Source organism: Salinimicrobium xinjiangense DSM 19287 (assembly GCF_000423585.1).
GTDB lineage: Bacteria > Bacteroidota > Bacteroidia > Flavobacteriales > Flavobacteriaceae > Salinimicrobium > Salinimicrobium xinjiangense.
Genome location: NZ_AUIG01000008.1, coordinates 113,364 through 171,034, shown reverse-complemented (window position 1 = coordinate 171,034; position 57,671 = coordinate 113,364). Strand labels below are relative to the sequence as shown.

The 57,671-nt window shown below is 42.2% G+C and carries 42 protein-coding genes (2 of these 42 cut by a window edge); 37 read left to right on the top strand and 5 right to left on the bottom strand.

Going from position 1 to position 57,671, the window contains the following annotated elements; genetic code table 11:
* Window positions 1-549: the 5' portion of a hypothetical protein gene (locus G564_RS0104315; RefSeq protein WP_029036580.1), read on the bottom strand. 201 nt of this gene lie to the left of the window's left edge; the window shows 549 of its 750 coding nt (coding positions 1-549); it begins with the start codon at window positions 547-549; its stop codon lies off the left edge, out of view.
* 175 nt (window positions 550-724) lie between these two features.
* Complete coding sequence (locus G564_RS0104310) at window positions 725-1,615, bottom strand: SMP-30/gluconolactonase/LRE family protein (RefSeq protein WP_029036579.1); 891 nt, start codon at window positions 1,613-1,615, stop codon at window positions 725-727.
* A gap of 790 nt (window positions 1,616-2,405) precedes the next feature.
* Between G564_RS0104310 and G564_RS0104300 the strand changes: the two genes are divergently transcribed.
* From G564_RS0104300 to G564_RS0104190, 22 genes are all read left to right on the top strand, one after another.
* Window positions 2,406-5,621 carry a SusC/RagA family TonB-linked outer membrane protein gene (locus G564_RS0104300; protein ID WP_029036578.1) on the top strand — a complete coding sequence of 1,072 codons (3,216 nt, stop codon included), beginning with the start codon at window positions 2,406-2,408 and terminating at the stop codon, window positions 5,619-5,621.
* A gap of 12 nt (window positions 5,622-5,633) precedes the next feature.
* Window positions 5,634-7,427, top strand: coding sequence for a RagB/SusD family nutrient uptake outer membrane protein (locus tag G564_RS0104295; RefSeq protein ID WP_029036577.1), 1,794 nt, complete (start codon window positions 5,634-5,636; stop codon window positions 7,425-7,427).
* Between the two features lie 31 nt (window positions 7,428-7,458).
* Window positions 7,459-9,012: a DUF5123 domain-containing protein gene (locus G564_RS0104290; protein WP_029036576.1), complete on the top strand. Its 1,554-nt coding sequence runs from the start codon at window positions 7,459-7,461 to the stop codon at window positions 9,010-9,012.
* Window positions 9,013-9,218: 206 nt separating this feature from the next.
* Window positions 9,219-13,424, top strand: a complete 4,206-nt coding sequence (locus G564_RS0104280; protein WP_029036574.1) for a T9SS type A sorting domain-containing protein — start codon at window positions 9,219-9,221, stop codon at window positions 13,422-13,424.
* Window positions 13,421-15,277: a right-handed parallel beta-helix repeat-containing protein gene (locus tag G564_RS19800; protein WP_051205300.1), complete on the top strand. Its 1,857-nt coding sequence runs from the start codon at window positions 13,421-13,423 to the stop codon at window positions 15,275-15,277. The genes G564_RS0104280 and G564_RS19800 overlap by 4 nt, the downstream gene beginning before the upstream one ends.
* Before the next feature lie 231 nt (window positions 15,278-15,508).
* Entirely contained in the window at window positions 15,509-17,743 is a 2,235-nt protein-coding gene (locus G564_RS0104270; RefSeq protein WP_156879173.1) for a pectinesterase family protein, read from the top strand.
* 12 nt (window positions 17,744-17,755) lie between these two features.
* Window positions 17,756-18,976 carry a glycoside hydrolase family 88/105 protein gene (locus G564_RS0104265; protein ID WP_029036572.1) on the top strand — a complete coding sequence of 407 codons (1,221 nt, stop codon included), beginning with the start codon at window positions 17,756-17,758 and terminating at the stop codon, window positions 18,974-18,976.
* A 17-nt stretch (window positions 18,977-18,993) separates the two neighbouring features.
* Entirely contained in the window at window positions 18,994-19,998 is a 1,005-nt protein-coding gene (locus G564_RS0104260; protein WP_037373460.1) for a DUF4861 family protein, read from the top strand.
* A gap of 67 nt (window positions 19,999-20,065) precedes the next feature.
* Complete coding sequence (locus tag G564_RS0104255) at window positions 20,066-21,715, top strand: glycoside hydrolase family 43 protein (RefSeq protein WP_037373458.1); 1,650 nt, start codon at window positions 20,066-20,068, stop codon at window positions 21,713-21,715.
* A 21-nt stretch (window positions 21,716-21,736) separates the two neighbouring features.
* Window positions 21,737-23,425 (top strand): glycoside hydrolase family 28 protein, encoded by a 1,689-nt coding sequence (locus tag G564_RS0104250; protein ID WP_029036569.1) that lies wholly within the window; start codon window positions 21,737-21,739, stop codon window positions 23,423-23,425.
* Between the two features lies 1 nt (window position 23,426).
* Window positions 23,427-24,242 carry a rhamnogalacturonan acetylesterase gene (locus G564_RS0104245; RefSeq protein WP_029036568.1) on the top strand — a complete coding sequence of 272 codons (816 nt, stop codon included), beginning with the start codon at window positions 23,427-23,429 and terminating at the stop codon, window positions 24,240-24,242.
* A 188-nt stretch (window positions 24,243-24,430) separates the two neighbouring features.
* Window positions 24,431-25,267 carry a 5-dehydro-4-deoxy-D-glucuronate isomerase gene (kduI, locus tag G564_RS0104240; protein WP_029036567.1) on the top strand — a complete coding sequence of 279 codons (837 nt, stop codon included), beginning with the start codon at window positions 24,431-24,433 and terminating at the stop codon, window positions 25,265-25,267.
* 2 nt (window positions 25,268-25,269) lie between these two features.
* Entirely contained in the window at window positions 25,270-26,031 is a 762-nt protein-coding gene (locus G564_RS0104235; RefSeq protein WP_029036566.1) for an SDR family NAD(P)-dependent oxidoreductase, read from the top strand.
* Between the two features lie 27 nt (window positions 26,032-26,058).
* A complete protein-coding gene (uxaC, locus tag G564_RS0104230) occupies window positions 26,059-27,462 on the top strand; it encodes a glucuronate isomerase (protein ID WP_029036565.1) in 1,404 nt (467 codons plus the stop codon).
* A 66-nt stretch (window positions 27,463-27,528) separates the two neighbouring features.
* Complete coding sequence (locus G564_RS0104225) at window positions 27,529-28,569, top strand: sugar kinase (protein ID WP_029036564.1); 1,041 nt, start codon at window positions 27,529-27,531, stop codon at window positions 28,567-28,569.
* Window positions 28,570-28,580: 11 nt separating this feature from the next.
* Window positions 28,581-29,249: a bifunctional 4-hydroxy-2-oxoglutarate aldolase/2-dehydro-3-deoxy-phosphogluconate aldolase gene (locus G564_RS0104220; RefSeq protein WP_029036563.1), complete on the top strand. Its 669-nt coding sequence runs from the start codon at window positions 28,581-28,583 to the stop codon at window positions 29,247-29,249.
* Between the two features lie 54 nt (window positions 29,250-29,303).
* Window positions 29,304-30,329 (top strand): sugar kinase, encoded by a 1,026-nt coding sequence (locus G564_RS0104215; protein ID WP_029036562.1) that lies wholly within the window; start codon window positions 29,304-29,306, stop codon window positions 30,327-30,329.
* Between the two features lie 56 nt (window positions 30,330-30,385).
* Window positions 30,386-31,378, top strand: a complete 993-nt coding sequence (locus G564_RS0104210) for a TRAP transporter substrate-binding protein (protein ID WP_029036561.1) — start codon at window positions 30,386-30,388, stop codon at window positions 31,376-31,378.
* Window positions 31,379-31,383: 5 nt separating this feature from the next.
* Window positions 31,384-31,851, top strand: a complete 468-nt coding sequence (locus G564_RS0104205; RefSeq protein ID WP_316928841.1) for a TRAP transporter small permease — start codon at window positions 31,384-31,386, stop codon at window positions 31,849-31,851.
* Window positions 31,848-33,137 (top strand): TRAP transporter large permease, encoded by a 1,290-nt coding sequence (locus G564_RS0104200; RefSeq protein WP_394330240.1) that lies wholly within the window; start codon window positions 31,848-31,850, stop codon window positions 33,135-33,137. The genes G564_RS0104205 and G564_RS0104200 overlap by 4 nt, the downstream gene beginning before the upstream one ends.
* 24 nt (window positions 33,138-33,161) lie before the next feature.
* A complete protein-coding gene (locus tag G564_RS0104195; protein ID WP_029036558.1) occupies window positions 33,162-34,619 on the top strand; it encodes a tagaturonate reductase in 1,458 nt (485 codons plus the stop codon).
* 5 nt (window positions 34,620-34,624) lie between these two features.
* Window positions 34,625-36,241 (top strand): UxaA family hydrolase, encoded by a 1,617-nt coding sequence (locus tag G564_RS0104190; RefSeq protein ID WP_029036557.1) that lies wholly within the window; start codon window positions 34,625-34,627, stop codon window positions 36,239-36,241.
* 27 nt (window positions 36,242-36,268) lie between these two features.
* On the opposite strand, the gene G564_RS0104185 is transcribed toward G564_RS0104190, so the two are convergent.
* Window positions 36,269-37,315 (bottom strand): LacI family DNA-binding transcriptional regulator, encoded by a 1,047-nt coding sequence (locus tag G564_RS0104185; RefSeq protein WP_029036556.1) that lies wholly within the window; start codon window positions 37,313-37,315, stop codon window positions 36,269-36,271.
* A 255-nt stretch (window positions 37,316-37,570) separates the two neighbouring features.
* On the opposite strand from G564_RS0104185, the gene G564_RS0104175 reads away from it, so the two are divergent.
* The 7 genes from G564_RS0104175 to G564_RS0104135 all read left to right on the top strand — a co-directional run bounded on the left by G564_RS0104175 (window position 37,571) and on the right by G564_RS0104135 (window position 46,671).
* Window positions 37,571-39,034: a glycoside hydrolase family 28 protein gene (locus G564_RS0104175; RefSeq protein ID WP_029036555.1), complete on the top strand. Its 1,464-nt coding sequence runs from the start codon at window positions 37,571-37,573 to the stop codon at window positions 39,032-39,034.
* Between the two features lie 69 nt (window positions 39,035-39,103).
* Window positions 39,104-40,993: a pectinesterase family protein gene (locus G564_RS20650; RefSeq protein ID WP_084625575.1), complete on the top strand. Its 1,890-nt coding sequence runs from the start codon at window positions 39,104-39,106 to the stop codon at window positions 40,991-40,993.
* Window positions 40,994-41,040: 47 nt separating this feature from the next.
* A complete protein-coding gene (gene pelA / locus G564_RS20835) occupies window positions 41,041-42,855 on the top strand; it encodes a pectate lyase (RefSeq protein ID WP_084625574.1) in 1,815 nt (604 codons plus the stop codon).
* Complete coding sequence (locus G564_RS0104150) at window positions 42,852-43,190, top strand: cupin domain-containing protein (protein ID WP_037373454.1); 339 nt, start codon at window positions 42,852-42,854, stop codon at window positions 43,188-43,190. Before pelA ends, G564_RS0104150 begins: the two co-directional genes overlap by 4 nt.
* 5 nt (window positions 43,191-43,195) lie before the next feature.
* Window positions 43,196-44,578 (top strand): glycoside hydrolase family 28 protein, encoded by a 1,383-nt coding sequence (locus G564_RS0104145; RefSeq protein ID WP_029036551.1) that lies wholly within the window; start codon window positions 43,196-43,198, stop codon window positions 44,576-44,578.
* A 36-nt stretch (window positions 44,579-44,614) separates the two neighbouring features.
* The gene (locus G564_RS0104140; protein ID WP_029036550.1) at window positions 44,615-45,421 is read left to right on the top strand and encodes an SDR family oxidoreductase; all 807 of its coding nucleotides are present in this window, start codon (window positions 44,615-44,617) and stop codon (window positions 45,419-45,421) included.
* Between the two features lie 11 nt (window positions 45,422-45,432).
* Window positions 45,433-46,671, top strand: a complete 1,239-nt coding sequence (locus G564_RS0104135; RefSeq protein ID WP_029036549.1) for a tagaturonate epimerase family protein — start codon at window positions 45,433-45,435, stop codon at window positions 46,669-46,671.
* Here G564_RS0104135 and mgrA read toward each other — a convergent pair.
* Window positions 46,660-47,655 carry an L-glyceraldehyde 3-phosphate reductase gene (mgrA, locus tag G564_RS0104130; protein ID WP_029036548.1) on the bottom strand — a complete coding sequence of 332 codons (996 nt, stop codon included), beginning with the start codon at window positions 47,653-47,655 and terminating at the stop codon, window positions 46,660-46,662. The two genes, G564_RS0104135 and mgrA, sit on opposite strands and share 12 nt — an antisense overlap.
* Before the next feature lies 1 nt (window position 47,656).
* Complete coding sequence (locus G564_RS18520) at window positions 47,657-48,736, bottom strand: SGNH/GDSL hydrolase family protein (protein ID WP_084625573.1); 1,080 nt, start codon at window positions 48,734-48,736, stop codon at window positions 47,657-47,659.
* A 277-nt stretch (window positions 48,737-49,013) separates the two neighbouring features.
* Here G564_RS18520 and fsa point away from each other — a divergent pair, with 277 nt between their 5' ends.
* The 8 genes from fsa to G564_RS0104080 form a co-directional block, all read left to right on the top strand.
* On the top strand, window positions 49,014-49,661 hold the full coding sequence (gene fsa / locus G564_RS0104120; RefSeq protein ID WP_029036547.1) for a fructose-6-phosphate aldolase: 648 nt from the start codon (window positions 49,014-49,016) through the stop codon (window positions 49,659-49,661).
* 12 nt (window positions 49,662-49,673) lie between these two features.
* Window positions 49,674-50,516, top strand: coding sequence for a transketolase (locus G564_RS0104115; protein ID WP_037373487.1), 843 nt, complete (start codon window positions 49,674-49,676; stop codon window positions 50,514-50,516).
* A 106-nt stretch (window positions 50,517-50,622) separates the two neighbouring features.
* Window positions 50,623-51,576 carry a transketolase family protein gene (locus G564_RS0104110; RefSeq protein ID WP_029036545.1) on the top strand — a complete coding sequence of 318 codons (954 nt, stop codon included), beginning with the start codon at window positions 50,623-50,625 and terminating at the stop codon, window positions 51,574-51,576.
* Between the two features lie 179 nt (window positions 51,577-51,755).
* Window positions 51,756-53,456 carry a glycoside hydrolase family 43 protein gene (locus G564_RS0104100; protein WP_051205298.1) on the top strand — a complete coding sequence of 567 codons (1,701 nt, stop codon included), beginning with the start codon at window positions 51,756-51,758 and terminating at the stop codon, window positions 53,454-53,456.
* A gap of 39 nt (window positions 53,457-53,495) precedes the next feature.
* Window positions 53,496-54,677, top strand: a complete 1,182-nt coding sequence (locus G564_RS0104095) for an aldose epimerase family protein (RefSeq protein ID WP_037373452.1) — start codon at window positions 53,496-53,498, stop codon at window positions 54,675-54,677.
* Window positions 54,678-54,794: 117 nt separating this feature from the next.
* A complete protein-coding gene (locus G564_RS0104090) occupies window positions 54,795-55,643 on the top strand; it encodes an aldo/keto reductase (protein WP_029036542.1) in 849 nt (282 codons plus the stop codon).
* Between the two features lie 7 nt (window positions 55,644-55,650).
* Window positions 55,651-56,814 carry an endo-1,4-beta-xylanase gene (locus tag G564_RS0104085; protein WP_037373451.1) on the top strand — a complete coding sequence of 388 codons (1,164 nt, stop codon included), beginning with the start codon at window positions 55,651-55,653 and terminating at the stop codon, window positions 56,812-56,814.
* Window positions 56,815-56,872: 58 nt separating this feature from the next.
* Window positions 56,873-57,671, top strand: partial view of a family 43 glycosylhydrolase gene (locus G564_RS0104080; RefSeq protein WP_051205297.1) — the 5' portion only. The gene runs 569 nt beyond the window's last position; 799 of the gene's 1,368 nt are visible here — the first part of the coding sequence; its start codon is at window positions 56,873-56,875; its stop codon lies beyond the right edge, outside the window.

The window sequence follows — 57,671 nt, the reverse complement described above, 5'->3', positions numbered from 1 at the left end:
GATGTTCTTTTCTTTTTGTTCGTAGGAAATATTTCGCTTCAGTTTTTTGGTGCGGCCGTTAATAGCATTTAAAATTGCATCTATTGAAACACCTCCTCCTATTATTCCCAGCAGGTGTTTGGGTTTAAAGTCTCCGGCTTGTCTCAATCTTCTTTCATTGACGGAGAGCTTTTCGATTTTCTTCGGAATGATCCCAAGGGTGACAACATTGATTTCTGAAGTTTCATCAATCAAAACCTCCCGAAGTTCCATAGATGATTCAGTCATCCTGAAAATCAATGGATCGCGCTCCAGGTCCTCTTTTTTAATAAAAGCAATAAGATCATGCATACCTACATGAGTGAAGAGCAGGGTGTCGCCGACACCCATTGTTAGTTGAAATTCACCCGAGGCACCAGTAAGGGAAAATTTTCCTGTAGAAATGTTTCTGACGTGCACATTTTCCAGAAGGGTATCATTCTTCACTATTTTCCCGCGAATCTGTACCCGTTCCTGAGCCAAAAGATTACAGCTAAGAAGCAGAAATAAAAATATAGTGCAATATTTCATATCGGGTTTGCAGAAAAGTGAAAATTACTGCGATTAGGTTTAATTTCATGATCCTTTAAACCTTTTCCTTATTATCTAAGTAGGATTTGTTTTTCTATGACAACAAAGAAAGAACTAAACAGGGTTCAAAAATGACATTTTTAAACCCTGATATATTTTATTAGGCGTACATATTTTAATTCCCTTTAACATTCATTTCAAAGCTAAACAGTGAATCCATTGCTGTGATGAATAATGTTTTTTTACCCTTTCCTCCAAAAGTCACATTTGCAGTCCAATCCTTATCTACAGGAATATGAAGGATCTTTTCTCCTTCCTTATTAAACACCGTAACTCCGTCGCCCGTGAGATACAGGTTTCCCTGCTCATCCATGGTCATTCCATCAGATCCCATTCCAGTAAATAATTTTCTATTCTCCAGTTTTCCGTCCTTCCCAATTTCGTATTGCCAGGTTTTATTGTCCTCGATATCGGCAACGTATAAGATCTTACCATCGGGAGTTCCAATTATTCCGTTTGGTTTTACCAATTCTTTGGCAGCGATAAAAAGTCCTTTTCGGTTCGGAGTAAGGTAATATACCCGCTGCTCTTTAATAGGTTGGGCACTGTGATTCCAGTAAGGCCGCTTATAGAAAGGATCTGTGAAAAAGATGCCGCTATCGGGAGCGATCCATAAGTCATTGGGACCATTGAATCTTTGTCCGCGAAATTTATCCAACAAAACTGTCACCTCCTTTTTAGGATTTATCATCCAGATCTCCCCATGTTTATCGGCAGCGGCATAGAGATTACCTTCTGCATCCAGGAAAAGACCGTTAGCCCGACCTGCTTCTTCCATATAAACTGATACTTCATTACTGTCAACAGACCATTTGTGGATGCGGTTGTTCGGCTGATCGGTGAAATAGATATTGCCTTCAGCGTCGGCCGCAGGACCTTCAGTGAACTCAAATCCGTCCGAAACGAGCTGCAGTTGAGCGTTTTCAGAACTTAAAGCTGTGTTTTGTGCTCTTCCTGAAAAGCTAAAAAGTACTATGGTGATAAAGAGAGGTGAGGGAATATTCATTTTAATAAAATTTGCGTGAAAAGATAAGGATTTTCTGCTTTTTTGCTCTGAAAATCTTCAATAATTATATACGTTAAAGATGCCATTATAATCTGAAAAAACGGCTAAATATTCAATGTTCAAAGGAGTTAGAAGGATATTGGAAATGTCTGCTATTATATCATTTTGCTCTTGCCATAATTCTGAAATTTTTAATAGAAAATATGCCTGAAATAATTATGTCTAAAGGGCAGGTCATGATTCTGGATTAATAAACTGTAACATACTGATTATCATTAAGTATAATCAGTGTGTACTTCAGATTAGAGCTCAGTGGAAATTTTCAAAGAACTTAAAATTTTATAGAAATAATACAAAGTGGGTAATCGATTACAACTTATCATAGGATATCTATGGAGAACTTATATTATGGTATTTCCGGGATGTCATATCATCTCCCGAAGGATATTTTAAGGAAAAATTAGTTCTCGTATTAAAATTATATTAAATTTTTTTATAGTAAAATTTGTTTTATCGATTCTTTTATCTAGGTTTGTGTAATCGATTACATTGTCAAAAAGAGTCTTTTTTACTTGTTAATTTTCTTTTTTCTGAAAATAAGCCAGGACTCATTATTTAATCGATAGATCAGTCGGTTTCTTGCGAAGAATTTTTGAGCAGAACCGCTTCTAATAATGGATTTTACGAAAACGATTTAGTTTTTGTTCTTTCTTTTTAATTTTTTGAAACGCCGGGTTAGCCGGCTTAAATAAGAGTTATTAAAATTTCTAATTTACTTTCAATTATGAGAATGAAATTATTTGACCTTTTCCCCAGGGAGTTTCTTTTGTTCTGTGGTTTTCTCCTTCTGCTTGGGGTCGACGCTCGGGCTCAGGATGAATTTACTGTAAGCGGTACGGTAGTCGACTCACAAACCCGGGAGCCTCTCCCCGGTGTGAACATTCTGGAAAAGGGAACTACGAATGGAACAATGACCAATTTTGATGGGGAGTTTTCTATTGAAGTTTCCAGCCAAAATACTGTATTGGTATTTAGTTATGTTGGATTCGCACCACTTGAAGTGGAAGTAAATGGAAGAAGCACCATTGATGCGGTGCTCGAGCTTGATTCCAATGCACTTGATGAGGTTGTTGTTGTGGGTTATGGTACTGCGAGAAGATCTGATTTAACAGGATCTGTGGTTTCAATATCTGGAAGTGACATACAGGAGCAGGCAAAAGCCAGCGTCGCAGATGCTTTAACTGGGAGACTCGCCGGGGTACAGGTAATGGCTACAGAGGGTTCGCCTGATGCTGAAATTAATATTCGGATTCGTGGAAACGGTTCATTGACTCAGGATAGCTCCCCTTTAATTATTGTCGACGGTTTTCCCGTTAGTAGTATGAGTGATATTAGCCCTACAGATATTTCGAGTATTTCGGTGCTTAAAGACGCTTCCTCTACTGCCATTTACGGTTCAAGAGGAGCAAATGGTGTTATTATCATTACTACTAAAGATGGAGTTGCCGGTAAAATAAGTGTGAATATCAATTCCTTTTATGGGTTTCAGAAAATTGCTAACACCATTGATGTTCTATCGCCTGAGGATTACGTAAAATGGCAATATGAATATGCCCTGCTTAGGGATCCTGAAAATTTGGATTCTTATGAGCAATATTTTGGATTATGGCAGGATTATGATCAATACAGTGGTATAGAGGGTAATGACTGGCAAAGACAGATATATGGTAAGATGGGAGAAGTGCAAAGTCATGACCTGGCAATTAGAGGAGGTTCTGAAAAAGCGAACTTTAACTTTAATTATGCACGCTACGACGTAAACACTATTATGGTGGGTTCTGATTTTAAAAGAGACAATCTTTCTTTAGCACTCAGGAGTGAGGCTGGTGAAAAGGTAGATCTATCTTTTACTGTTCGCTATTCGGACACTGAAATTAATGGTGGTGGTGCCAATGAGCAAAATGAGGTCTCTTCTGCCGATTCCCGTTTGAAATATAGTGTACAGTACTCTCCAATTCCCATTTCGGGGCTTACTACTACGAATACAGACGAGGCTTTAACCGGTTACCTGGTTAATCCTTTTGTGGCTACAGATGATAATCAAAGACTTCAGCTTAGAAAGAATTTCAATATGCTGGGAAGCTTTGGCTGGGATATACTGGATAATCTAAGATTTCAATCTGATTATGGTTTAGATTATCGTACAGACCAGGATTACCGGTATTATGGTCGTTCAACATATTATTCCAGCAACAGGCCTTCAGCAGTTAATCAAGGCTTGCCTTCTCTCGTTTATAGAGATAGAAAGCGCGAAAGCTTTAGGAACGCTAATACTTTAAATCTTGACTTTAAAAAGTACTTAAATGAAGATCATGGTCTGAAGTTGCTGTTGGGGCAGGAGATGATCGTTACTGAAAACAATCAGGAAACTGCCGAGATACAGGGATTTCCAAGAGATTTCGATTTTCCAACTACGATAAAACTTACTACACAGGGAACTCCACAAACCGTAGATAATTTCTATAGTCCGGATGATAAGTTATTATCTTTTTTTGGTCGTGTTAATTACGAATTCCAGAATAAATATTTATTTACAGCGACTTACCGGGCCGATGGTTCAAGTAAATTTTTGGGTGACAACCGTTGGGGATATTTTCCTTCTGCAGCGGTAGCATGGAAATTAAAAGAAGAAAATTTTCTGAATGATGTAGATTGGCTTGATGCTCTTAAGGTAAGATTTAGTTATGGTGAAGCCGGAAATAACAATATTCCTTCCGGACAAACAGTTCAAAGTTTTCAATCAAACACCACCACTTATTTAAATGAAATTCCAACCTATTGGGCTGCTTCAAGGGTGCTAGCTAATCCCGATCTAAAATGGGAGACTACCGTAACTCAGAACGTGGGACTAGATTTTGAAGTATTAAATGGAGCGGTAATTGGAAGTGTAGAAGCATATAAAAATCTTACTACAGATCTTTTACTCGCCTTTCGTACCCCTGGTTCAGGTTATGAATATCAATATAGGAACCTGGGGGAAATACAGAATACTGGTGTAGAGGCTTCCTTAAATTTCAATCCTATTACGAAGGAAGATTATGGCCTGAGTTTCTCTGTTAATACGTCGGCCAACAGAAACAAAATTAACTCCTTGGGAACATTAGAGGATTATCAGGAATATTCAGGATGGGCTTCCTCGGAGATTGGTAGTGATTATGCAGTTTGGACAGGACATCCGGTAGGAACAATGTACGGCTATAAAAATGATGGGCGCTATGAAGTATCTGATTTTGATTTTGATGCCGCAACTAATACCTACATACTTAAACCTGATGTTGTAGATGCCAGTGACATAGTAGGTAGTGTAATGCCAGGTATGCTGAAATTAAAGGATATTAATGGAGATGGTGTTGTTGATGTAAATGATAATACGATTATTGGAGATGCCAATCCTGATTTTACAGGTGGTTTTGTGCTGAATGCCTATGCGTACGGATTTGACTTTTCAGCAGCCTTTAACTATAGTGTTGGGAATGACGTATATAATGCCAATAAAGTTCAATTTACGACAGCTAACCAAAATAGTAGATATAGAAACCTAAGTGCAGATATGGCTGACGGTATAAGATGGACGAACCTTAATCCGGAGACTGGTCAGCTTATTACCGATCCCGAACAACTTGCAGCTGCAAATGCTAATACTACAATGTGGTCTCCTTATATGCGGAGCTACGTATTTAGTGATTGGGCGGTAGAAGACGGTTCGTTTCTCAGACTTAACACCATAACCCTGGGTTATACTCTGCCTCAGGAACTTATGTCAAGAGCGAATATCTCTAAACTAAGATTATACGCAACTGCAAATAATGTTTTTGTTCTTACTAATTATTCCGGTCTTGATCCAGAAGTTTCTACCAGGAGGAAGACACCTCTTACTCCGGGAGTAGATTATTCACCATTTCCCAGAAGTAGACAGGTGGTATTTGGTTTAAACCTTAATTTTTAAAAATTAGAAAAAATGAAAAATTTTATAAAAATCTTTTCGGCGCTTTTAATATCAGGCCTGATAGTCTCCTGTGAGGAAGATTTCCTGGACAGCGATTTTTTAGAAGCTCCGGCAAAGTCAACTTTGGACGAATCTGTTATCTTTTCAACGGTTGATCTGGCTAAAGGAGCTGTAGATGGTATACTGGAACCTATGGGGCAGACGAATTCTTATAGAGGTCGATTTATTCCCTATTATGGATTTAATACAGATGTAGAGTACAATTATAGTGCGAGGCAGGAAGGTTCTGATGCAGACCTTGTGTATTATGATGCCAAGCCTAATAACTCCAGAATGAATACCGATAACAATGCCTGGGCAATGATGTATCAGGGTATTGAACGGGCGAATATAGTTATACGGGGATTAAGAAATTTTGGTAATCCCGAACCTGGGACTGAATTCGGACAACTATTAGGAGCAGCACTTACTTATAGAGCTGTTTATTATGCCGATCTTATGAAGGCCTGGGGAGATGTTCCGGCACGTTTTGAACCTATTACGAGTGAAACTCTGTATTTGCCAAAAACTAGCAGGGATACCATTTACAAAAAACTTATCGCAGATTTAGGAGAAGCATCTACCTTGGTGGCCTGGCCTAACGAAACCGCCGCTACTTCTTCCGTTGAACGAATCAATAAAGCCTTTGTGAAGGGTCTAAGAGCGAGACTTGCTCTGGTTGCCAGTGGCTATCAACAGTATCCTGACGGAGTTAGAAGAAGTAATGATCCAGATCTTTCTGTTGAGAAGATGTATCGTTTAGCACTTGAAGAAAGCCGCTCGGTTATCAACAGTGGTAGAGCTCATCTGGAGCCTTCTTTTGAAGGTTTCTGGAAGAAATATAACAGCGAAGACACCAATGCAGGGGGTGAATCCCTTTGGGAAATTCCATTTGCTGACGGACGAGGTAGAGTGTTATTTTCATTTGCTGTTCGCCACCGTAGTGTAGATCAGTGGACAGGGCAGCCAAGAGGTGGTACTGCTGGTCCAACCCCTACGGTATGGTATGACTTTGATGAAGATGATACCAGAAGAGACGTTACCGCTGTGCCTTATCAATGGGGTACTGCTGTAGATGGTATCGCTCAGCAGGAACTAACAGGTATTGATATGTGGTATTTTGGAAAATACCGCTACGAATGGATGGATCGTTATGTAACTTCTACAAACGATGATGGCGTCAATCTTATTTATATGAGATATGCCGAAATCCTTTTAACTGCTGCTGAAGCAGCTAATGAACTGGAAGGTCCGGGAGCAGCAGCTCCGTATTTGAAGGAAATTCGTCGCAGAGCATTTCCATCAGAACTTCATGCCGAAAAAGTAGATGCGTATGTTGATGCCCTTGGCTCTAAAGCAGCAATGTTCGACGCTATTGTAGAAGAATATAAATATGAGTTTACAGGCGAGATGGATAGGAAAATGGATCTGATCCGTTGGAATCTTCTTAGTGAAAAACTTAACGAAGAAAAACAAGAGCTGGAAAATCTTGAGAACAGAACCGGAGATTATGCAAACGTACCCACAACTCTCTACTACAAGTATGAAGATGATGGTTACACCCTTGATATCTACGGTTTAAATAGAGGGGAAACCGGCAATCCCGGACCCGAATATTCTGCACACCCATGGGATCAGCCACTGGATGACATCCGGAATACGCTGTACAAACCGGGCGTTGATCCGGATACAAAACAGTTTTGGCCTATTTGGCAGGTTTTCATAGATGCCAGTAATGGTCAGTTAGTAAATGATTACGGTTACTAGAACCTAACTAAACAGAACTAATTTATAAGTTATGAAAGTAAGAGATATCTTTAAAAGTTTACTAATAGTCTTTCTCATGGCAGTTACTGTTACAGCCTGCGACTATGATAAAGAGCTGATCGAAGAGCTGCCCGTAAGCCGGGAATTTGCACCAGTGAACCTTAGAGCCTTCGTAAGAAATCAGGTAAATGTTGAGTTAAACTGGACGGTTGACGAAAACGCCAATAGCTATATTGTTGAGTTTGCGGATGGACCGGATTTTGACAATATCGTTAAGACTTTAGAAGTCGCTCCGAATGAGCTGCCGGTATTGGTGCCTTTGGAAAGTGAAACTTTTTACTCTATTAGAGTAAAAGCGATTAGCGTTAGAGGTTTGGACGATTCTTCCTGGGCAACCACTACTGCGGAAACTTTGACCGAACAAATCTTTTTAGAAGGAGTAGATGGAGACATTAAAGCCAAAGAGGTTACCCTGAGATGGGTTCCCGGAAGCGAGGTAACTGAAATATTGTTAAGTCCGGGGGATATCACTTACACCATTTCTCCTGAGGAAAAAGCTAGCGGAATGGCGACGATCACCGGTCTTACGGCGGAAACTGAATATACCGCACTTCTCCTTAACGATAGTCGTACAAGAGGTGTCAAGACATTTACTACCGGGATTGATATTGGTACAGGAATATTGGTAACTTCTGAAGATGACTTGTTTCAAATGATTGCAGATGCCAGCGCAGGTGATATCCTGGTTCTTGAACCCGGTGACTATACTTCTCAAACAGGAACCGTAACCCTTAATAAGTCTTTGACTATTCGCGGACTAAGGAGTTTCGATAAACCCCTGCTACAGTTGAATTTTGAAATCGAAACCGGAGCCGAGGATGTGGCATTAATTGATCTTGAACTTATGGGAATGGGTGAAGGATCATCAGAACTTCAGGATGTTGTAAGATATACGGCCCCCGGAAATTATAACTCTCTCTTGATTAGTGGTAGTAATATCCATGATTATTCACGTTCATTCATTGCAGGTAATGAGACAGATGCCATTCTACAGACCTTGACCGTGGAAAACAGCATTGTCTACAACATCTATACATCAGGAGGGGATTTCATAGATTTTCGAAATTCCGACGTGCTTAACATAAATCTGGTAAATAATACTTTCTATAATGTTGCTCCGGGAAGAGACTTTATAAGAATGGATGCCAGTGGCACCTCCAATGATACCGGATTAACTTCCAACATTCTTATAGATAGTAATACCCTGTATGCCGTTGCCGATAATGACAGCAGAAGACTGCTATATGTTCGGTTTGTGTCAAATGATGTAACAGTGAGGAATACGCTGATAGTTAATACAGCTTCTGAAGGTTATGCAGATAGAGAGGGAATAGATGAATCCCCGACTTTTAGTAATAATAATTATTTCAACGCACCGGGATTCTATGATTCATCCCAATATATTTTTGACAATAGCAATTACACCACCCTGGACCCTGGTTTTGTGGATCCATCAACTGGAGATTTCACAATTACAAATCAAACATTAATTGATAATAATGTGGGTGACCCACGCTGGAGATAATATGGTTGGTTAGTTTAGATGCGAAAAGGGTATGCATTGTAATGATGCACACCCTTTTTTTAACCTCATTTATAAAGTGTTACAAGAGACCAATTTGTTCCGGTTTCTTAAAAAATTAAAAAAAGAACTACGCGCTTTTCATTTAAAAGCAGTTAAGAATCCTGAGATCAGGATAGGATATATTTCTAATTCTAAATCTTTTAAGAATGATTAAACAATTACACTTATTATCCCTTTTTCTTTTCATGGGGATACTTACGGGGTATTCGCAAAACGACACCTCTCATCTGCCCGATGTCTGGGATTTTGGGGCCACCCAGTTGGACGAATCTCAGTTCAATAACAAATTATCTGTAGATATTATCAACTCCTGGTATGATGAATCTATTGCACCTGGAACTTCAGGCATTAATTTGCCCGACTTCACGGCAGGTGATCTTAGCTTTACCGGAGGGGGAAGCGACCGGTTGAGAACCAGTAATACGGCCTTAACCCGCTTTGATGAAAATATCGATGATCATGATGATTTCAAAGGGAGGATCTATATCAATTCTGGAGGAGCTACCGGCAGGTATTTCAGCCTTGAATTAAGTGAAGGAGATGAAGTAACTATCTTTGTCTCCACCCAGAATGGTACCGGAAATATACATTTCGAAAATGTTTCAGTAACAGGTGGTCAAAATGATGTTGTAGCCGTTGGTGAGGAAATAAGCGAACTGAATTTTACGGCTAATGAGTCAGGTACATTCCGTATCTATGACGATACCGACAAGCCCAGCTATTTTAGAATTATAAGAAAAAGTGCCCAGGAAGTTGGAAGCGGAGGGAGTAATGATCTTAGCGACGTTTGGGATTTTGGAGCAACGCAGCTGGATGAGTCTCAGTTCAACAATCAATTATCGGTTGAAATTATTAACTCCTGGTATGATGAATCTATTGCACCTGGAACTTCAGGCATTAATTTGCCCGACTTCACAGCAGGTGATCTTAGCTTTACCGGAGGGGGAAGTGACCGTTTGAGAACCAGTAATACGGCCTTAACCCGCTTTGATGAAAACGTTGATGATCATGAAGAGTTTAAAGGAAGGGTCTATATCAATTCCTCGGGAGCTACGGGAAGATATTTTAGCCTCGCCCTTGACACCTATGATGAGGTGACGCTATTTGTATCAACACAAAACGGCACAGGGAATATCCATTTTGTAAATGCTGCAGATCCGGACCTTCAGGATGATGTAGTTGCCGTAGGGGAAGAAATTACCGAGTTAATTTTTACTGCAAAGACTGCAGGCACCTATCATATCTATGATGATACAGATAAACCGAGCTACTTTAGGATTGTTAGAAAAAGCGCAACTTTTGCTACCGTAAGCGGTAATGTGGACGTTGCTGCAGCCACTGATATTCCTGCCGATTATCGAATTGTATTTACCAACGAGAACGGAGACTCCTGGAGTGCTCCCCCTTCTGAAGGGAATTATTCTATAGACGTACCTGCCGGTTATACCTATGACGTTTCTTTAGAAGGAGCCGATGGTTATTCACTTATTGGAAGTACTAATCTTGAAGTTACTGAAAATACTGCTCTTAATCTTTTGGTTCAGAATGATGGAGCAACAGGAAATGGGTTGGCCGATGTCTGGGACTTTGGTGCTACGCAACTTGATGATACACAATTCAACAATCAGCTAACAGAAGAGGTGATCAACTCCTGGTATGATGCATCAATTGCCCCGGGTACTTCAGGCATCAACTTGCCCAATTTTACAGTTGGAGATCTTAGCTTTACCGGTGGTGGAAGTGACCGCTTGCGAACCAGCAATACGAATTTGACCCGTTACGACGAGAACATTGATGAACATGAAGATTTTAAAGGGAGGGTGTATATCAATTCTTCCGGAGCTACCGGAAGGTATTTCAGCCTTGAACTTAAGGAAGATGATGAGGTAATCCTGTGGACGCTTACACAGAATGGGAACGGAAATATCCATTTTGAATATGTAGCCGATCCAGACCTGCAGAATGATGTTATTGCTGTGGGAGAAGAGCTTACAGAAATAAGCTTTATGGCTAAAGCTGCAGGTACTTATCACATTTATGATGACACAGATAAGCCAAGTTACTTCAGGATTGTCCGTGATGCTGCGACCTATACTACTGTAACAGGTAATGTGGATGTGGCGGCAGCCGAGGATATCCCTTCAGATTTCAGTATAGTATTTACGAATGAATTTGGAAAGACCTGGGAACTTCCTTTTACTACCGAAGGATCCTTTAGTGTTGCCCTGCCTGCTGGATACCAGTATGAAATATCTCTGGATGGAGCTGAGGGTTATTCTATCGAAGGTAATTCCAGCCTTGAAGTAACAGAAAGTACTACTTCATTCGATATCAATATCGGTAAAGATCTGGTCTATGTAGAAGGGCTACCAGATGTTTGGGATTTTGGAGCAACTCTACTGGACGAATCTCAGTACAACAACATGTTGAATGAAGCCAGAATTAACTCCTGGTATGATGAATCAATTACACCGGGAACCTCTGGTCATACCCTGCCAGACTTCACAGCCGGAGATCTTAGCTTTACCGGAGGTGGAAGTGATCGTCTGCGAACCACCAACACCAATTTAACCCGGTACGACGAGAATATTAATGATTATGATGAATTCAAAGGAAGAATTTATATCAATTCCAGAGGTGCGACTAATAGATTCATGAGTTTGGAGGTTGAGGAAGATGATAAAGTGACCCTTTGGGTGCTCGGCCAGGATGGAAATGTTGAACTTCATTTTGAGAATATTGCGAATCCTGAGCTACAGAATGATGTTGTAAATGTGGAGGGCGAACTTCAGGAAGTGAGTTTTGTGGCAAAGGCCGCAGGGACATATCACATTTATGATACTGCCGATAAGCCAAGTTATTTCAGGATCATTAGAACTCCTGCCACTTATGTTGACCTTTCGGGTACTATTGACCTGACTGAAGCGCCGGGAATCCCTGAAGACTATTCGATAGTATTTTCTATTGAAGAAGGAAAAACCTGGAATGTTGATCCAACCGATGGTTCATACCAGCTTGAACTGCCTGTCAATTTTGATTACAACATCTCTCTTGAAGGAGCAGATGGATATGTAATTACTAATGGCACATCTTTAGAACTCATAGCAGGTATATCCACTCATGACATAAGCATTAAGAAAGTTGAGATCTATCCTGTTACAGGGTCAATTGTAGGTCTTGGTGAAAAGATAGGAGATTTAGCCTTGACGTTTACTCCAGCTGCAGGGACTGGTGCACTTTATATTCCAAAACCAGAGATAGACACAGATGCAGGTACCTACAGTGTAAAACTTGAGCCCAATATCATATATAACATTAAAGCTAATGGTGTGGACGGTTATTATATTCCGGAGAACACTCTGGAGATAACCGGTGAAACCACAAGTGATATAGTCTTTGAGGCCGAACCAGATGGGCCTTTTGGCGATATAGACGGGGACGGAATTCTCAATGCCGTTGACAATTGTGTCGCAACTCCTAACCCGGATCAGGCAGACCTAAATGAAAATGGAATTGGTGATGTCTGTGATGACGATGATGGAGACGGAATTATTAACTATGATGATAATTGTCCTGATACTCCTGAAGGTGCCACTGTGGATGTTTTTGGCTGTGAAGTTTTCAATCTGCCAGCAGATAATTATTCTTTGACTGCACATCACGTAAGCTGTAGTGGAACTAATGATGGCTTTATTACTATCAGTGCTAAGGATTCTGGCTATAATTATTCCATTTCCGTATCTGGTCCAGGTACAGGTTCAGCAACCTTGTCATCATCAAATAGTTTTACTGCAAATATCGGGAACCTTGTCGCGGGTACTTACGACGTATGTATCACAGTTGATGGCAGGGATGATTATGAGCAGTGTTTTAGGGTCACCGTAGAAGGGCCAGCTCTGTTGTCAGCCTATTCTGCTGTTAACTACGGCAGTAATACCGTCTCCTTTTCACTCTCTGGAGCCAACCAGTATACCATTGAACATAATGGTAAGAAAACCACTACAACTCAATCAAGAGTAGTTTTAGACCTTGAAAAGGGCAAAAACGTATTTGCCATTTCTACGGAAGTAGATTGCCAGGGTGTATTCAGTGAAGAAGTCTTTTTGTCTGAAGAGGTTGTGTTGTACCCAAACCCGACTAAGGGTAATTTACAGGTATACATCAACGGAACGGATGCTAAAGTGAATGTGTCGCTGATAGACATAAGTGGAACTGAATATATTTCAGAAAAGATGGATGTATCATCAAGAAGAGTTATTTACCTTGATCTAAGCAATTTTAGAGAAGGAGTATATTTTCTTCAGTTGAAATCAGCCACGGTTAACAAGACTTTAAAAGTTATTAAATCATGAAAAATTTTATAAATATTCCTTTGATCAATATACAACGACTCCTGGTTCTTTTCATAGCTGCTTTAACAGTTTCATGCTCAAGTGATGATGATGCATTAGAAGTTAATACTGAAGTTCCGGGAGCAGCCAACCTCGTCCTTCCACAGGACAATACGCAGTGTGAAGTAGGAGAGGTCGTAGCCAATATGGCTGAAGTGTTTTTCGAGTGGAATGAAGCTACTCATGCGGAGAGTTATGATCTGGTGATCACTAATCTGGCTACACAGGAAGTAAAGCAAAGACCAAATCTTACAACCACCGATCTTATGGTACGACTGGAAAGAGGTCATGCCTATTCCTGGAAGATCATTTCCAAAAATGCCGGGGAAGAGACTACAGAATCTGACTCCTACAGGTTCTATGTGGCCGGAGAACCGGGTTCTAATAATGTGCCATTTCCGGCAACCCTTAGTGCACCGGCCTCCGGAGTCCAGATATCACCTGTTGACGGAAAAGTCACCCTGCAATGGGAAGCTGCCGCTACAGACACAGATGGAGATCCTCTAACATTTACGCTCTTTGCAGATACGGTAGATGGTAAACAGGAACCTTCTGAGGAATGGAAAGGTCTCACGGTAAACTCAATGGAAATTGAGGTGGAGCCCAATAGCCTCTATTACTGGCATGTGGAAACCAGCGATGGCCAAAATACTGCTATAAGTAATACTTACACTTTTAGGACTGGTGAAAACCAGTCATCTGTTAATGGAAAGGTGGTGAGTACTTCCCAGGAAATTCTGGATGCTATTGCAGCGGCTATCCCAGGCGAGAATATTTACATCAGGGGAGGGGAATATGTTTTTAATTCAACCATAAAAATAGATAAGAGTGGTAGTGAGGCTAATGTTATCTCCTTGTTAGCACATCCTCAGGATGACACAAGGCCAAAATTTGACTTTTCCTCAATGGCCGAAAATTCTTCCAATAGGGGAATAGAATTGGGAGGCAGCTATTGGCATATTAAAGGAATAGATGTGTTTAAAGCAGGGGATAACGGGATGCTGATAACAGGCCATAATAACCTTGTTGAGTTCAGTACTTTTTCTGAATGTTCCGATACGGGTCTTCAGTTGGCAAGTGGAGCGTCCAATAATACTATTCTAAATTCTGATTCTTATTTCAATGCCGATTCCACTCTGGAAAATGCCGATGGCTTTGCAAGTAAGTTAGACGTGGGTACCGGCAACAAATTCATTGGTTGCAGGGCCTGGCAAAATCTTGATGATGGCTGGGATGGTTACCTTAGAAATGCAGATAATGTAACTACCATTTATGAAGATTGCTGGTCGATTCAAAATGGGTATTTAAAAGATGGCTCTGTTAGTGGTGGAGATGGAAATGGATTCAAGACGGGTGGAAGTGATAATAAGGATTTGAAACACAATGCTATTTACATTCGGTCTGTTGCTGTTGGAAACAGATATGACGGTTTTGATCATAACAGCAATAGAGGAGAGGTGACACTTTACAACTGCTCGGCATATGACAATGGAACCAACTATGGATTTGGCAGTACCAATCCTCTTGAAAAATTGACCATTAAGAATAGTAATGTACTTGGAGAGGTGGGAAGTATTAATGCAACTACGCTTGACGTGACCCACAATAGCTGGATGGAAGGAGTTGAGTCTTCTGTAGATGATTTTGTTAGTATAGATTATTCTCAACTAACAGGTCCAAGAAAACCGGATGGGAGCCTTCCTGATGTTAGCTTTTTCCATCTGGAAGCAGACAGTGATATGATAGATGCAGGAGTAGATGTAGGTTTACCATATAATGGTTCTGCACCAGATCTTGGAGCATTTGAATTTTAAAAAGTTTATTAGAACATAAAAATTTTCGTTCAAAACAGCAGTTTAAAAGTTACTCTAACTAATAGGCATTATCAAGTGAGTTATTAAGATTCGCTTGATTCTGCCTATTAAATTTATTTTATAAGCAGGGGTTATGATAACGAAACCTATTATTTCGATCACGTCATAGCTACAAAAAGGATTTCCGGGAGGGAAAAATGAAAAGAAAGTATGAAGAATTGTCTTGAGAAAATGAATTATTTAATTGCCGCTTTTTTACTCTGTCTATCGGTGCAGGCGCAACAGTTGGCTTTCCCTACAGCCGAAGGTTTCGGCCGTTATGCAACCGGTGGCAGGGGCGGCATTGTCTACACCGTGACCAACCTTAATGATGATGGAGAAGGCAGTCTTAGAAAAGGCATTTTAAAGGATGGTCCCCGTACGATTGTCTTTGCCGTTTCAGGAACTATAGAACTCGAAAGGCCGCTGGATATTAATAAAGGAGATCTAACCATTGCCGGACAAACAGCGCCGGGAGATGGGATCACCATCAAAGGTTATCCTGTAGCAGTAAAAGATGACAATGTGATCATCCGTTACATGCGTTTCAGGATGGGAGATATTAAAGACACTGCCGACGACTCCTTTAAAGGAAGGGGTGTCAAAAATGTCATTTTAGACCACTGTTCCATAAGCTGGGCTACAGATGAAAATGCTTCTTTTTATCAGAATAAGGATTTCACCATGCAGTGGTGTATAATTTCCGAAGCGCTGAACAGTTCAGTGCATTCCAAGGGTGATCATGGCTACGGCGGAATCTGGGGTGGAGAGAATGTTTCTTTCCATCATAATCTTATTGCCAGTAACTATAGTAGAAATCCACGTTTCAGTGGTTCCAAGACTACCAAAAATCTTGAGGGGGAATTTGTGGATTTCAGAAACAATGTGATCTATAACTGGGCAGATAACAGTATTTACGGAGGCGAAAATGGCCGCTACAACATTGTAAATAACTACTTTAAACCCGGACCGGCTACTGAAGATAAGGAACGAATCGTGGAGCCTTATGATCCCTACGGAAAATTCTACGTAAACGGGAACTATGTGGAAGGTTCCAAAAAGGTGACCGAAAACAACTGGAGTGGTGGAGTGCAGGGAGACGATCCTGAAGCCGCCCGTGTCAATGAACCTTTTGATATAAATAATAATGTCGACACTCAGGATGCCCGCAAAGCCATGGATCTGGTGATGAAAAAAGCAGGTGCCAGCTTAAAAAGAGATGCAGTTGATATAAGAATAATCAACGAAACCAGAGGCGGCAAAGCTACTTATGGAAACGGAATAATTGATTCCCAGGAGCAGGTGGGAGGATGGCCAAAATTGAAATCGGGAACTGCACCAACAGATATAGATGGCGATGGAATGCCGGACGCATGGGAAAAAACAAAAGGTTTGAATCCGGCTAAAGCAAATCCCAACGCTCATGATCTGGACAAAGGCTACACAAATCTTGAAGTTTACCTTAATGAACTTGTTGATGAGCAATCTGGAGTTGCAGCTGTTGATCCATCTCTTTACGATTATATTGTTGCTGCCGATGGTTCCGGAGATTTCAAGGCGGTACAGCAGGCGATCAATGCCGTGCCCGACTTCAGGAAGCAGAGGACAAGGATCTTTATTAAATCTGGCACTTATAAGGAGAAACTGGTACTACCGACTTCAAAGACAAATGTCACTTTTATTGGGGAAGAGAGGGATTCCACCATTCTCACCTATGATGATTTCGCTCAAAAGCTGAACTTATTTGGAGAAGAAGTGGGCACTACCGGCTCCACTTCTTTTTTTGTCTTCGGAGAAGGTTTTCATGCTGCCAATCTTACTTTTGAAAACAGTTCGGGACCCGTGGGACAGGCTGTGGCAGTAAGAGTGAACGGTGATAAGGTAATTTTTGACAACTGTAGATTTTTTGGGTTTCAGGATACACTTTATCCGCATGGCAGGAACAGCAGGCAGTACTACCGTAACTGCTACATAGAAGGTACTACAGATTTCATTTTTGGATGGTCTACCGCGGTCTTTGAAAACTGTGAGATTTATTCCAAAGATGGCGGACACTACATTACCGCAGCCTCGACTGAAGAAGGTGCAAAACATGGCTTTGTTTTCCTCGACTGTAAACTCACCGGGAATGCACCCAAAGAGAGCGTTTACCTCGGAAGACCCTGGAGACCTTTCGCCCAAACGGTTTTTATCAATACCGAAATGGGAGAGCATATCAAGAAGGAAGGTTGGCATAACTGGAATAAACCTCATGCCGAAGAAACTGTTTTTTATGCCGAATATAATAATTCCGGTCCGGGGTGGGTGCCTTCAGAAAGAGTAGACTGGGCAATAATGCTAACACCGGAATTAGCTAAAAAATATACTGTAGAATATATTCTTGGAGGATCTGATGACTGGAATCCTTCAGAGATCAAGAACTTTTAAATTATACTTAAGATGATCAATTCCCTAAAACCTAAAATCTATTTATTCTCCCTGGTCCTCGCCTTCAGCGCATGTAAAGGAACCGAAGAAAATAAACTTGCCACTACAACTCCGGTAGAGGAAGAGCAGAGATACTCCACCTGGATGGCCGATTCAGAAATCAAAAGAAACCCGGAAGGCTGGACGCTTGACTTTAATGAAAAGCCCAAATGGGAATACACCCATGGTCTTATCATGACTTCTATGGAGGCTCTCCACGATGCGACAGGTGAAGAAAAGTACCTGGATTATATTAAAAACTTTGCCGAATTCATGGTAAATGAGGAGGGAGAGATAAAAACCTATAAAAAATCTATATACAACATAGATCGTGTACAGGGAGGAAGATTCCTTGTAGGTCTTTATGAAGAAACCGGGGAGGAAAGATATAGGCTCGCCGTGGAGACTCTTAGAGATCAAATGAGAGAACACCCAAGAACATCTGAAGGTGGTTTTTGGCACAAAAAGGTTTATCCGCATCAAATCTGGCTTGACGGACTCTACATGGGGTCACCGTTTCTTGCACGTTATGCCGCCACTTTTGATGAGCCGGAGCTTTTTGATGATGTAGCTAAACAATTTGAACTGGTGAATAAATATCACTACAGCGAAGACAGCGGACTCTTCCATCACGGGTGGGATGAAAGTAAAGAGCAAAAATGGGCAGATCCCGAAACCGGGCTTTCCACAAACTACTGGGGAAGAAGTATTGGCTGGTTTAGCATGGCAATAGTAGACGTACTCGATTATTTTCCCAAAGATCATCCCAAGAGAGAAATGTTAGTAGAGACTGCTCAAAAGTTAGCCGAGGGGATTGTGAAATATCAGGATGAGACGGGAACCTGGTATCAGGTGATGGATCAGGGAGAGCGTGAGGGAAATTATTTGGAAGCATCAGCATCAAGCATGTTCGCCTATTTCCTGCTTAAAGGAGTCGATGAAGGATATCTTGATCCCAAGTTTAAAGATGCAGGAATCAAAGCCTATGAAGGGATTCTTGAGCAGTTCATTGAAGAAAATGAAGATGGGACAATCAGCCTTACCGATGTCAACGGAGTGGCAGGTTTAGGAGGAGATCCTTATCGTGACGGCTCGTATGAATACTACATCAATGAGATCATCAGAGATAACGATCCCAAGGGAGTTGGGCCATTTATTCTTGCTTCTCTGTATTACGAAGATCTTCAGAAATAACCATTAGAAACAATACTATGAAGTCAATATCGAAATATTTAGTTTTTTCTCTACTAATAGCCGCCTTCGGCTGCAAAGAGAATGGGAATAAAGAGGAACGCTTGATTCCTGAAGACACAACTGCCCAACCTCAAACCTATGCCGAAATATCTGTCAAAACAGGTGGCCAGTGGGAAGGCCGGGAATATGTAGGCGGCACTTTTGAAAATGTGCAGGAACTAACGCTACCACCAGAGCATACAGATCATTCCTACTACATTAGGTATGAAGGGCCGGGATGGGAGAACTCTCAGGTGGGATATCGCCTGTATCTCGACTGGAGAAATGCTATAGATGTCTTCGGAAAGAAAACGGACACCCTGGTGCTACCACAGGTGGGTCAGGATGGTTTTGATTCTTATCACGAGGAAGCTGCCTGGGGTATGGATATCCTAAAAGCCGGAAAATCTCTCGGAATCGGTAGCTACGGAAGGTTTATGAATGATTCTGTGGCGCATTTCAGAAATGTAGGCAACACCCGTGCACAGATCTCTAATTCTGAAGCTTCTTCGGAAGTGAGAATTGAATATTCAGACTGGGCAACAGGTACAGATACTGTAGATCTTACTACCATGCTTACTATCTTTCCGGAAGGACGTTTTACAAAGGCGACTTTAGATCTTTCAGAACCTCTTGAAGGACTGACTACGGGGATCGTAAAATTCGAAAATATCGAGCTGTTTCAGAAGCAAACTGAAGGAGGAGAGTGGGGCTATATCGCTACTTACGGGAATCAGACTCTTGTAAATGATCAGGATAAACTGGGAATGGCTTTGTTCTATAAAACCGGTGAAGTAAAAGAAGTGAAGGAAGGTCCGCATGACCACCTTGTGATCTTTAATGAAACCGCAGAACCTGTAACCTATTACTTCCTTGCAGCCTGGGAACAGGAACCTGGCGGAATCACAACAAAAGAGGCATTTATGAATGAAATTGATGAACATTTAAACAAACTTCAGGAGTCCGGAAAATTAGAAGAGTAAAAAAAAGACGAATCCTATTTTCAGAAGCAGATAATATAAACCTCTCAAAAAGGCGAAAAAACACATCATGAAAAGACAGTTTAGAACTTCCATTTTAATCTTCACAAGTTGTGTTCTTCTGCAATCTGTAAATACTCATGCACAGGATCAGGAGCCTTTCGTTTCCGATGTCTGGGTGGCCGATCAGGGGGATGGAACCTATAAAAATCCTATTCTGCATGCAGACTATTCAGACCCAGATGTGGTGAGAGTGGGCAGCGATTTCTACATGACTTCCTCTTCTTTTAATTCGGCGCCGGCCTTACCGATCTTACATTCCAAAGATCTGGTGAACTGGAAACTTATAGGTCATGCTTTGGATCGACAGGTGCCCGATGAACATTTCAGCTCCCCCCAGCATGGAAATGGAGTTTGGGCGCCTGCTTTCCGTTATCATGAGGGCGAGTATTATATCTATTGGGGAGATCCCGACTTCGGAATTTACATGGTAAAAACCAAAGATCCCGAAGGGGAGTGGGAAGAGCCTGTTCTTGTTGAAGCAGGAAAAGGACTTATTGATCCTGCGCCGCTGTGGGATGAAGATGGCAAAGCTTATTTATCACATGCCTTTGCAGGAAGCCGCGCAGGAATCAAAAGTATCCTTATAGTGAAACCTATGAATTGGGAAGGCACAAAAACTACCGGTGCCGGAAAGATCGTTTTTGATGGTCATGAAGATCATCCTACAGTTGAAGGAACAAAGTTCTACAAAAAGGATGGCTATTATTATATTTTCGCCCCTGCAGGCGGAGTTTCCACCGGCTGGCAGTTGATCCTGCGATCAAAGTATCCTTACGGGCCCTATGAAGAGCACATTTCCCTTGAGCAGGGGAGTACTAATATTAACGGCCCTCACCAGGGAGCGTGGATCGAACTTGAGAATGGTGAAGACTGGTTTATTCATTTTCAGGATAAGGAAGCTTACGGTCGCATAGTTCACCTGCAGCCTATGACCTGGAAGGACGGCTGGCCAACAATGGGAGAGGACAAGGATGGTGACGGCACAGGAGAACCGGTGCTTAGACATAAAAAGCCCAATGTTGATAAACAATATCCCGTACAAACGCCTAAAGATTCAGATGAATTTGACGGAAATGATATCGGACTTCAATGGCAGTGGCATGCGAATCCTGAAGCTACCTGGGCTTTTGCAAATCCGGCGAAAGGTCAGTTGCGTCTTTATACCCACTTACTCCCTGAAGATGCTAAAAATCTATGGGATGCACCCAACCTGTTGCTGCAGAAGTTTCCGGCACAGGAGTTTACTACTACAACCAAATTGACCTTCAACCCAAACGAAGATCTGGAGAATGAAAAAGCAGGGTTGATCGTAATGGGAAGATCTTACGCCTATGTGGCCTTGGAAAGCAGAAAGGATGGTATTTACATCGTTTTTGCTGAAGCTGAAAAGGCCGATGAAGGAAATCCGGAACAAAAGAAACAGCTGAAAAAACTATCAGGAACGGATATTTATTTCAGAGTAGAAGTAGATAAAAATGCACAGTGTACCTTCAGATATAGTGAAGACGGAAAGAAATTTACAGAAATTAAGGAAGATTTTACTGCCAGAGAAGGAAAATGGATAGGAGCCAAAGTTGGCTTATTTGCCACTAAAGAAAATCAAACCAATGATTCCGGGTATGCCGATTTTGACTGGTTTAGGTTTTTGAAGAAATAACACAAAAGCGCGATAAACGTGATGAAAAAAATAAATTTTAAGACCTTAGCTGCAGCGCTGTTCCTGGTTATTGGAACAGGTACTTTGAAGGCACAGGTGAGTCTGCAGGAGATGTATGAGGGACTCGAATTTGACATGCCACGTGTCAAAGAGACTTCATTTCCCGATTATTCCAGATCCATAACAGAGTTCGGAGCAAAGGCAGGAGGTACTTTTAAAAATACTGAGGCCTTTAAAAAGGCAATTTCTGAAGTAAATTCCAAAGGAGGTGGAAGAATAGAAATTCCCCGCGGAATCTGGTTAACGGGACCTATTGAATTGAAGAGCAATATCAATCTTCACCTCGAAGATGGTGCATTATTGCTGTTCAGCAGGGATTTCGACGATTATTCTCTAATCGAGACCAGTTTTGAAGGCCTGAACACAGTAAGAAATATTTCTCCCATTCATGCCAACCATGTAGAAAACATCGCCATCACCGGAAAAGGAACTATTGACGGGAACGGCGATGCTTGGAGACCTGTCAAAAAGGGCAAGATGACGGCTAATCAATGGAAGACCTTAGTGAATTCTGGCGGAGTGCTTTCTGAGGATGAGAAAATATGGTTTCCTTCAGAAGAGGCAAAACTTGGATATAAACTTTCCACAGATCAAAATGTTCCCGATCTGGAGGGGATAGAGGCACATCAAAAGGTGAAAGATTATCTTAGACCGGTTATGGTGAGTCTTGTCAACAGCAAGCGAATTCTTCTTGACGGGCCAACATTTCAAAATTCTCCTGCCTGGAATATTCATCCGCTTATGAGTGAAGATATCATTATTAGGAACATTAATGTCCGTAACCCCTGGTACTCACAGAACGGCGACGGACTGGATCTGGAATCCTGTAAAAATGTCCTTGTCTATAACAATACCTTTGATGTGGGTGATGATGCCATTTGTTTCAAGTCCGGCAAAAACAAAGATGGTAGAGACAGGGGAATGCCAACAGAGAATGTGGTAGTAAAGAACAATATAGTTTACCACGGGCACGGCGGAGTTGTGGTAGGTAGCGAGATGAGTGGCGGAGTAAGGAACGTACATATTTCAAACTGTACTTTTATGGGAACTGATGTTGGTCTTAGATTTAAAAGTACCCGCGGAAGGGGCGGAGTAGTGGAGAATATTTTTATTTCTAATATTGATATGCTCAACATTCCTACAGATGCTATTAGATTCAATCTTTTTTACGGCGGAAAAGCGCCTGTTCTTGATGATGATGAAGCTACTGTGGAGGAAACCCGTGATGAAACTCCAATGCCGGTTACTGTAGAAACTCCGTCGTTCAGGAATATAGTTATGAAGAACATCCGGGTAGTGGATTCCCAAAGAGCAGCATTTTTTATGGGTCTGCCCGAGATGAACGTGAAAAATATCAGGATCGAAAATTCTGTTTTGGAAGCAAAACAGGGAATAACCGCTATAGACGTGGATGGACTGGAGTTGATCAATGTAAAGGTGATCGCCGGAAATGATTCTGCCATCACTTTGTACAACACCAAAAATGTGGATGTAAAAGACTTTTCTTTTGCTGAAAACGGTAAAACTCCGGTGCGGGTTCTTGGAACCTTATCCAAAAATGTGAAATTTGAAAAGGAAGATTTTTCTGCTGCTGGTGAGCAGATCGAGCAGGATAAAAAGCTTTCTAAAAACGCAGTAATACTTCAGTAATATGAGCTTCAAATCTTTAATTCTCATTTTTTCGGCGCTTGCAGTTTTTTCGTTTCAGAAGAAAGAAGTGACGAAAGTTTATCTCATAGGAGATTCCACCATGGCCGATTACAGTGGCGATTATGATCCCGATAAGGACTACATGAAAACCCGTTATCCCATAATGGGATGGGGTCAGGTGTTTCAGGAAATAATGAAGAAAAAGAACCTGAAACCTTTGTCACATATAATAAAAACAGATTCTGTAGTAATTGATAACAGAGCTCGCGGAGGCCGTAGCACCCGCACCTTTTTTGAGGAAGGGAGATGGTCTTCGGTTTATGAAGGTCTTCAAAAAGGAGATCTGGTGTTGATGCAATTCGGACACAATGATGCCGCCGAAGACAAAACTGAACGCTATGTAACTGTTGAAGGATACAAAGAATACCTGCGGCTTTATGTGAACCAGACCCGTCAAAAAGGTGGAATTCCGGTAATTCTGACTCCTGTGAACCGCAATTATCCCTGGGAAGAGGGCAAGCTGCAGAATGTACATCGAGATTATTACATGGCTGCTGTAGAGGTTGCAGAGGAGCTGGATGTATATCTAATTGACCTTACACAACGCTCTATGGATCATTTTACTGAAAAAGGTAAAGAGTACGTGACCGAAAATTATTTCATGAATTTCGGCCCCGGCTTGTATGAAGCCTATCCTGAAGGCAGCAGCGATAATACCCATTTTCAACCGGCGGGTGCTAAGGCAGTGGCGCAGTTGGTTTATGAGGGGCTGGCAGATCTAAAAAACCAGAAGCAAAAAAAGGAGTCTCAAAAATGACATTTTAGAAGCCAAATATTTTTACTATGTTCTGTAGGATTTTAACGCTTGAGAAAACCTTTTCGCTGAAAAAATCCTATATTTGTGTAATCGATTGCACAAATGAAAATCCCGCAGGGGGTGCGGCAGGAAGTCATACCGTCAGCACCTTAGATTAAAATAAAGTAGAATAGCAAAAACACATCTAAATGACAAAATCAGAATTACGTTACGCACATCATCCAAATGATGTAAAAAGATATACTACCCAGGAGTTAAGAGAACATTTTTTAATTCCTGACCTCTTCAAAAATGACGAGATCAACCTTACCTATTCCATGTATGACAGATTCATTGTAGGTGGAGCTTTTCCTGTAAATAAGGATCTGAAACTGGAAACCATTGATGATCTAAAGGCCGAAAATTTCCTGGATCGCAGGGAACTGGGAGTGATCAATGTAGGAGGTACCGGTGTTGTAGAAGTCGATGGAAAAGAATTCGAATTAGCGCATAAAGAAGCGCTCTATGTTGGAAAAGGAACCAAAAATGTCATTTTTAAGAAGTCAGGCGGAGAGCAGCCAATATTTTATCTTAATTCCGCTCCGGCTCATAAAGAATGCCCTACTAAGAAAGTAGGAAAAGAAGATGCTGAAGTAGTTCATCTTGGAGATGAAAAATATGCGAATAAGCGTATTTTGAATAAACTTATTGTGAACAGCATAGTGGAAACCTGTCAGTTACAGATGGGAATGACCGAACTTGTAGAGGGAAATATATGGAACACCATGCCTCCTCATACACATGCCCGCAGAATGGAAGCTTATTTCTATTTCGATCTTGAAGAGGGACAAACCATCAGCCACTTCATGGGTCAGCCAGATGAAACAAGGCACATCTTTATGAAGAACCATCAGGCAGTACTATCTCCGGAATGGTCTATCCACGCCGGCGCCGGAACTTCAAATTATACTTTTATCTGGGGAATGGCAGGTGAGAATCTGGACTACGGAGATATGGATAAAGTTGATCCCGATAACCTCAAGTAATTATGAAATTATTCGATCTAACCGGAAAAACGGCATTGGTTACAGGATGTAACCGCGGAATAGGCTTCGCAATGGCCCAGGGTCTTGCGGAAGCAGGCGCAGACATCATCGGAGTTTCTACCAGCTTAAAGGCAGAAGGTTCAGAAATAGGAAAAGCAGTTCAGGCTGCCGGAAGAAAATTCTCTGCCTATCAGTGTGATTTTTCAGACAGAAAAAGTCTTTACGCTTTTATCGAAAAAGTAAAATCTGAAAATCCTACCATAGATATCCTGGTGAACAACGCCGGAACCATCATGAGGAAACCTGTCGCCGAACATCCTGATGAGTATTGGGATAAGGTGATAGAGGTGAATCAGAATTCCCAGTTCATTTTGACCCGGGAGATCGGGAAAGAAATGATCAAAAGAGGAAGTGGGAAAATTATTTTTACAGCGTCCCTTCTCACTTTTCAGGGTGGAATCACGGTGCCTGGCTACGCCGCTTCTAAAGGTGCCGTGGGGCAACTCGTGAAGGCTTTCTCAAATGAATGGGCTTCAAAAGGGGTGCAGATCAATGCAATTGCGCCTGGCTATATTGCTACAGATAATACAGCAGCCTTGCGGGAAGATGAGGACAGAAGCACTTCGATCCTGGCGAGAATTCCTGCAGGAAGATGGGGGAAACCCGAAGATTTTAAAGGACCTGTTGTTTTCCTTGCTTCAAAAGCCAGTGATTACATGAATGGATCTATTGTTTTGGTAGATGGTGGCTGGATGGGCCGCTAATACCTTGAAATTGATAAATATTAAAGAATGAAACCCAATAAATTTATAACAGATGATTTTTTGCTTTACAGTCAGCAGGCAAAAGATCTCTACAACAACTTCGCTAAGGAACAGCCTATCATTGATTACCATAATCACCTTTCTCCCAAAGAGATCGCCGAAGACAGGCAGTTTGACAATATTACCCAGGTATGGATCGCCGGCGATCACTATAAGTGGCGTGCGATGCGCACCATGGGTGTGGATGAAAAATATATTACCGGTGATGCTTCAGACAAGGAGAAGTTTCTGGCCTGGGCGAAAACGGTGCCTCACACGCTTCGAAATCCGCTGTTCCACTGGACACATCTGGAGCTTCAGAGGTACTTCGGAATTGATGAACTTCTAAATGAGGAATCAGCCGAAAGGATCTACGACGCTGTCAATGAAAAACTAAGACAACCGGAATATTCCTGCCGCGGACTTCTCAAGAAAATGGGAGTGGAGACGCTTTGTACTACCGAAGACCCTCTTGATACTCTCGAATATCACAGGCAATTATCAGATAGTGACTTCGGAATTAAAGTGAGTACAGCTTTTCGTCCCGATAAAGCGGTTCTTATTGAATCTCCTTCCTATAATTCATATGTAGATCAACTGGCAGAAGTTGCTGAAACTTCAATAGGTACTTATAAGGACCTTCAGAATGCTTTGCGACAAAGAATTGAATTTTTCCACGAGAATGGCTGCAGATTGTGTGACCACGGATTGAATGCAATTTCATTTGAAGAGTTTACAGAAACCGAAATAGAATCTATCTTTTCAAAAAAGAGAAATGGAGAGGAAATTTCAGAGCTGGAGGCAAGGAAATTCATTACCTCAATTCTGTTATTCCTAAGCGAGACCTATCATGAGTTTGGCTGGGTTCAACAATTCCACCTTGGCGCTTTAAGGAACAACAACAAGCGTATGCTTGAAAAGCTGGGGCCAGACACCGGCTGGGATTCCATTGGAGATTACGCTCAGGCCGAAAAAATATCTCAGTACCTCAATCATCTTGACGGGAAAGACAAACTTACCAAGACAATTTTGTACAACCTGAATCCGGCAGATAATGCTGTTTTTGCAAGTATGATAGGGAATTTTAATGACGGTAGTATCAAAGGTAAGGTCCAGTTCGGATCGGGCTGGTGGTTCCTTGATCAAAAGCAGGGGATCCTAGATCAACTGGACGCACTGTCGAATATGGGACTGGTTAGTGTCTTTATCGGGATGTTGACCGACTCGAGAAGCTTCCTGTCTTTTCCGCGTCACGAGTACTTCCGCAGAGTTTTATGTAACTTGTTTGGCGAGGAAATGGCAAAAGGAGAATTACCCGATGATATGGAGCTGGTAGGGCAGACTATTACTAACATTAGTTATAAAAACGCAAAAGAATATTTTGATTTTTAAAACAGCTTAAGCCTTAAACTCACAAGGCTTTATTGCTGAAATATGGATTTATTTAAACAAGGAATTATGAAAAAAGTAGTGACTTTTGGTGAAATAATGTTACGTCTGGCTCCGCAGGAACATCTGCGGTTTTCGCAGGCAACAAGCTTTGATGTAGTTTACGGGGGTGGAGAATCTAATGTAGCGGTGTCTCTGGCCAATTATGGTGTGCCGGTTGATTTCGTTACCCGTTTACCTAAAAATGACATTGGGGAATGCGCACTTATGGAAATGCGTAAGAGAAACGTAGGTACAGATAAGATCATTTTTGGAGGAGATCGTCTTGGGATATATTTTCTTGAAACCGGGGCAGTGAGCCGCGGAAGTAAAGTAGTTTATGACCGCGCTCATTCGGCCATGTCCGAGATTGAAAAAGGAATGGTGGACTGGGATGAGGTTTTTGATGGAGCAGGTTGGTTCCACTGGACAGGGATAACCCCTGCAATTTCACAGGGAGCAGCCGATGCCTGCCTTGAAGCTGTAAAAGCTGCAAGTGCAAAGGGAATTACAATTTCAACAGACCTTAACTACCGCGCTAAGCTTTGGAAATACGGAGTAGAGCCGGAAGCAATTATGACCGAGCTTACTTCTTATTGTGACATTATCCTCGGAAATGAAGAAGATGCAGAAAAGCACTTCGGAATCAAACCTGAAGGTCTTGATATTACTACTCAGGGACAGCACGTTAAAGCTGAAGCTTTCCTTTCTGTTTGTCAGCAAATGATGGAAAAGTTCCCGAATGCAAAGAAAGTTATTACTACCCTTAGAGGATCACTTTCAGCTTCTCACAACACTTGGGCCGGAGTACTTTACGATGGAGAAACCATGTTCAAATCTCCGGAGTACAATATTACGCACATTGTGGACAGAGTAGGAGGGGGAGATTCCTTCATGGCCGGATTGATCTACGGATTGTTGAAATATCCTGAAGATGATCAAAACGCATTGAACTTTGCAGTAGCCGCATCAGCATTGAAACATACCATCAAAGGTGATGCAAACCTGGTGACTATAGATGAGGTTAAAAAATTAATGGGCGGGGACGCTTCAGGCCGTGTAGCCCGATAAAAATATAAGTTATGGCTCAATATTCAAGAATAGAAGTAGCATCTGTAATGAAAGAGCAAGGGATGGTTCCCTTGTTCTTCCACTCTGATGTTGAACTGGGGAAAAAGCTACTCAAAGCCTGTTATGACGGTGGTGGACGTCTTTTAGAATTCACCAGCCGCGGAGATTTTGCTTTCGAGGTTTTTGGAGAACTTAATAAATATGCGATAAAAGAACTTCCGGGAATGATCATGGGAGTTGGATCTGTAACCGATGCTGCAGCTGCATCTTTATATATGCAGTTGGGAGCAAATTTCATCGTTACTCCGGTTCTAAGGGAGGATATCGCAATTGTTTGTAACCGCCGCAAGGTACTTTGGTCTCCCGGCTGCGGATCTCTTACCGAGATTGCACGTGCCGAGGAACTTGGTTGCGAAATAGTAAAGCTGTTTCCCGGTGGAACATACGGTCCCGGCTTTGTAAAGGGGATCAAAGGACCTCAACCCTGGACCAGTGTGATGCCTACAGGAGGAGTTTCTCCTACAGAAGATAACCTGAAAGGCTGGTTTGATGCCGGTGTAACCTGTGTTGGGATGGGATCAAACCTAATTTCCAAAGAGGTTATTGCAAACAAAGACTATGAAGGTCTTGAGAATAAGGTAAGAGAGACTCTCGACCTGATCAATAGGCTTAGAAGATAGATTTCAAACAGAGAACTACGGGTGCTTTTACCCGTAGTTTTTTATATGGTTCACATGCAGGAAGAAGCTTCAGAAAAGAAAAAAACTGTCACCTTTGGTGAGGTTTTAATGCGTTTATCCCCGTCTGATAACCGGAAGCTTTTGCAGGCAACACAAATGGACTTTTTCTTTGGCGGGACAGAGATGAACGTCGCAGCTTCCCTGGCACACATGGGCATAGAAGTACAGCATGTGACCAATGTCTCCAATGACATTGTAGGTGAGGCCGCCATATCTACCCTTAGGAAATATGGGATTGGAATCTCTGCTGTCAAAAAGGTGAATTATTCCCTGGGATTATATTTTCTGGAAGTTGGTTCTGCCATGCGCTCCAGCCAGATCGCATACAATCGCCTGAATAGTTCTTTTGCCAATATTACTCCCGATCAGGTTGACTGGGAGAAGATCCTGAGTGACGCTGCATTTTTTCACTGGAGTGGAATTTCCCCGGGAGTTTCAGAAGGAGCTTATCAAACCCTTAAGGCAGGTCTGGAAATTGCCCGTGAAAAAGGTGTTATTGTAACGGCCGATCCTGCCTACAGAAGTAATCTCTGGAAGTACGGCAGAAGCAGTCACGATGTTTTGAAAGAATTTATTTCCCTATCTACAATTTTTGTGGGTGGAGTAAATGAGATCAATGAGATCCTGGAAACGGAATTTTCTGCAGATGAAGAAGGTTTTATAGAAGCGAGCCGGGCTTTGATTGCAGAATTTCCTTCAGTAAAAAAAGTATTTGACAAAGTTCGCACCAGCGTAAATGCTTCGTGGCAAAAGATCTATGGTAGGGCCTGGAATGGAGGAAAGTATCTCGAAACCAGTGAACTGGAGATAACCAGTGTAGTGGATCGTATTGGAACCGGAGATGCTTTTGCAGCAGGTTTGCTATATGGTTTACAGCACTTTGATGATCAGGAAGCACTCAATTTCGCCAATGCAGCCTGTGCCCTGAAGCATACTCACGTGGGCGATGTGAACCTGGTGAGCGTAGAGGAAGTCCTCGAGGTGGCGAAAGGAAAAACGGATGGAAGAATTAAAAGATAATATCTAATGGTTACAATACAGTGCCTGAGATATTAGCAGATTATCAATAGTAAATAATGAAGATCCTTAAAATAAATAATAGAATTCGTTTTGGCTTTATTCTTATTCTGTTGCTGGTAGTAACAGGATGTGAGAAGGAAAACGATGTAAAAGAGATTAAACTGGGCCATGGCCTGGATACCTCTCACCCTGTTCACAAAGCCATGGCCTATATGGCCGACCGTTTATATGAAAAATCGGGAGGGACAATGACCATAGATATTTATCCAAATCAGCAATTAGGCTCAGAAAGGGAATGCCTCGAACTCCTGCAAATTGGCAGTCTTGGAATGACCAAGGTTTCTACGGGAGTTCTGGAAAATTTTGTTCCCAGCCTGCAACTTTTCGGATTGCCTTTTCTGTTTCGGGACCGGGAACATCGTTTTGAGGTCCTGGAAGGAGAAATAGGAGAGAATTTCCTGAACAAAAGTATCGACAAAAGGCTTAAAGGACTCACTTTTTACGATGCTGGTAGCAGAAGTTTTTACAGTAAAGTTCCGGTAGAAACTCCTGATGATCTTAAAGGATTGAAACTGCGGGTTATGGAAAGTAATACTGCCATTAATATGGTAAAACATCTGGGCGGGTCCCCTACACCCATTGCCTGGGGAGAACTTTACACAGCCCTGCAGCAGGGAATCGTAGATGGCGCGGAAAATAATCTGCCCAGCTTTTATCTTTCCCGACACTACGAAGTTTGTAAATACTTTGTAGTTGATGAACACACTGCACTTCCCGATGAGTTATTGATAAGTACTCTTATCTGGAATGACCTTTCCCCGCAACAGCAAAAATGGTTAAAAGAAGCTGCTATGGAGTCTTCGGAATATCAAAAAACGATCTGGAGAGAGGCAGAGCTGGAAGCCATGGAAGAGATCCAAAAAGCAGGGGTGCAGGTTATATATCCTGAAAAAGAACTTTTTAGGGAAAAAGTCCAACCTATGTATGAGCAATTTTCTCAAGATCCTGAGATGAAACAATTAATTGAGGCCATCCAGGAAATTAAATAATGATTATGAGAAAGAAAATTGACAGAGTTTTAGGAAACTTCCTTGTAGTACTTCTTACTCTCATGGTCTTGGCTGTGTTGTGGCAGATCTTTTCGAGATATGTAATGAATTCTCCCAGTTCCTTTACCGAGGAGCTTGCGAGATACCTCTTTATCTGGATAGGGATTTTGGGGGCAGCATATGCTTCAGGGCAACAAACACATCTGGCCATAGATATTTTACCTCCAAAGCTCAATCCCACTAATAGAATAAGACTGCGAATTTTTATAAATATTCTTATCATCTTATTCAGCCTTACCGTACTGGTTATTGGAGGAGGAAATCTGGTATATGTAAATGATTTGTTGGGTCAATCCTCAGCAGCTCTGGGAGTGCCCCTATCATGGGTCTACAGCATTGTTCCTGTAAGCGGCTTACTGGTAATTTATTATAAAGTACACGAAATTATTCATTCAAAAACATATTTAGTATGATGTCAGAGGTATTAATATTAGTACTTTCCTTTGTGATACTATTGGCGATTGGAGTTCCTGTTGCCTGGTCCATCGGGATTTCATGTGTACTCACTATCCTGGCATCTATAGATACACTTGCGGCTTTTACCACTGTTTCACAGCGTATGGCCACGGGACTGGATAGCTTTTCCTTACTCGCTATTCCCCTGTTCATTCTGGCAGGACAAATAATGAATCAGGGAGGGATTGCACACAGGCTCATTGCCTTTGCCAAAGCCCTTATGGGGGCCTTACCGGGTGGATTGATCTATGTAAACGTAGTTGCGGCAATGTTGTTTGGTGCTATTGCAGGATCTGCTGTGGCTGCTACCTCTGCTATGGGTGGAATTCTTGGCCCGGCTATGGAAAAGGAAGGATATTCCAAAGAATTTGGTGCGGCTGTTAACATTACATCTTCAACCACAGGTCTGGTGATTCCACCGTCTAATGTGCTCATCGTTTATTCCCTTGCCAGTGGCGGTGTGTCCATTGCCTCATTATTCCTGGCGGGCTATCTTCCTGGTATTCTTATGGGACTCGCCTTAATGCTGGTAGCAGCAGTTTGGATCAAAAAGAAAAAGTATCCTGCCGGCGAGCCTGCCAATATTAAGCATATCGGGATTACTTTCTTACATGCTTTTCCAAGTTTATTGTTGTTGGTTATAGTTATTGGAGGAATTGTGACGGGAATATTCACAGCGACAGAGGCTTCAGGAATTGCTGTTCTGTACTGTCTAATCCTGTCCTTTATCAACAGGGAATTAAAAGTAGGGGATCTTCATGGTGTATTTTTGAGCTCTGTCGGAACAACGGCGATTGTAATGTTACTTATTGCAACTTCTATGAGCATGTCATGGGTAATGTCCTATGAAAATATTCCGCAGGCAGTAAGTGATGCCTTGTTAGGCCTTAGTGACAACATTTTTGTCATTCTGCTCATCATAAACCTTTTACTGTTGTTTGTGGGAACATTTATGGACATGACCCCCGCAGTTTTGATTTTCACACCCATCTTCCTGCCTGTGGTTACTGCATTAGGTGTTGACCCGGTACATTTCGGAATTATGATGGTAATGAATTTATGTGTGGGATTATGTACTCCTCCTGTAGGTTCGGTGCTTTTTATTGGTGTTAGTGTGGCAAGAACAAGTATTCATAAGGTGATAAAACCGCTGATGCCGCTGTACGTGGCAATGTTCATTGTCCTGCTGCTCGTCACCTTCGTGCCGGAAATCTCACTATGGTTACCACAATTGTTTGAATAGAATTTAGGAATAAGAAAAAACAAAATGGAAAGATTAAATAGAAAAACCGCGGGAATAACTTCAGAACTTCCTATAAAAGTCATTCAGTTTGGAGAAGGAAACTTTTTACGGGCATTTGTTGACTACCTTATTGACAAATTGAACAGTGAAGCCGATTTAAATGCCGGGGTTGCTGTAGTGCAACCAATAGACGCCGGACTTGTTGATATGCTTAATGAGCAGGACGGGCTGTATAACCTGTTTATGAGAGGCGTTAAAGGCGGAAAGGAGATCCAGGAGAAAAGAACCATTAGCTGTATTCAAAAGTCCCTTAATCCTTATAAAGATTATTCTGAATATTTGAAACTAGCTACCCAAGAAGAGCTGCAATTTCTTATTTCTAACACTACTGAAGCAGGAATTGCTTTTGATGCAAATGATAAGCTTGATAAAACGCCGCACAACAGTTTTCCGGCAAAGGTTACGGCCCTTCTTTATAATAGATATCAGCACTTCAATGGAGCCGCTAATAAAGGATTAACTATCATCCCTTGCGAGCTTATAAACTACAACGCAGATAATCTTAAAAAGATCATTTTGCAGTATGTGGATCTTTGGAAACTGGAGAATGAATTTAAAGTTTGGATAGAGGAGCATAATAGCTTTCACAACACCCTTGTGGACCGGATCGTTCCCGGCTATCCAAGGGCTGAAATTGATGAATACCAAAGTCAGCTGGAATATGAAGATAAACTTATCGTTACCGCCGAAGTATTTCTGCTGTGGGTGATCGAAGGAGGGGAAGCTTTAAAAGCGAAACTACCTTTCGATAAAATAGATGAGAATGTCCTTATCGTGAAAGACATTCAGCCGTACCGAACGAGGAAAGTGAGAATACTCAATGGTGCCCACACTACGATGGTGCCCTTTGCCCTCCTTAGCGGAAAAGAAACTGTGAAGGAAACAGTAGATGATAAGTTCACAGGAAAGTTCGTCAAAAATGCCATTTTTGAAGAGATAAATCCTACGCTTGATCTTGCGGAAGAAGAGTTAAGTTCTTTTGCTTCAGAAGTGCTGGACCGCTTCAGGAATCCTTTTATTAAACATCAGCTGGCAAGTATCGCTCTTAACTCGATCTCAAAGTTTAAAGTGAGGGTGCTGCCGAGTTTGCTTGAATACCAGGAAAGAAAATCAGCTTTGCCGTCGCGACTCACTTTCGCCTTTGCCTGTTTGATCAGGTTCTACAAGGGAGAGTGGAAAGGAAAAGAATTGCCTGTTCAGGATGATCAACAGATCATTGATTTCTTCAGCGAAGTCTGGAAGAAGGAGAATCTTGAGGATTTGACTGAAGAAGTATTAAGGAAAGAAGACTATTGGGGGCAGGATCTAACAGCTGTTCCGCAGTTAAAAGATCAGATAGTGACCGCACTTGAAGAACTTGAAAAAAAAGGCGTGGAAGAAGGATACAGATCTTTCCATGAAAAGATAAATGTGAAAAGCTAAAGAAGATGGAGACGAAAATAATTAAAGTTCATCCCGAAGATAACGTGGCGGTTGCCCTTGCAGACCTGTGGAAGGATGAAACGCTACATATAAATAATTCAGAAATTAAGGTCATTACCGATGTTGCTGCCAAGCATAAGATAAGTCTGGTAGACCTGAATGAGGGAGCTAAGATCTATATGTATGGTGTTTTGGTAGGAAAAGCTACTGTGCCCGTAAAAAGAGGGGAAGTGCTAACAGTGGACAATGTGAAGCATCAGGCTGCGCAGGCAGATAAGAAAACTGAAACCACAGGCTGGAATGCACCAGATGTCAGCAAATGGAAAGACAGGACATTTAACGGTTATCACCGTCCCGACGGACAGGTGGGAACCAAAAATGTCTGGTTGTTTTTTCCCCTGGTCTTTTGTGAGAACAGGAATATTGAGGTGCTGAAAGAGGTTTTTGAGAAGGAGCTTTCTTTTAAAAAGATGTCGAGAGAACGCCTGTTGCTACGGCGATTGATCCAGGGAGAGGATGCCGCAGAAACCCTCGTACAGGAAGAAGAAAATTCGGAGATCTTTGATAATATAGAAGTGAAATTTATTACCCACCAGGGCGGTTGTGGAGGTATAAGACAGGATTCAGCTTCTCTTGCGAGGTTGCTGGCGGGATATGTCAATAATCCAAACGTGGCGGGAGCAACTGTTCTTAGCCTGGGCTGCCAGAATCTTCAGATCGATATTTTCAAAAAGGCACTTGAAAGAATTAATCCCGACATACAAAAGCCTGTACTGCTTTTTGAACAGCAGCAGTTAGGAACTGTAGAGGAAATGATGAATAAGATCATTAGCGAATCATACAGCGGTATCAAGAAGGCCAACGAGATCCCGAGGAAGCCGGCTCCGATTTCAAAGCTTAAATTAGGTTTGGAATGTGGAGGATCTGACGGTTTCTCCGGAATTTCGGCAAACCCGGCTCTTGGTTATGCTTCAGATCTCTTATCGGCATTGGGAGGTTCTCCCATACTTTCAGAATTTCCTGAATTATGTGGTATTGAGCAGGAATTGATCAATAGATGTGTAACTGATGAGCTCGCTGAAAGATTTCTTGAATTGTCACGAGCCTATGAGAAGTCGGCCATAGAGGCAGGTTCGGGCTTTGATATGAACCCTTCGCCGGGGAATATTAAGGATGGTCTGATTACAGATGCCATGAAATCGGCCGGAGCTGCTAAAAAAGGAGGGACATCTCCAATCCAGGATGTGCTGGATTATGGAGATTACGTTACCAAACCAGGACTTAATCTCTTATGCACCCCCGGAAACGACGTGGAAAGCACAACGGCAATGGTGGGAGCAGGAGCAAACCTTGTGGTTTTCACTACAGGTTTGGGCACCCCAACAGGTAACCCTATAGCACCGGTTGTAAAAGTTTCTTCAAATACTACTCTCGCCCGCAGAATGCCGGATATTATTGATCTCGATGCAGGAGGGGTGATCAAGGCTGAAAAAACCATAGAGGAAATGGGGGAGGAGATCCTTGAGTTTCTTATCGGCGTGGCAAACGGCGATATTACTACCAAAGCAGACGAGCTAAATCAGGATGATTTTATACCGTGGAAAAGAGGGGTGTCTTTATAAGACTCCTTTTTTTCACTTTCGGAGAAATTATTTGACCGCCAGTTTCCGAAGGCTTCTGTCTGAGGAATTTCTCACCATAAGTTCAGGAGAAAGTACCACTTTCTTCTCAATAGTGAGTTTTTGAGTGCTGTCGACCTGTTCTAAAAACACCTGCGCGGCAATCTTACCCATACGTAAGGGAGTTTGATCTACAGAGGTTATGGGCATTTCCATGTACTTGGTAAAGGGTTCATTACTAAAACCTGAAATACAAAAATCTTCTGGGATATTTACACCTAACTTTTTCAGTTCCTGAATAGCTCCCAAAGCTGTGTAATCACTTGCAGAAAACACTGCATCGGGTTTTTCTTTTAACTCCCACATTTTAGCTGCTGCAGCAGAGCCAGATTCAACACTACTGAGTGTTGTGAAGACATGGTCTGGGTTTGGTTTCATTCCATTGTCTTCAAGAGCTTTAATATAGCCTCCATATCGATTTTTGTAGATTTCAAGATTAAGATCTCCGGCAAAATGTGCAATTCTTTTGCAGCCCTGAGATATAAGGTGTTCTGTTGCCATATATCCTGCTTTGAAGTCGTCAATTACAACAGAGCTCACTCCGGGCACATCCAGCTTCCTGTCAAAGAAGATAAGAGATTTCCCTTCCTCCAGTACTTTTTTGAAATGATCAATATTGTTAGTGGACTTCGAGATAGACATGAAAATACCGTCTACCTGCGTGTTGAGGAGCGTGTTTATCTGTTCCACTTCGGTCTCCATTTGCTCATGTGTCTGGCAAATGATCACGTGATATCCATGCGGCCCCAGCTCCTCTTCAATACCTCTAATGATAGAAGAGAAAAAGTTGCGGTTGATGTAAGGCACTATTATTCCGACATTTTTGCTTTTTCCACTTTTCAATGCCTGTGCAAGCCGGTTTTGCTTGTAGTTCATCTCCTTTGCTGCTGCAAAGACAAGTTCGCGCGTTTTGCTGCTAATCTTGGGATTGTTGTTCAGTGCCCTGGATACTGTAGCAGCACTTATATTTAATTTTTTTGAAATGTCGTAAATGGTGACTTTACCGTTTTCTTTCATGAGAAGTGAATACTGACTATGCAACAAATTGCATAACAAAGATATTAAAAATTGTCACTTTCAATGGATAAAACATTTTAAAAATGGCTTATATCCTGCAAAATTTGGAAATTTTGGTAAATGGGATAAGATTTTCCTTTTTCAGATGTAAATTTTCCTGTTCAAATGGCCTGAAAAGCACAATAATTTCTCTATTTTAGTGCAATCGATTACAGCGAAAGGTGGAATGTAATCTGGAAAAGATGATTTAATAACATGAAATATAGAGAACTACTAATGAGGAATTCCTTTAGACTGATCACAGGATTATTTTTAGCGCTACTCATCCTGTCTTGTAAAAACCAAAGCGAATCTGTAGAGAACAATGAAGAGGTAGTTCAGGCTACAGGTTTTGATGATCCATGGAAACGGGCAGATGAAATTGTAAAGAGTATCCAAATTCCTGAATTCCATGACCGGGTAATTAATGTAGTGGATTATGGTGCTACTGCCGACAGAACCTCCACTGGTTTAACTGCTTTTAACAAGGCTATCGAAGCATGTGCCGAAGCGGGTGGTGGTAAAGTCCTGGTGCCAAAAGGAATTTATTTAACCGGTCCAATTCATCTAAAAAGCAATGTTAATCTTCATTTAGAAGAAGGGGCTGAGGTGAAATTTTCCACCAATGAAAAAGATTATCTGCCGGTAGTACATACTTCTTTTGAAGGAATGGAATTCATGAATTATTCTCCTTTGATCTACGCCTATCAGCAGAAGAATATTGCCGTAACAGGGAAAGGAACTTTTAACGGGCAGGCGGGGAAAGAAAACTGGTGGCCATGGAAAGGTCAGGAGGAATACGGTTATAAAGAAGGGGGAGTACAGCAGCATGATGCTCACAACCTGCCTCGCCTAAGTGAGATGGTGGAGAAAGGTACTCCGGTATCAGACCGTGTTTTTGGAGATGGACATCAATTCCGTCCCGCTTTTTTTCAGCCTTTCGAATGTGAAAATGTTCTTATCCAAGGAGTCACATTTGTGAATGCACCATTTTGGGTAATGCATCCCGTAAAATCCAACTATGTAACAGTGAAGGATGTTAACGTAATTAGTCACGGGCCTAACAATGATGGTTGTAACCCCGAATACAGCAAAAATGTTCATATTACCGGATGTATGTTTGACACCGGTGATGACTGTATCGCTATTAAATCGGGTCGTGATAATGATGGAAGACGTGTCGGGATAAGCAGTGAAAATATAGTTATTGAGAACTGCACCATGAAAGAGGGACACGGCGGAGTTGTGATGGGCAGTGAAATTTCCGGCGGCGTAAGAAATGTTTTTGTTCGGAATAATACCATGAGCAGCCCAAACCTCGACCGGGCGATCAGGATCAAGACCAATACCAGAAGAGGTGGAACTATTGAGAACATTTATGTCAAAGATCTTGAGGTAGGTCAGGTGAAAGAAGCCGTTTTAAGAATTAATACCCATTATGCTATTTATGATAACCAGGAAGGGGAATTTATGCCGGTGATACGGAATATTTTTCTCGAAAATGTAAACGTAGAAGATGGCGGAAAATACGGGATCTTAATTAAAGGAAGGGAAGAGTCTCCCGTTAAAAACGTGCAGCTCAAAAACGTGACGATCAAGAGTACAGAGATTCCGCTAAGCGTTGAGCATAGTGATCCAATTATATTTGAGAATACAACCATAAACGGCAAGGAATATTAAACCGGAATCATTGTTTGGTTCATCGTGTAATCCGGTTTGTTCGGTCCAGTCAACTAAAAATTAGTATTAGTGAAATCTCATCACCTTCTTTTTATTCTTGTTTCCTGCTTCTCTTTTCAGTTATTGGCTCAGGTGAGGGAGGTAAAGCCCTATTCCATTGCTACCACTTATGAAAAGCTAAAAAAGGAATATCCTTTCATTTCTCCTGTAACATCACGGATTTCAGAAGGAATAAATGCTTCGGAAGATGTAGTTTATAAAAGAACTGCGAAAAAGGATCTGACTGTAGATGTTTATGTGCCGAAGGCTGAAAAAGGGGAAAAATTCGCCGCAGTTTTGTTGATCCATGGTGGTGGCTGGCTTACCGGAAGCAAAGAAAATTTGCGGCCACTGGCGCAACAGCTAGCTGCAGAAGGTTATGTCACGGTTACCGCCGCTTACCGCCTGGGTACGGAGGCTGTGTATCCGGCAGGGGTTATTGACGTCAAAGATGCCTTGAAATGGATGAAGGAAAATGCAGATCAGTACCAGATAAATCCTGAAAAGATCGCGGTTTTAGGAGCTTCGGCAGGAGCACAGCTCGCAACTTTAATTGGTGTAACCCCTGATTCAGATAATTTTCAATCCAAGAAATCTGAATTTTCAGATGAGGTGCAGGCAATCATCAACATTGATGGAATTGTCTCTTTCATTCATCCCGATGCTGAAGAGGGCTGGATGGCTGCAACCTGGCTGGGTGGCACAAAAGCCGAGAAATTTGAAATCTGGAAGCAAGCTTCACCACTGGAATATGTAGATGGGAATACACCTCCCACTTTATTTATCAACAGTTCCTATCCGCGATTTCATGCGGGTAGGGATGACATGGTAAAGATCCTTAATGAAAACCAGATCTATCACGAGATCCATACTATAGATAAAACGCCTCACGCCTTTTGGCTCGTTCATCCGTGGTTTGATGAAACTGTGAGATTGACGACCAACTTTCTCGACAGGATCTTCAAAAATTCTTCTTCAGCAAGAGACGTTTACAGAGAAATTACGGTTGCAAAAGATGGTACTGCAGATTTCAGTAGCATTCAGGAAGCAATAAACTCTACGCGTGATCTTGGTCCTGGGGAAGTGGTGATCAGGATCAAAGCCGGTACTTATAATGAGAAACTGGAGATTCCTTCCTGGAAAAGGCAGCTAACGCTCATTGGGGAAGACCGAAAGAATACGATTATTACAAACAACGATTTTTCAGGGAAGATCGATCCGGCAACAGGAAAAGAGTTTTCAACTTTCATGTCCTATACAGTTTTAGTGAGAGGAAATGACATAAAGATCGAAAACCTTACTATTCAAAATTCTTCCTGTGGGGAAGGTCAGGCGGTAGCGCTGCACGTGGAGGGCGACCGCTTTGTGATAAAGGATTCAGATATTCTGGGATGCCAGGATACGCTGTACACGGCTACAGAAGGAAGCAGGCAGCTGTATTTGAACTGTTATATCGAAGGAACAACAGATTTTATTTTTGGAGAAGCCACAGCGGTTTTTAAAGACTGCACTATTAAAAGTCTGAAAGATTCTTTTGTAACTGCTGCAGCAACGCCGCAAAATCAGGAATTCGGGTATGTCTTTATCGACTGTAAGCTTATTGCTGCCGAAGGTGTCGACAAAGTCTACCTGGGCAGACCGTGGAGGCCTTATGCAAAAACAGTTTTTATTAATTCTCACCTTGGAGAGCACATTCTTCCTGAAGGCTGGGAACACTGGCCGGGAGACAAGATGTTTCCGAATAAGGAAAGAACAACCTTCTACGCTGAATATAACAGTACCGGCCCGGGAGCTTCAGCTTCCACGAGAGCTGAATGGACGCATCAGCTGACTTCAGAAGAGGCTGCGAAGTTTAATCTTAAGAATATATTCAGTATCGAAAGTGACTGGTACTGGGCGACAAAAGCTATGAATGAATAAAATCATGTTTATGAAAAGGATATCCTACTAATATAATCCTCAAAAAAATGAAAAATCTGCTTCTGTTCTTCATGATCTGTTATTCTGTAGCTCTTGTGGCCCAGGAAAAGCCGACGTTATTTCTCATTGGCGACTCAACAATGTCCGACAAAGAGGATCCCGATAAAAATCCCGAACACGGTTGGGGGCAAATGCTTCCGGAGTTGATGACTTCTGAAATAAATATTCAGAATCATGCTGTGAACGGACGCAGTACCAGAAGTTTTATTGCTGAAGGTCGCTGGGAAAAAGTAAAGGAACAGCTGAAGCGGGGTGATTACGTATTCATTCAGTTTGGACACAACGATCAAAAGGCTAATGATCCCGCCAGGTATACCAACCCTTTTACCCAGTACAGGAGCAATCTTGAGAAGTTTGTGAGGGAGACCCGGGAAAAAGGAGCTACTCCGATTCTTTTCAGCTCCATCGTGCGGCGGAATTTTAATGAGAACGGAGTATTAGTGGATACTCATGGTGAGTATCCGCTGGTTGTGAGAATGGTGGCTAAAGACATGGATGTGCCTTTTATTGATATGCAGTTACTTACTGAACAGTTAGAGATTTCATATGGTCCTCAGGATTCAAAACAATTACATCTTCACCTGGAACCGGGGGAGGATGCTTATGAGCCAAGGGGAGTAACCGATGATACTCATCTTTCAAAAATGGGTGCAGACCTTGTTGCAAGACTGGCACTTCAGGAGATTGCGAGGCAGGATCTGGAGTTGAAGAAATACATAAAGAAGTCGGTCATATTTCAGAAGATCCTGACTGAAGCTTCAGTCGGCGAGGTGGAATATTCAGAGAAAGTTCCGTGGAGAAGAGCTTTAAGGCAGGATGAGCAGTGGTATGGAAGTAAGGAGGCTCAAAGAATTGCAGATAATGTATTGCTCTATCAACATCACAATGGAGGTTGGTATAAAAATAATGACATGTCTACTGAACTGAGTCCGCAGGAAAAGGAAGAACTAAGAAGGTTAAGTGGCGTAGACGCCGGTACTACCATAGACAATGGTGCAACGCATACGCAGCTGCGGTATTTGGCAAAGGTCTACAAAGCTACCGGAAAAGAGGAGTATAAAAAGGCCTTTTTGAAGGGCATTGATTTTCTGCTTGAGGCGCAGTATCCCAATGGCGGCTGGCCACAATTCTACCCGCTTAAAAAAGGATATTACGAGCACATTACTTACAACGACGGAGCTATGGTAGGCGTGATGAGGCTGCTACGTGATATTGCGAAAAATAAAGAACCTTATACTTTTGTCGATGCCGACAGGAAGAAAAAGGCTCGTAAAGCTGTGGATAAGGGCTTGGAAATTATTCTGGCGACTCAGGTAAAAGTAGACGGGAAAAGAACGGTCTGGGGTGCCCAGCATGATAAAAAAACCCTTCAGCCGGCGAAAGCAAGAGCTTATGAATTAGCCTCTTTAAGCGGAAAGGAAAGTGCCGAAATCGTGAGGTATTTGATGGAGATCGAGAATCCTTCCGAGGAAGTCAAAAGATCAATCCGAAGCGCGATGCAATGGTTTGAAGAAGCAAAGGTAATGGGCAAAAGGGTGGAGTGGATCAAAGGACCTGATCTGCCTGACGGGAGGGATCGGATTCTGGTCGAAGATCCTGACGGTGGCCCGCTTTGGGGACGCTTTACCGAAATAGGAACCAACAGGCCGATGTTTATAGGACGCGACGGAGTGGTAAAATATAATCTTGATGAAATTGAGCATGAACGGCGCACCAACTACAGCTACATTGATAATTATGCTGAAGATTTATTAAATATCGAATATCCCGAGTGGGAACAAAAACATACTTCTCAAAAATGATAATAGGAGACATATTTTTTAAAGAAGCTGAGGCTGAATGGGAACCGGCAGGCGCCGGAATCTCCCGACAAGTTACCGGTTACAATACACAGCTGATGGTTGTGAAGGTGAAATTTGAAAAGGGAGCAGTAGGTTATGAACACGACCATTTCCACTCTCAGGGAACTGTGGTGGCTTCAGGAAAGTTTAAAATTACTATTGATGGTAAATCTGAAATCCTGGAAACAGGCGACGGATTTTTCGTGCCGCCCAATGCCAAACACGGAGCTGAATGTCTTGAGGAGGGCATGTTGATAGATGTCTTTAGTCCGGTGCGGGAGGATTTTCTAAAATAGAAATTATGAAAAAATTCATTTTACTGTGGGTAGTGCTCTTGATCGGAGTGAATGCCCAGGCGCAGTTGTCTGAGCAGGAAAGAAAAGCCGCCATTCAGGAGATCGTGGAAAGAATCCAGCTTCCGCAAATTCCCGATTATACAGTTACCATAATAAAATTCGGAGCAAAAGGAGATTCGGTTTCTAATAATAAACGTGCTTTTGATAGAGCTATGAACCACCTGAAGAAAAGAAAGGGAGGCACGCTCCTAGTTCCGAAGGGAGTTTATACAGTCAATGGTCCAATTCATTTTGTGAGCAATGTGAACCTTCATCTCGCAGAGGGTGCAAAGATCAGGTTTGGGGAAAATCCAAAGGATTATCCTCTGGTCCTTACCAGCTGGGAGGGCACAATGCTCTACAATTACAGTCCGCTTATCTACGGGAATGAACTGGAAAATGTTGCCATTACGGGAAAAGGAACTATTGACGGAGAAGGAGGCGGAGCCTGGGCAGCTTGGAAGCAGCTTGAGGATAAAGATAAGCAGTTAAGCAGAGACATGAATCATTCCGGGATTGCGGTGGAGGAGAGGATCTTTGGAGAAGGACATTACCTGCGTCCGCAATTGATCCAGTTTGTGAATTCAAAAAACATACTTCTTGAAGACATTACCATAGAAGATTCCCCTTTTTGGTGCGTTCACCTGCTTAAATCCAAAAGTGCCACTATAAGAGGATTAAAATTCGACGCTCATAACTTTAATAATGATGGCTTAGATCTGGAATATGCCAGTGATATTCTTATAGAGGACGTGAAATTTGATAACGGAGATGACAATGTCGCCATCAAAGCCGGAAGAGACCATGAAGGACGAGCTAATTCGCACACGCCTTCAGAAAATATTGTGATAAGAAATAACCTGCTTAAAGGCCTTCACGGAGTGGTAATTGGCAGTGAAATGTCGGCCGGCGTTCAGAATGTCTATGTAGAGAACAACAAAGCCTGGGGTTATTTGAAAAGAGGAATTTACTTCAAAACCAATCCGGACAGGGGAGGTTACATACGGAATATTTACATCAATGATATAGAACTTCAAAAAGTTGAAGATTGCTTCTATATTACGGCCAACTATCACGGGGAGGGGGAAGGATTTAATTCGAAAATCTCAGATGTTTTTATCAGCAATGTCACCTGTGAAGAAGCCATAGGGACAGCAGTGGTGATCCAGGGCTTTGAGGAGAGCAAGGTGGAGAATGTGAGGCTCGCTAATATCAAAGTAAACAAAGCCAAAAATGCTACTTCAATAACGAACACCAAAAATGTCATTTTTGACGAGGTAATTATTGGAGAAGAAGCCACGGTACCTACTTCGGTTTCAAAAGAAAAGCCTAAACTAAATTTAGATTAACTTAGTATAAAGAGTTTCAGGAATAATTTGGACAAAATGAATAACTTAAAAGATAAAGTAGCAGTAATAACCGGCGGTAACGGTGTTTTGGGAGGTGCTATAGCCATGGGACTTGCTGCCGAAGGAGTAAAAGTCGGGATTCTTGGCCGAAGCGAAGATACTGTTCTGGCGAGAGTAAAAGAAATAGAGAATGCAGGGGGCAAAGCGCTGGCATTGGTGGCCGATGTTCTGGACGAAGAAGTATTATTGGCAGCAAAAAAGAAAATTGAAGAAACCTTCGGTAATGTTGATATCCTGGTAAATGCTGCCGGCGGAAATCAAAAAGGAGCGACGATAACGCCCGATCAAAGTTTTTTCGATCTGGATCTCAATGCTTTTGATGAGGTGAATCAGCTGAATTTTAAAGGTACAGTCATCCCATCTCTCGTTTTTGCCCGCGGAATGGTAGAGGAGAAAAAGGGGAGTATTATTAACATCTCTTCCCTTGCTGCACAGCGGGCACTTACCAGAGTTCTGGGATATTCTGCCGCAAAGGCGGCAGTTGATAACTTCACCAAATGGCTTGCTGTAGAGATGGCTCAAAAATACGGAGACGGAATAAGGGTTAATGCCATTGCCCCTGGATTTTTCATTGGGGAGCAAAATCGCGATCTTTTGCTGAATGACGATGGAAGCCTAACTTCCCGGGGAGAAACAATTGTTGGCCAAACACCCATGAAAAGATTTGGAAAACCCGAAGAACTTCAGGGGGCAGCCAACTGGCTGGCGGGAGATGCATCATCATTCGTTACCGGAACAGTTGTAGCTGTAGACGGCGGATTTGGCGCTTTTAGTGGAGTATAAAAAGTAAGAAAATGGGCAGATTAGGAAAATATTCTTTTGGATTAGGAGACAGGTTCGGGAAAGAGGGCAGGGCTCAACTAAATTCCATTATTAGAATCCAACAGGAGGGAGTGGAGGTGACCCCGGTTTGGAATAAGTCTGCACGGGAACACGAGACTGTTGGCAGCAGTCCGGAAAGTCTGAGAGAAGAAGCGGACAGAGCAGTGGAGGCCGCAGATTTCAAAGAGCCATATTTTGTTGATGCAGACCATATAAATTTTAAAACTGTCGATCCTTTTCTTCCGGTGAGCAATTTCTTTACTATTGATGTAGCCGAATTTATAGGCAAAAAAGCACCTGCAACTGAAGAGGAAAATTTTCTTTCTTATTTTAAAGATTATACGGGAGAGTTGAATATTCCCGGTATAGAACATAAGATGCAGATTTCTAAAACCCATCTTCGGGAAATGCTGGATAAGTTTCTTTTAGCGATTAAGAATGCCGGTGAGGTTTACTCCTACATTGAAAAGAACAAGAAAGAGAAAATACATATTGAAGTTTCTATAGATGAGGTGGAAAATTCCCAGTCTCCTGTGGAACTTTTCTTTATCCTTGCAGCTTTATCCTATTACAATGTACCTGTAAACACTATTGCACCCAAGTTTGCCGGCAACTTCTATAAGGGAGTGGATTATGTGGGTGATATTTCTCGATTTGAAAAGGAATTTGAGGAAGATTTATTCGTGCTGAAATTTGCTGTTGAGGAATTTGATCTTCCAAAGGATCTAAAACTAAGCGTACATACCGGGAGTGATAAATTTTCACTTTACCGGGTAATCAACAGATTAATTAAAAAGCACGATGCAGGTCTTCATCTAAAAACCGCCGGTACCACCTGGCTTGAAGAACTTATAGGACTGGCTGAAAATGAAGGAGAAGGTTTTAATTTCAGTATGGACCTATACAGGGAGGCATTGGATCGCTATGATGAACTGACGGAAAATTATAAGTCAGTTTTAGCAATAGAAAGATCACAACTTCCGGCTCCGGAAGATCTCTCTTCCGGAAAAGAATTTGCAGCCGCGCTCCGTCATGAGCAGAATTCACATGACTACAACCCTCATTTCAGGCAGTTGCTTCATACTGCTTATAAAATAGCGGCAGAAAAAGGGGAGCAGTTTTATCCCCTTTTAGAGAGGTATAGAGCACAGATCGAAGAAAATGTTACTGATAATCTGTACCGAAAACATTTAGCGCCTCTATTTCTTTAAAATAGCTTCTATCCTTTCCAGCTCTTGCTTTTCGAAGTGCAGGTTTTTTAATCCTGCTATATTATCTTCTAATTGAGATATACGGCTTACTCCAATTAGAACAGAAGTTACCCTCTTATCCTTTAACAGCCAGGCAATGGCCATTTGCGCAAGAGATTGACCCCGATTTGCAGCTATTTCGTTTAGTTCTTTTACCTGCTCCAGAAGCTGTGGTGTTAAATTGTTCTGGTCGAGGTACCCACCTTCAATTGCTGCTCGGGAATCTTCCGGAATCCCTTTAAGATATTTTGAGGTGAGAATTCCCTGTTCCAGGGGTGAGAACACAATACTTCCCAAACCTTCTCTTTCAAGCGTATCAAGAAGCCCATCTTCCACCCATCTGTCGAGCATATTGTAGCGGGGCTGATGTATCAGGATAGGAGTTCCCATGCTTCGAAGGATATCTGCTGCCTTAGCAGTTTGTCCGGCAGAATATTGAGAGATACCTACGTACAAAGCTTTCCCCTGCCTTACGATCTGGTCCAATGCCCCCATAGTCTCCTCAAGGGGAGTGTCAGGATCTGGCCGGTGGTGATAAAAAATGTCAACATAATCCAGTCCCATCCTTTGCAGGGATTGATCAAGACTGGCGATTAGATATTTACGGGAACCAAAGTTGCCGTAAGGTCCCGGCCACATATCCCAGCCGGCTTTAGTAGAAATCAGGAGTTCATCCCGGTAAGGCTTGAAATCTTCCTTAAAGATCTTTCCGAAGTTTGTTTCTGCCGATCCATATGGTGGCCCGTAATTATTAGCCAGATCAAAGTGGGTGATCCCGTTGTCAAAGGCGGTACGGAGTAATTGTCTTGAATTTTCAAAGCTGGTGGTATCTCCAAAGTTATGCCATAAACCAAGAGAAAGCAGGGGTAGATTAATGCCGCTCTTTCCACAACGCCGGTATTCCATTTTTTCATAGCGGTCATCGGCCGCTTCATAAGTACTCATTCTATGTTTTTTTAAGAAGTTCCTGGTAGAAGGGGATCATTTCTTCAGCCATCATTGCATGGTCCTCTAAACTGGGATGTGATCCGCATCCCCGGGTATAATTTTGTTGGAATGTAAAAATTTCAATATGATGATCTTTAAAATTGTCTCTGATTTCCTTTAAAGTCTCTGCAAGTAATTCTCCATCTTCCTTTGAAATCATAGGGCTGGTAATAAGGGCTATTTTTGTCTCCGGATAAATTTTTAGAATGGATCCTATAAAAGCGGTATAATTATCTATAAAAGTTTCAGAATTGAAAAGAGCACGTTCTTTTACTCCGTCACCTTTGGAAAAGTCGTTAGTGCCCAAGGCTATACTGACGATGTGTGGCGGATTGTCCTTGTCTACAACAGCTCTTTTCCCGTGATTTCCGTTTAGGTGAAGATATGGATATACCTCCGCCATGACAGGTTGATCTTCATCATTCCAGTTGCGGTAAATACCCATGCCCGATACGCAGTTTAATTCAAAATCCACCTCAAGCGCTCTTGCTACTCTTGGGCCGTAAGCAAAATAGGCTGAATGTTGATCATACCATTCACCTTCATCACAGCCCGTTTCACTGGTATCTGCCCCCATACCACAGGTGATGGAATCTCCGATAAATTCAATTTTTGCCCGCTTATTCTCTTCAGGCATTTCTATTTGCTGTGCCCGTAGTCCATTAAATATTAGTTCCCCGTTGGCTGCTTCGGTTTCTTTGTAGATGACCAGGGAATTTAACGTGTCCTTTTTTAAAGCGAATTTCAGGGTATCTTTTAATATTCTGAATCTGCCGAGATGATCATCATTCAATTCTACCGCCACATAATGGTGTTGTTCATTCTCACTTTTGAGGAATACGGTTACAGTATCTCCATAAACATTGGTTCTCACCGAGGCCGCAGAAGTAACGAGTTTCGTTCCTTCTGCTGTATTCAGCGTCCTGCCCGAATAGAGGAATTTAGCATTATCATCTTCAAAAAATTGATCTTGAGGAAGTTGTTCAGATTTGCAGCTGATCAACAATAGAGCAGAGAGGCAATAAAAAATAAGGCGCATTATTTATTTCTTTTTTGAAACTCTAATTTACGTCTTTCCTACAGATCCTGCTTATATCTGCAAGGATTTCGTGTTTAAAAATGCCGGTAAAATGAATGTGGTATTTATCCCGCAGTTTTTAGTCTGGATTTGATTTTTTTTATTGCCCCATATCAAGTTAATTTTTCAATTATCAAACCTTTAAATACCGGATAAATGTCTTTTAACTTTCAGAAAAATTTCATATTATTGTCTTATAGTTAATATGACTATTAGAAATTTATTAAATTATTTTCTTATGAAATTTTTTATTGACACCGCCAACCTGGATGATATCAGAGAGGCACAGGAATTAGGTGTTCTTGATGGTGTAACCACTAACCCCTCCCTAATGGCAAAAGAAGGAATCAGGGGAAAAGATAATATCCTGAAGCATTACCTGAAGATCTGTGAAATAGTGGAGGGAGATGTCTCTGCGGAAGTAATTGCAACAGACTTTGATGAAATAGTAAAAGAAGGCGAAGAACTGGCAGAGCTGCATCCACAGATCGTGGTAAAGGTACCAATGATACGGGAAGGGATAAAAGCAATCAAATATTTTTCAGATCAGGGGATAAGGACAAACTGTACGCTCGTCTTTTCTGCAGGCCAGGCCCTGCTCGCAGCTAAGGCAGGAGCTACTTATGTTTCACCTTTTCTGGGAAGACTGGATGATATTTCTACAGACGGGCTGCAGTTGATAGCAGAGATCCGCCAGATCTATGATAACTACGAATTCGAGACTCAAATTCTTGCTGCCTCGATAAGGCACACCATGCACGTGGTGAATTGTGCGAAAATTGGAGCAGATGTAATGACAGGTCCTTTGTCTTCCATTGATGGCCTTTTAAAGCATCCGTTGACCGATAGCGGGTTGGAAAAATTCTTACAGGATGCTAAATCTTAAATTAAAATGATTATGGAAATTAAGAAACTTGAAGCCTTTGCGTCACAGGTGCGAAGGGATATTTTACGGCAGGTGCACAAGGTGAATTCCGGTCATCCAGGAGGTTCCCTTGGTTGTACAGAATTTTTTACCGTACTCTATCAGGAAGTGATGGTTCGTAAAGAAGGATTTGACATGGACGGGATTGGAGAAGATTTATTCTTTCTTTCCAATGGTCATATCTCTCCGGTTTTTTATAGCGTGCTCGCTCGCAGCGGGTATTTTCCTGTAGAGGAATTAAGCACATTCAGACTAATTAATTCCAGGCTGCAGGGGCATCCAACTACTCACGAAGGATTACCGGGAGTTAGAGTAGCTTCGGGCTCACTTGGCCAGGGAATGTCCGTAGCTCTTGGGGCTGCGCAGGCTAAAAAGCTGAATAAGGATCCTCAAATAGTATATACTTTACATGGGGATGGAGAGTTGCAGGAAGGACAGAACTGGGAGGCCATTATGTATGCTGCCGGTAAAAAGGTGGATAATCTCATATCTACAGTAGACAGAAACCATCAGCAGATCGATGGGTCTACAGATGATGTATTGCCTATGGGAAATCTGGTAGAGAAATTCAAAGCCTTTGGGTGGGATGTCCTGGAAATCGAAAACGGGAATGACCTGAAGCAGGTAATCGACGGTCTAAAAGAGGCAAAGAGCCGTACAGGTAAAGGAAAACCGGTTTGCATCATCATGAACACAGAAATGGGTCATGGTGTAGACTTTATGATGGGAAGTCACAAGTGGCACGGAGTGGCTCCAAATGACGAACAACTGGAAAAGGCTCTGGCGCAGAACCCTGAGACTTTGGGGGACTTTTAGGCCCACCCAGCCTCCCCGAAGGGAGGAGCTTGAACTTCAATAATGAAGAATTTTAACATTTAAACACGCCCCATCTCCCCTCCGCTGGAGGGACCGGGGGAGGCTTATGAAGAAATATACAGATACAGGAAAAAAAGATACGCGCTCCGGATTTGGAGCCGGACTTACAGAACTGGGGAGAAAAAATCCTAATGTCGTTGCACTTTGTGCAGATCTGGTAGGTTCGCTGAAAATGCAGGATTTCATAGATGAAAATCCTGAAAGGTTTTTCCAGGTAGGAATTGCCGAAGCTAATATGATCGGGATTGCTGCCGGGCTTACCATTGGAGGGAAAATCCCCTTCGCAGGTACATTTGCCAATTTTGCGACGGGCAGGGTCTATGACCAGATAAGGCAAAGTGTTGCCTATTCAGATAAGAACGTGAAGATTTGTGCATCTCATTCCGGAGTCACTCTCGGTGAAGACGGTGCGACTCACCAAATCCTCGAGGACATCGGGCTTATGAAGATGCTACCGGGGATGACAGTCATTAACACCTGTGATTACAATCAGACCAAAGCAGCAACGCTTGCCATTGCAGAGCATGAGGGGCCGGTCTATTTAAGATTTGGCCGCCCAAAAGTGGCAAATTTTACCCCTGAAGAACAGAAGTTTGAAATAGGTAAGGCAGTTCATTTGCTGAAAGGAAGTGATGTGACAATTATCGCCACCGGACACCTCGTTTGGGAAGCAATTCAGGCGGCAGAGAAACTTGAAGAACAGGGGATTTCCTGTGATGTGATCAACATCCATACTATTAAACCCCTGGACGAAGAAGCAATTCTAAAATCTGTAAAGAAAACAGGTTGTGTGGTGACAGCAGAGGAGCACAATTACCTGGGAGGTCTTGGCGAAAGCGTCGCACGCGTCCTGGTGAAGAATCATCCTGCTCCACAGGAATTCGTGGCTACACAAGATACCTTTGGGGAAAGCGGAACTCCCGGGCAGCTTATGGAAAAGTATGGTTTGAATGCTGAAGCTATTATAAAAGCTTCGGAAAAGGTGCTCGGCAGGAAATAAAACCGAAACTCTAATGATCTGTGTTTCTACTGAAGAAAAAAGGAAGCCAAAAAATTCCCTTTTTGAGAGGTATGTCTTCCGGAAATTTTTTCAGCAGAAAATATGATTCTAACAATAAAATGTTCAGAGGAGAAGCAGCTGATGTGCTTCCGGAATGACTAATAAAACATCTCAATAATATGAATTTCACACCACAATTTCGACACTGCTTTTTAATAGTGCTGTTGGCACTGATCGGATTTAATTTTTCCGCCGGTGCCCAGGAGACCTTTAAAAATCCCATTCTGGCAGGCTGGTATCCCGATCCCGCAATAACAGATGACGGCAACGGGAATTTTTATATGGTGCATTCCACTTTTGCTTTCTATCCCGGCATCCCGGTGTTTCACAGCACAGATCTGGTCAACTGGAAGCAGATAGGGAATGTGATTGACCGCCCCGATCAAATTGATCTGCATGGTTTTGGAACCTCCCGGGCCATTTTTGCACCCGACATTAGCTATGACAATGGAATTTTCTATGTGACCTGTACAGTGGTAGACGGGAAAGGTAATTTCGTAGTCACGGCTAAAGATCCTGCAGGACCATGGAGCGATCCTGTCTGGTTGCCGGAGGTAATTGGAATTGATCCCGGGCTGTTTTTTGACGAAGAGAAATCCTACATCGTGTATAACAGTGATCCTCCGAATAACAAGCCTTTATACGATGGCCACCGTACTATAAGAATGATGGAATTCCACAAGGAAAACCTGAAGACGATGGGAGAGGATCGTATTTTGGTCAATGGCGGAGTGGATATAAGTACTAAGCCTGTTTGGGCAGAAGGACCCAGGATCTACAAACTTAACGGTTATTACTACCTCATGACTGCAGAAGGAGGAACCGCGGTGAACCATTCAGAAATGATCTACAGGAACAGAGATATAGACGATGAATTTATTCCTTATAAAGACAACCCAATTTTAACGCAAAGGCACCTGGATCCCGATCGTGAAAATCCTATTACTTCCGCAGGACATGCAGATATTGTTCAGCATCCAAACGGGGACTGGTACGGAGTTTTTCTGGCAGTACGTCCTTATGAAGGTGACTATTACAACACTGGAAGAGAAACTTTCTTAACCCCTGTAAAATGGGAAAACGACTGGCCCATCTTTGACCTGGGAGGAGAGGAGATAAAATATGAATATCCGCTTCCGGAAGGAGTGAGCATTAATGAAGATCTTTTTCCTCTGAATGGGAATTTTGAGTTCACCAAGCAGTTTGAAGAGGAAGAACTTGACCTGCACTGGCTATTCCTGCGGAATCCGAAGGAGAATTGGTATGATCTGAAAGAGAGTCCGGGACACCTGGTGATGAAGACCAGGCCCGAAACTGTTTCCGGAACTTCGAATCCGAGCTTTATTGCACATAGGCAGCAGCATTTAACGGGCGAGGCATCAGTTTCAATGGAATTTGACACCAAAAAACCAAATGAAAAAGCCGGATTGATCGCTTTTCAGAATGAATCTCATTTTTACTTTATAGCTAAATCCTATGAAGGAAACTCTCCTGTGGTGCAGCTGTTCAAAGGATCTGAGAATGGAGCTGAATTGTTGGCCAGTGAAAAGCTTTCTGCTTCAGATAAGACAATAGAGTTTATGGTGGAATTTGACGAGGATACTTACAGGTTTTACTTCAAAACAGATTCAGATTGGATCAACCTCGGCGGCGAACTCGAAGGAAAATATTTGAGCACCAGGGTCGCAGGTGGCTTCGTAGGAACCAATCTTGGAATGTACACAACTTCTCAGGGAGAAGCTTCTGACAATAAGGCTGCTTTCGACTGGTTTGAATATTCAGGCAATGATGAAGTATACAAGAACCGCAAAGGTGATTAACATCTTGTAGTTCAACTTTGAGAATTGAAAAGTTTCAGCATGAGAAGAGCAAATGGAAGTGTCATAAAATTTGGGATTATATTTTTTGCCCTGGTTTTCGTCCAGTGTAAAAATAGTCATGAAGAAACCCCGGAAGACAAAGCTTCAGCTCAAAAAGAACAATTAGCAATGAAAAGAACAATATTTGGAGCAACTCCTGAAGGAGAGCAGGTGGAAAAGTTTATCCTGAAAAATGAACAGGGGATGGAGGTAAAGATCATCACCTACGGGGGGCGTATTACTTCTCTTAAAGTGCCCGATAAAGCAGGAAATTTTGAAGATGTGGTTTTGGGATTTGATAATCTGGAGCAATATGTTGAGGAAAACCCCTTTTTTGGGGCAATAATCGGTCGTTATGGGAATAGAATTGCAGAAGGTAAATTCTCTCTGGACGGACAGGAATATACGCTCGCCCGGAACAATGGAGAAAATCATTTACACGGTGGGGACAAAGGATTTGACAAGGTGGTTTGGACTGTAGAGGATACTTCAAAAGAGAACAGGCTGGTCCTGTCCTATGTCAGTGAACATATGGAAGAAGGTTATCCCGGCCGACTTGAGACGCTCGTCACCTATACCCTGAATGACGATAATTCTTTGGATGTGGAATATGAAGCGACCACAGACAGGAAGACAGTGGTCAACCTTACTCAACATTCCTACTTTAATTTATCGGGAGATTTTTCCAACACCATCCTGGATCATAAGGTTCAGATAAATGCAGATGAATTTGTGCCTGTTAATGATAGCCTAATTCCAACAGGGGAGCTGCAATCTGTTGCAGGTACTCCTTTTGATTTCAGGCAGTCCAAATCATTAGGAAAAGAAATTAATGCTGCTCACGAACAACTGTTAATCGCCAATGGCTATGACCATACCTGGGTGATAAATGAGCAGGACAGCGGGATGCGTTTCGCCGCTTCGGCAGTTCACCCGGCATCGGGAAGACAACTGGAAGTATTCACCACTGAACCCGGAATGCAACTCTATACAGGAAATTTCCTCGATGGAACACTTCCCCTGCAGTATGGCAACGGAAATTATGAAAAGAGAACAGGTTTCTGCTTTGAAACACAGCATTACCCGGATTCTCCGAATCAGAAAAACTTTCCTTCGGTAGTACTGGAGTCAGGAGAGAAATATTCCAGTAAAACAAGTTTTAAATTTTCAGTGATGAAGTGATGAAGTGATGATGTGATGAAGTGATGAAGTGATGATGTGATGATGTGATGAAGTGACTGAGTGATGGAGTGATGAAGTAACGAAGTGAAGGAGTGATGGAGTTGGTAAAAAAAGATTATGAAGATTACAGATATTAACGGAACTACAAAACTTAACAATGGCGTCGACATGCCTGTTTTGGGGCTGGGGGTTTATAAAGCCAAAGAAGGTCGCGAAGTGGTTGATTCCATCCAGCATGCTCTTGAGGCCGGTTACCGGCATATCGATACAGCTTCCTTTTATGAGAATGAAAGAGGCGTTGGAGAAGCGATAAGAACTTCGGGCGTTCCACGGGAAGAGATTTTTATTACTACAAAAGTGTGGAATGATGATCAGGGGTATGAACAGACTCTAGCTGCTTTTGATAACTCTCTGAAGGAGTTAAATATGAATTATGTAGATCTTTACCTGATCCACTGGCCGGTGCCGGGAAAGTATCTCGAAACCTGGAAAGCTCTTGAGAAATTATACAAAGAGGGAAGGGTTAAAGCTATAGGAGTATCGAACTTTCTACAACACCATTTAATTGATGTTGTGGAGAATTCAGATGTAGTACCTGCGGTCGTTCAGAATGAGTTTCATCCAAGGCTGGTCCAGCAGCCATTGCTTGACTTTTGCAAGAAAAATAATATTCAGTATGAATCCTGGTCTCCGTTGATGAGGGGCGGAGTTTTCAAAATTGATACATTGAAAGACCTGGCAGAGAAATATAAAAAGTCCGTCGCACAATTGATTATTCGATGGAACCTTCAGAAAGGAGTGGTAACCATTCCCAAAAGTGTTCACCGGGAGCGGATTTTTGAAAATGCAGATGTTTTTGATTTTAAGATTTCCGAAGAAGATATGTGCAAAATAAATGCCCTGGACCGGGAAGAGCGAACAGGAGCACATCCCGATGATTTCATGGATCATTTTGAAAATAATTAGGTTGATTATGAAGTTAATGAATTATAAAAAGCTCCTACTTTCCGCTTTCTGCCTTTGCTTCAATTTAGTATTGGCGCATGGTTGCGCGGCAAAAGAAAGAGACACTGTTAAACAGGTTACTGATGTTCATTTGAAGGATGCCTATAAAGATAAATTTCTTATTGGGACAGCTTTGAATAGGTGGCAGCTTGCCGGGAAGGAACCTGAAGCAATAGAAATTGTAAAGCAGCACTTCAACGCAATTGTTGCTGAAAATGTCATGAAGAGCTCCAGAATTCAGCCGCGGGAAGGGGAGTTCAATTTTGCCCTGGCAGATCGATTCGTGGAGTTTGGGGAACAGCACGATATGCATGTTCATGGGCATACCTTAATCTGGCATTCGCAGGCCCCGGACTGGTTTTTTGTTGATGACGAAGGGAAAACAATTTCTCCTGAAGTCCTTAAGCAGCGAATGAAGGACCACATCTATACTGTGGTTGCACGCTACGAGGGACGGGTGCATTCATGGGATGTGGTGAACGAAGCTATTGAGGATGATGGTAGTTACCGACAGAGCAAATTCTTTGAAATCCTTGGGGAGGATTTTGTAAAACTGGCTTTTCAGTATGCTCATGAGGCAGATCCTGAAGCAGAGCTTTACTACAATGACTATTCAATGGCAAATCCGCGGAAACGTTTAGGAGTGGTCAAAATGGTGAAACAGCTTCAGCAGGAGGGAGTTCCGGTTCACGGGATAGGAATGCAGGGGCATATCGGGCTGAATTATCCCGAGATAAATGAATTTGAAAAAAGCATAGAAGCCTTTGGAGCTTTGGGCAAAGTTGTAATTTCTGAACTTGATCTGAGCGTTCTGCCGTCTCCCTGGGGTGATGCCGGCGCTGAAATCTCACAAAACTTCGAATATGAAGATAAAATGAACCCATTTCCAGATAGTTTGCCCGACGGTGTTCAGCAACAATTCACCACGAGATATGTTGATTTTTTCAAACTTTTCCTGAAACATCAGGATAAGATCTCCCGTGTAACGCTGTGGGGTGTAAATGACGGGAATTCATGGAAAAACAATTTTCCGGTAAAAGGGAGGACAGATTATCCACTGCTTTTTGACAGGCAGAATTATGCAAAACCAGTGGTGCAGGAGATAATTAAGTTGACAAAAAACAATCGCTAAAGGCTTATATATACTTTCAAAAAAAAGCAATTCGCAAAGCAATTTTCTAAAGATGATAATGACCAAAACTTTCATAAAGCAGAACAATTTGAACCTGCTTCTGTGTTTATTTGCTGCTTTTATGGCATTTCCGGCATGGGCACAAAATCCTTTGATCATGGATCAGTTTACTGCAGATCCTACGGCCAGAGTTTTTAATGGAAGGCTATATGTATTTCCCTCTCATGATATTGTCCCTCCGGAAGGAGAAGGGCGTGCCGAATGGTTTAATATGGCCGATTACCACGTGTTTTCTTCTGACAACTTAACAGACTGGACAGACCACGGAAAAATTCTGGATCAGAAAGACGTATCTTGGGCAGACCCTGAAGCCTACAGTATGTGGGCGCCAGATGCGGTATCCAAAAATGGAAAATACTACTTCTATTTCCCAACCAGAATCAAAGGCGCCGGAGCCGGGGAGAAGGGGTTTTCCATCGGGGTAGCAATCGCCGATAAACCTGACGGACCCTATACTCCGCAGCCAAACCATATTAAAGGGGTGGAAGGGATAGATCCCAACGTTTTTATAGATAAAGATGGGCAGGCTTATCTGTACTGGTCCCGAGGTGAAATCTATGGTGTGAAACTTAAGGATAATATGCTGGAGCTGGACTCAGAAATTAAGACTTTCGAGGAGATTCCTCAAAAAGGGCATATTGAAGGACCTTTTGTGTTTGAACGAAACGGAACTTATTATATGACCTATCCGCACGTGGCCAATAATACTGAAAGGCTGGAATATGGAACGTCGGATAATCCAATGGGCCCTTTCAGGCACAAAGGTGTTATTATGGATGAATCCGCTTCCGGTACCT

Excerpts from the sequence above, each read along its gene's own strand:
- G564_RS0104310 (WP_029036579.1), bottom strand. The coding sequence starts at position 1,615 with ATGAATATTCCCTCACCTCTCTTTATCACCATAGTACTTTTTAGCTTT.
- G564_RS0104300 (WP_029036578.1), top strand. The coding sequence starts at position 2,406 with ATGAAATTATTTGACCTTTTCCCCAGGGAGTTTCTTTTGTTCTGTGGT.
- G564_RS0104295 (WP_029036577.1), top strand. The coding sequence starts at position 5,634 with ATGAAAAATTTTATAAAAATCTTTTCGGCGCTTTTAATATCAGGCCTG.
- G564_RS0104290 (WP_029036576.1), top strand. The coding sequence starts at position 7,459 with ATGAAAGTAAGAGATATCTTTAAAAGTTTACTAATAGTCTTTCTCATG.
- G564_RS0104280 (WP_029036574.1), top strand. The coding sequence starts at position 9,219 with ATGATTAAACAATTACACTTATTATCCCTTTTTCTTTTCATGGGGATA.
- G564_RS19800 (WP_051205300.1), top strand. The coding sequence starts at position 13,421 with ATGAAAAATTTTATAAATATTCCTTTGATCAATATACAACGACTCCTG.
- G564_RS0104270 (WP_156879173.1), top strand. The coding sequence starts at position 15,509 with ATGAATTATTTAATTGCCGCTTTTTTACTCTGTCTATCGGTGCAGGCG.
- G564_RS0104265 (WP_029036572.1), top strand. The coding sequence starts at position 17,756 with ATGATCAATTCCCTAAAACCTAAAATCTATTTATTCTCCCTGGTCCTC.
- G564_RS0104260 (WP_037373460.1), top strand. The coding sequence starts at position 18,994 with ATGAAGTCAATATCGAAATATTTAGTTTTTTCTCTACTAATAGCCGCC.
- G564_RS0104255 (WP_037373458.1), top strand. The coding sequence starts at position 20,066 with ATGAAAAGACAGTTTAGAACTTCCATTTTAATCTTCACAAGTTGTGTT.
- G564_RS0104250 (WP_029036569.1), top strand. The coding sequence starts at position 21,737 with ATGAAAAAAATAAATTTTAAGACCTTAGCTGCAGCGCTGTTCCTGGTT.
- G564_RS0104245 (WP_029036568.1), top strand. The coding sequence starts at position 23,427 with ATGAGCTTCAAATCTTTAATTCTCATTTTTTCGGCGCTTGCAGTTTTT.
- kduI (WP_029036567.1), top strand. The coding sequence starts at position 24,431 with ATGACAAAATCAGAATTACGTTACGCACATCATCCAAATGATGTAAAA.
- G564_RS0104235 (WP_029036566.1), top strand. The coding sequence starts at position 25,270 with ATGAAATTATTCGATCTAACCGGAAAAACGGCATTGGTTACAGGATGT.
- uxaC (WP_029036565.1), top strand. The coding sequence starts at position 26,059 with ATGAAACCCAATAAATTTATAACAGATGATTTTTTGCTTTACAGTCAG.
- G564_RS0104225 (WP_029036564.1), top strand. The coding sequence starts at position 27,529 with ATGAAAAAAGTAGTGACTTTTGGTGAAATAATGTTACGTCTGGCTCCG.
- G564_RS0104220 (WP_029036563.1), top strand. The coding sequence starts at position 28,581 with ATGGCTCAATATTCAAGAATAGAAGTAGCATCTGTAATGAAAGAGCAA.
- G564_RS0104215 (WP_029036562.1), top strand. The coding sequence starts at position 29,304 with ATGCAGGAAGAAGCTTCAGAAAAGAAAAAAACTGTCACCTTTGGTGAG.
- G564_RS0104210 (WP_029036561.1), top strand. The coding sequence starts at position 30,386 with ATGAAGATCCTTAAAATAAATAATAGAATTCGTTTTGGCTTTATTCTT.
- G564_RS0104205 (WP_316928841.1), top strand. The coding sequence starts at position 31,384 with ATGAGAAAGAAAATTGACAGAGTTTTAGGAAACTTCCTTGTAGTACTT.
- G564_RS0104200 (WP_394330240.1), top strand. The coding sequence starts at position 31,848 with ATGATGTCAGAGGTATTAATATTAGTACTTTCCTTTGTGATACTATTG.
- G564_RS0104195 (WP_029036558.1), top strand. The coding sequence starts at position 33,162 with ATGGAAAGATTAAATAGAAAAACCGCGGGAATAACTTCAGAACTTCCT.
- G564_RS0104190 (WP_029036557.1), top strand. The coding sequence starts at position 34,625 with ATGGAGACGAAAATAATTAAAGTTCATCCCGAAGATAACGTGGCGGTT.
- G564_RS0104185 (WP_029036556.1), bottom strand. The coding sequence starts at position 37,315 with ATGAAAGAAAACGGTAAAGTCACCATTTACGACATTTCAAAAAAATTA.
- G564_RS0104175 (WP_029036555.1), top strand. The coding sequence starts at position 37,571 with ATGAAATATAGAGAACTACTAATGAGGAATTCCTTTAGACTGATCACA.
- pelA (WP_084625574.1), top strand. The coding sequence starts at position 41,041 with ATGAAAAATCTGCTTCTGTTCTTCATGATCTGTTATTCTGTAGCTCTT.
- G564_RS0104150 (WP_037373454.1), top strand. The coding sequence starts at position 42,852 with ATGATAATAGGAGACATATTTTTTAAAGAAGCTGAGGCTGAATGGGAA.
- G564_RS0104145 (WP_029036551.1), top strand. The coding sequence starts at position 43,196 with ATGAAAAAATTCATTTTACTGTGGGTAGTGCTCTTGATCGGAGTGAAT.
- G564_RS0104140 (WP_029036550.1), top strand. The coding sequence starts at position 44,615 with ATGAATAACTTAAAAGATAAAGTAGCAGTAATAACCGGCGGTAACGGT.
- G564_RS0104135 (WP_029036549.1), top strand. The coding sequence starts at position 45,433 with ATGGGCAGATTAGGAAAATATTCTTTTGGATTAGGAGACAGGTTCGGG.
- mgrA (WP_029036548.1), bottom strand. The coding sequence starts at position 47,655 with ATGAGTACTTATGAAGCGGCCGATGACCGCTATGAAAAAATGGAATAC.
- G564_RS18520 (WP_084625573.1), bottom strand. The coding sequence starts at position 48,736 with ATGCGCCTTATTTTTTATTGCCTCTCTGCTCTATTGTTGATCAGCTGC.
- fsa (WP_029036547.1), top strand. The coding sequence starts at position 49,014 with ATGAAATTTTTTATTGACACCGCCAACCTGGATGATATCAGAGAGGCA.
- G564_RS0104115 (WP_037373487.1), top strand. The coding sequence starts at position 49,674 with ATGGAAATTAAGAAACTTGAAGCCTTTGCGTCACAGGTGCGAAGGGAT.
- G564_RS0104110 (WP_029036545.1), top strand. The coding sequence starts at position 50,623 with ATGAAGAAATATACAGATACAGGAAAAAAAGATACGCGCTCCGGATTT.
- G564_RS0104100 (WP_051205298.1), top strand. The coding sequence starts at position 51,756 with ATGAATTTCACACCACAATTTCGACACTGCTTTTTAATAGTGCTGTTG.
- G564_RS0104095 (WP_037373452.1), top strand. The coding sequence starts at position 53,496 with ATGAGAAGAGCAAATGGAAGTGTCATAAAATTTGGGATTATATTTTTT.
- G564_RS0104090 (WP_029036542.1), top strand. The coding sequence starts at position 54,795 with ATGAAGATTACAGATATTAACGGAACTACAAAACTTAACAATGGCGTC.
- G564_RS0104085 (WP_037373451.1), top strand. The coding sequence starts at position 55,651 with ATGAAGTTAATGAATTATAAAAAGCTCCTACTTTCCGCTTTCTGCCTT.